Origin of the sequence: Sulfitobacter sediminilitoris (assembly GCF_010667575.1) — a bacterium.
GTDB lineage: Bacteria > Pseudomonadota > Alphaproteobacteria > Rhodobacterales > Rhodobacteraceae > Sulfitobacter > Sulfitobacter sediminilitoris.
The window spans coordinates 168065-224812 of record NZ_JAABNT010000003.1 but is presented as its reverse complement, the minus strand read 5'-3'; the positions used below and the strand labels follow the sequence as shown (position 1 = coordinate 224812).

The 56748-nt window shown below is 58.3% G+C and carries 60 protein-coding genes (2 of these 60 only partly in view); 29 read left to right on the top strand and 31 right to left on the bottom strand.

Translation table 11 applies throughout. The features are described 5' to 3' along the window. The 3 genes in view from GV827_RS06645 to GV827_RS06635 are tightly spaced (at most 55 nt apart) and all read left to right on the top strand, a layout consistent with a single transcriptional unit that may run on beyond the window. Positions 1–232, top strand: the 3' portion of a protein-coding gene (locus GV827_RS06645) for an SUF system Fe-S cluster assembly protein (protein WP_164353008.1). Its footprint begins 131 nt before the window's first position; only the last 232 of its 363 coding nucleotides appear in the window; the start codon falls outside the window, past its left edge; the stop codon is at positions 230–232. Between the two features lie 55 nt (positions 233–287). After that, positions 288–650: a HesB/IscA family protein gene (locus tag GV827_RS06640; RefSeq protein ID WP_164353007.1), complete on the top strand. Its 363-nt coding sequence runs from the start codon at positions 288–290 to the stop codon at positions 648–650. After that, entirely contained in the window at positions 647–976 is a 330-nt protein-coding gene (locus GV827_RS06635) for a TfoX/Sxy family protein (RefSeq protein ID WP_164353006.1), read from the top strand. Before GV827_RS06640 ends, GV827_RS06635 begins: the two co-directional genes overlap by 4 nt. Here GV827_RS06635 and GV827_RS06630 read toward each other — a convergent pair. Beyond that, positions 973–1878: an isopenicillin N synthase family dioxygenase gene (locus GV827_RS06630; RefSeq protein WP_164353005.1), complete on the bottom strand. Its 906-nt coding sequence runs from the start codon at positions 1876–1878 to the stop codon at positions 973–975. The two genes, GV827_RS06635 and GV827_RS06630, sit on opposite strands and share 4 nt — an antisense overlap. A gap of 125 nt (positions 1879–2003) precedes the next feature. Here GV827_RS06630 and tpiA point away from each other — a divergent pair, with 125 nt between their 5' ends. Further along, entirely contained in the window at positions 2004–2753 is a 750-nt protein-coding gene (tpiA, locus tag GV827_RS06625; protein WP_164353004.1) for a triose-phosphate isomerase, read from the top strand. 196 nt (positions 2754–2949) lie between these two features. Here tpiA and GV827_RS06620 read toward each other — a convergent pair whose 3' ends face one another. The 5 genes from GV827_RS06620 to GV827_RS06600 form a co-directional block, all read right to left on the bottom strand. Continuing rightward, positions 2950–4326 carry a TRAP transporter large permease gene (locus GV827_RS06620; protein WP_164353003.1) on the bottom strand — a complete coding sequence of 459 codons (1377 nt, stop codon included), beginning with the start codon at positions 4324–4326 and terminating at the stop codon, positions 2950–2952. A gap of 4 nt (positions 4327–4330) precedes the next feature. After that, complete coding sequence (locus GV827_RS06615; RefSeq protein ID WP_164353002.1) at positions 4331–5011, bottom strand: TRAP transporter small permease; 681 nt, start codon at positions 5009–5011, stop codon at positions 4331–4333. A gap of 84 nt (positions 5012–5095) precedes the next feature. Further along, positions 5096–6091 (bottom strand): DctP family TRAP transporter solute-binding subunit, encoded by a 996-nt coding sequence (locus GV827_RS06610; protein ID WP_164353001.1) that lies wholly within the window; start codon positions 6089–6091, stop codon positions 5096–5098. Positions 6092–6332: 241 nt separating this feature from the next. Continuing rightward, complete coding sequence (locus tag GV827_RS06605; RefSeq protein ID WP_164353000.1) at positions 6333–7562, bottom strand: sigma-54-dependent transcriptional regulator; 1230 nt, start codon at positions 7560–7562, stop codon at positions 6333–6335. Further along, positions 7559–9313 (bottom strand): ATP-binding protein, encoded by a 1755-nt coding sequence (locus tag GV827_RS06600; RefSeq protein ID WP_204325758.1) that lies wholly within the window; start codon positions 9311–9313, stop codon positions 7559–7561. Before GV827_RS06600 ends, GV827_RS06605 begins: the two co-directional genes overlap by 4 nt. Before the next feature lie 59 nt (positions 9314–9372). Here GV827_RS06600 and GV827_RS06595 point away from each other — a divergent pair, with 59 nt between their 5' ends. Further along, entirely contained in the window at positions 9373–10557 is a 1185-nt protein-coding gene (locus tag GV827_RS06595; protein ID WP_164352999.1) for a cytochrome P450, read from the top strand. A gap of 240 nt (positions 10558–10797) precedes the next feature. Here the strand turns inward: GV827_RS06595 and GV827_RS06590 are convergent, their stop codons facing one another. After that, positions 10798–11259 (bottom strand): Lrp/AsnC family transcriptional regulator, encoded by a 462-nt coding sequence (locus GV827_RS06590; RefSeq protein WP_164352998.1) that lies wholly within the window; start codon positions 11257–11259, stop codon positions 10798–10800. 147 nt (positions 11260–11406) lie between these two features. Here GV827_RS06590 and cysG point away from each other — a divergent pair, with 147 nt between their 5' ends. The 6 genes from cysG to GV827_RS06560 all read left to right on the top strand — a co-directional run bounded on the left by cysG (position 11407) and on the right by GV827_RS06560 (position 16880). Continuing rightward, on the top strand, positions 11407–12801 hold the full coding sequence (gene cysG, locus GV827_RS06585; RefSeq protein WP_164352997.1) for a siroheme synthase CysG: 1395 nt from the start codon (positions 11407–11409) through the stop codon (positions 12799–12801). Next, positions 12801–13100, top strand: a complete 300-nt coding sequence (locus GV827_RS06580; protein ID WP_164352996.1) for a DUF2849 domain-containing protein — start codon at positions 12801–12803, stop codon at positions 13098–13100. The genes cysG and GV827_RS06580 overlap by 1 nt, the downstream gene beginning before the upstream one ends. Continuing rightward, complete coding sequence (locus GV827_RS06575; RefSeq protein WP_164352995.1) at positions 13100–14764, top strand: nitrite/sulfite reductase; 1665 nt, start codon at positions 13100–13102, stop codon at positions 14762–14764. Before GV827_RS06580 ends, GV827_RS06575 begins: the two co-directional genes overlap by 1 nt. Further along, positions 14754–15548 carry a phosphoadenylyl-sulfate reductase gene (locus tag GV827_RS06570; protein ID WP_164352994.1) on the top strand — a complete coding sequence of 265 codons (795 nt, stop codon included), beginning with the start codon at positions 14754–14756 and terminating at the stop codon, positions 15546–15548. Before GV827_RS06575 ends, GV827_RS06570 begins: the two co-directional genes overlap by 11 nt. Then, positions 15545–15958, top strand: coding sequence for a DUF934 domain-containing protein (locus GV827_RS06565; RefSeq protein WP_164352993.1), 414 nt, complete (start codon positions 15545–15547; stop codon positions 15956–15958). The genes GV827_RS06570 and GV827_RS06565 overlap by 4 nt, the downstream gene beginning before the upstream one ends. Positions 15959–16031: 73 nt before the next feature. Next, positions 16032–16880 (top strand): ferredoxin--NADP reductase, encoded by an 849-nt coding sequence (locus GV827_RS06560; RefSeq protein WP_164352992.1) that lies wholly within the window; start codon positions 16032–16034, stop codon positions 16878–16880. A gap of 72 nt (positions 16881–16952) precedes the next feature. Here the strand turns inward: GV827_RS06560 and GV827_RS06555 are convergent, their stop codons facing one another. Next, positions 16953–17951, bottom strand: a complete 999-nt coding sequence (locus GV827_RS06555; protein WP_164352991.1) for a hypothetical protein — start codon at positions 17949–17951, stop codon at positions 16953–16955. A gap of 179 nt (positions 17952–18130) precedes the next feature. Between GV827_RS06555 and infC the strand changes: the two genes are divergently transcribed. After that, positions 18131–18703, top strand: coding sequence for a translation initiation factor IF-3 (gene infC / locus GV827_RS06550; RefSeq protein WP_164352990.1), 573 nt, complete (start codon positions 18131–18133; stop codon positions 18701–18703). Positions 18704–18775: 72 nt separating this feature from the next. On the opposite strand, the gene GV827_RS06545 is transcribed toward infC, so the two are convergent. From GV827_RS06545 to GV827_RS06515, 7 genes are all read right to left on the bottom strand, one after another. After that, a complete protein-coding gene (locus tag GV827_RS06545) occupies positions 18776–20431 on the bottom strand; it encodes an OmpA family protein (RefSeq protein ID WP_164352989.1) in 1656 nt (551 codons plus the stop codon). Between the two features lie 155 nt (positions 20432–20586). Next, positions 20587–21378, bottom strand: coding sequence for an FAD binding domain-containing protein (locus GV827_RS06540; protein ID WP_164352988.1), 792 nt, complete (start codon positions 21376–21378; stop codon positions 20587–20589). 102 nt (positions 21379–21480) lie between these two features. After that, positions 21481–23844 carry a xanthine dehydrogenase family protein molybdopterin-binding subunit gene (locus GV827_RS06535; RefSeq protein WP_164352987.1) on the bottom strand — a complete coding sequence of 788 codons (2364 nt, stop codon included), beginning with the start codon at positions 23842–23844 and terminating at the stop codon, positions 21481–21483. A gap of 102 nt (positions 23845–23946) precedes the next feature. Then, the gene (locus GV827_RS06530) at positions 23947–24432 is read right to left on the bottom strand and encodes a (2Fe-2S)-binding protein (RefSeq protein ID WP_164352986.1); all 486 of its coding nucleotides are present in this window, start codon (positions 24430–24432) and stop codon (positions 23947–23949) included. 145 nt (positions 24433–24577) lie between these two features. Further along, positions 24578–25420 carry a GNAT family N-acetyltransferase gene (locus tag GV827_RS06525; RefSeq protein ID WP_164352985.1) on the bottom strand — a complete coding sequence of 281 codons (843 nt, stop codon included), beginning with the start codon at positions 25418–25420 and terminating at the stop codon, positions 24578–24580. 2 nt (positions 25421–25422) lie between these two features. After that, entirely contained in the window at positions 25423–26421 is a 999-nt protein-coding gene (locus GV827_RS06520; protein WP_164352984.1) for a molybdopterin-binding protein, read from the bottom strand. Next, complete coding sequence (locus tag GV827_RS06515) at positions 26418–27386, bottom strand: XdhC family protein (protein WP_164352983.1); 969 nt, start codon at positions 27384–27386, stop codon at positions 26418–26420. The genes GV827_RS06520 and GV827_RS06515 overlap by 4 nt, the downstream gene beginning before the upstream one ends. A 360-nt stretch (positions 27387–27746) precedes the next feature. On the opposite strand from GV827_RS06515, the gene GV827_RS06510 reads away from it, so the two are divergent. The 4 genes from GV827_RS06510 to GV827_RS06495 all read left to right on the top strand — a co-directional run bounded on the left by GV827_RS06510 (position 27747) and on the right by GV827_RS06495 (position 29495). Further along, complete coding sequence (locus tag GV827_RS06510) at positions 27747–27983, top strand: BolA/IbaG family iron-sulfur metabolism protein (protein ID WP_164352982.1); 237 nt, start codon at positions 27747–27749, stop codon at positions 27981–27983. 4 nt (positions 27984–27987) lie between these two features. Further along, positions 27988–28329, top strand: a complete 342-nt coding sequence (locus GV827_RS06505) for a hypothetical protein (RefSeq protein ID WP_235930263.1) — start codon at positions 27988–27990, stop codon at positions 28327–28329. Next, on the top strand, positions 28326–28688 hold the full coding sequence (gene grxD, locus GV827_RS06500; protein ID WP_164352981.1) for a Grx4 family monothiol glutaredoxin: 363 nt from the start codon (positions 28326–28328) through the stop codon (positions 28686–28688). The genes GV827_RS06505 and grxD overlap by 4 nt, the downstream gene beginning before the upstream one ends. 105 nt (positions 28689–28793) lie before the next feature. Continuing rightward, positions 28794–29495 (top strand): hypothetical protein, encoded by a 702-nt coding sequence (locus GV827_RS06495; RefSeq protein WP_164352980.1) that lies wholly within the window; start codon positions 28794–28796, stop codon positions 29493–29495. Between the two features lie 35 nt (positions 29496–29530). Here GV827_RS06495 and GV827_RS06490 read toward each other — a convergent pair whose 3' ends face one another. The 3 genes from GV827_RS06490 to GV827_RS06480 form a co-directional block, all read right to left on the bottom strand. Next, positions 29531–29854 (bottom strand): tyrosine-protein phosphatase, encoded by a 324-nt coding sequence (locus tag GV827_RS06490; RefSeq protein WP_164352979.1) that lies wholly within the window; start codon positions 29852–29854, stop codon positions 29531–29533. A 380-nt stretch (positions 29855–30234) separates the two neighbouring features. Further along, a complete protein-coding gene (locus GV827_RS06485; RefSeq protein ID WP_164352978.1) occupies positions 30235–30624 on the bottom strand; it encodes a cell division protein ZapA in 390 nt (129 codons plus the stop codon). Further along, positions 30624–31118 (bottom strand): hypothetical protein, encoded by a 495-nt coding sequence (locus GV827_RS06480; RefSeq protein ID WP_164352977.1) that lies wholly within the window; start codon positions 31116–31118, stop codon positions 30624–30626. The genes GV827_RS06485 and GV827_RS06480 overlap by 1 nt, the downstream gene beginning before the upstream one ends. 268 nt (positions 31119–31386) lie before the next feature. On the opposite strand from GV827_RS06480, the gene tkt reads away from it, so the two are divergent. Both tkt and GV827_RS06470 read left to right on the top strand, forming a co-directional pair. Continuing rightward, positions 31387–33402, top strand: coding sequence for a transketolase (gene tkt, locus GV827_RS06475; RefSeq protein WP_164352976.1), 2016 nt, complete (start codon positions 31387–31389; stop codon positions 33400–33402). 256 nt (positions 33403–33658) lie between these two features. Next, positions 33659–33826, top strand: coding sequence for a hypothetical protein (locus GV827_RS06470; protein ID WP_164352975.1), 168 nt, complete (start codon positions 33659–33661; stop codon positions 33824–33826). 54 nt (positions 33827–33880) lie between these two features. Here the strand turns inward: GV827_RS06470 and GV827_RS06465 are convergent, their stop codons facing one another. Beyond that, positions 33881–34864, bottom strand: coding sequence for a DUF808 domain-containing protein (locus tag GV827_RS06465; protein ID WP_164352974.1), 984 nt, complete (start codon positions 34862–34864; stop codon positions 33881–33883). Positions 34865–35055: 191 nt separating this feature from the next. Here GV827_RS06465 and gap (GV827_RS06460) point away from each other — a divergent pair, with 191 nt between their 5' ends. From gap (GV827_RS06460) to gap (GV827_RS06455), 3 genes are all read left to right on the top strand, one after another. Continuing rightward, a complete protein-coding gene (gene gap / locus GV827_RS06460) occupies positions 35056–36057 on the top strand; it encodes a type I glyceraldehyde-3-phosphate dehydrogenase (RefSeq protein ID WP_164352973.1) in 1002 nt (333 codons plus the stop codon). A gap of 72 nt (positions 36058–36129) precedes the next feature. Next, positions 36130–36273 (top strand): hypothetical protein, encoded by a 144-nt coding sequence (locus GV827_RS23345; RefSeq protein WP_235930283.1) that lies wholly within the window; start codon positions 36130–36132, stop codon positions 36271–36273. Between the two features lie 113 nt (positions 36274–36386). Beyond that, entirely contained in the window at positions 36387–37388 is a 1002-nt protein-coding gene (gene gap / locus GV827_RS06455) for a type I glyceraldehyde-3-phosphate dehydrogenase (protein WP_164352972.1), read from the top strand. A 6-nt stretch (positions 37389–37394) separates the two neighbouring features. Here gap (GV827_RS06455) and coaD read toward each other — a convergent pair whose 3' ends face one another. From coaD to GV827_RS06440, 3 genes are all read right to left on the bottom strand, one after another. After that, positions 37395–37919 carry a pantetheine-phosphate adenylyltransferase gene (gene coaD, locus GV827_RS06450; RefSeq protein ID WP_164352971.1) on the bottom strand — a complete coding sequence of 175 codons (525 nt, stop codon included), beginning with the start codon at positions 37917–37919 and terminating at the stop codon, positions 37395–37397. Positions 37920–37986: 67 nt separating this feature from the next. Continuing rightward, complete coding sequence (locus GV827_RS06445; protein WP_164352970.1) at positions 37987–38421, bottom strand: CBS domain-containing protein; 435 nt, start codon at positions 38419–38421, stop codon at positions 37987–37989. A 60-nt stretch (positions 38422–38481) separates the two neighbouring features. Further along, entirely contained in the window at positions 38482–39378 is an 897-nt protein-coding gene (locus tag GV827_RS06440) for a LysR family transcriptional regulator (protein WP_164352969.1), read from the bottom strand. Positions 39379–39482: 104 nt separating this feature from the next. Here GV827_RS06440 and GV827_RS06435 point away from each other — a divergent pair, with 104 nt between their 5' ends. The 5 genes from GV827_RS06435 (at position 39483) to mmsB (ending at position 45323) form a co-directional block, all read left to right on the top strand. Further along, positions 39483–40982 (top strand): CoA-acylating methylmalonate-semialdehyde dehydrogenase, encoded by a 1500-nt coding sequence (locus tag GV827_RS06435; protein ID WP_164352968.1) that lies wholly within the window; start codon positions 39483–39485, stop codon positions 40980–40982. A gap of 88 nt (positions 40983–41070) precedes the next feature. Further along, complete coding sequence (locus tag GV827_RS06430) at positions 41071–42177, top strand: carboxylate-amine ligase (RefSeq protein ID WP_164352967.1); 1107 nt, start codon at positions 41071–41073, stop codon at positions 42175–42177. Positions 42178–42259: 82 nt separating this feature from the next. Then, positions 42260–43402 (top strand): acyl-CoA dehydrogenase family protein, encoded by a 1143-nt coding sequence (locus GV827_RS06425; RefSeq protein ID WP_164352966.1) that lies wholly within the window; start codon positions 42260–42262, stop codon positions 43400–43402. Further along, the gene (locus GV827_RS06420) at positions 43399–44445 is read left to right on the top strand and encodes an enoyl-CoA hydratase/isomerase family protein (protein ID WP_164352965.1); all 1047 of its coding nucleotides are present in this window, start codon (positions 43399–43401) and stop codon (positions 44443–44445) included. The genes GV827_RS06425 and GV827_RS06420 overlap by 4 nt, the downstream gene beginning before the upstream one ends. Then, the gene (gene mmsB / locus GV827_RS06415; protein WP_164352964.1) at positions 44442–45323 is read left to right on the top strand and encodes a 3-hydroxyisobutyrate dehydrogenase; all 882 of its coding nucleotides are present in this window, start codon (positions 44442–44444) and stop codon (positions 45321–45323) included. The genes GV827_RS06420 and mmsB overlap by 4 nt, the downstream gene beginning before the upstream one ends. A gap of 3 nt (positions 45324–45326) precedes the next feature. Here the strand turns inward: mmsB and GV827_RS06410 are convergent, their stop codons facing one another. Beyond that, positions 45327–45581 (bottom strand): hypothetical protein, encoded by a 255-nt coding sequence (locus tag GV827_RS06410; protein ID WP_164352963.1) that lies wholly within the window; start codon positions 45579–45581, stop codon positions 45327–45329. A 187-nt stretch (positions 45582–45768) separates the two neighbouring features. On the opposite strand from GV827_RS06410, the gene GV827_RS06405 reads away from it, so the two are divergent. The 3 genes from GV827_RS06405 to GV827_RS06395 are packed head-to-tail and all read left to right on the top strand — an operon-like array spanning position 45769 to position 47877. Beyond that, on the top strand, positions 45769–47103 hold the full coding sequence (locus GV827_RS06405) for an MmgE/PrpD family protein (protein ID WP_164352962.1): 1335 nt from the start codon (positions 45769–45771) through the stop codon (positions 47101–47103). Between the two features lie 58 nt (positions 47104–47161). Beyond that, entirely contained in the window at positions 47162–47485 is a 324-nt protein-coding gene (locus tag GV827_RS06400; RefSeq protein WP_164352961.1) for a hypothetical protein, read from the top strand. Positions 47486–47517: 32 nt separating this feature from the next. Beyond that, complete coding sequence (locus tag GV827_RS06395; protein ID WP_204325756.1) at positions 47518–47877, top strand: hypothetical protein; 360 nt, start codon at positions 47518–47520, stop codon at positions 47875–47877. Positions 47878–47984: 107 nt separating this feature from the next. On the opposite strand, the gene uvrA is transcribed toward GV827_RS06395, so the two are convergent. From uvrA to queA, 8 genes are all read right to left on the bottom strand, one after another. After that, complete coding sequence (gene uvrA, locus GV827_RS06390) at positions 47985–50846, bottom strand: excinuclease ABC subunit UvrA (protein WP_164352959.1); 2862 nt, start codon at positions 50844–50846, stop codon at positions 47985–47987. Positions 50847–50932: 86 nt separating this feature from the next. Next, positions 50933–52084, bottom strand: coding sequence for an MFS transporter (locus tag GV827_RS06385; protein ID WP_328823118.1), 1152 nt, complete (start codon positions 52082–52084; stop codon positions 50933–50935). 3 nt (positions 52085–52087) lie between these two features. Next, positions 52088–52651 (bottom strand): class I SAM-dependent methyltransferase, encoded by a 564-nt coding sequence (locus GV827_RS06380; protein WP_164352958.1) that lies wholly within the window; start codon positions 52649–52651, stop codon positions 52088–52090. A 305-nt stretch (positions 52652–52956) separates the two neighbouring features. Continuing rightward, positions 52957–54351: a dihydrolipoyl dehydrogenase gene (lpdA, locus tag GV827_RS06375; protein WP_164352957.1), complete on the bottom strand. Its 1395-nt coding sequence runs from the start codon at positions 54349–54351 to the stop codon at positions 52957–52959. A gap of 96 nt (positions 54352–54447) precedes the next feature. Beyond that, entirely contained in the window at positions 54448–54648 is a 201-nt protein-coding gene (locus GV827_RS06370; RefSeq protein ID WP_164352956.1) for a hypothetical protein, read from the bottom strand. A 60-nt stretch (positions 54649–54708) separates the two neighbouring features. Further along, complete coding sequence (locus GV827_RS06365) at positions 54709–55296, bottom strand: DUF924 family protein (RefSeq protein WP_164352955.1); 588 nt, start codon at positions 55294–55296, stop codon at positions 54709–54711. Positions 55297–55399: 103 nt separating this feature from the next. Then, complete coding sequence (locus GV827_RS06360; RefSeq protein ID WP_164352954.1) at positions 55400–56659, bottom strand: MFS transporter; 1260 nt, start codon at positions 56657–56659, stop codon at positions 55400–55402. 83 nt (positions 56660–56742) lie between these two features. Further along, a protein-coding gene (gene queA / locus GV827_RS06355) for a tRNA preQ1(34) S-adenosylmethionine ribosyltransferase-isomerase QueA (RefSeq protein ID WP_164352953.1) crosses the window boundary here: on the bottom strand, positions 56743–56748 show its 3' portion. 1059 nt of this gene lie beyond the right edge of the window; only the last 6 of its 1065 coding nucleotides appear in the window; the start codon falls outside the window, past its right edge; the stop codon is at positions 56743–56745.

Below are 56748 nucleotides of genomic sequence, written 5' to 3'. Positions count from 1 at the left end.
CGAACTGGGCCTTATCTACACCATCGACATTTCGGATGATAACGCCGTCGACATCAAGATGTCGCTGACCGCCCCCGGCTGTCCGGTTGCGGGTGAAATGCCGGGATGGGTTGCGGACGCCGTCGAACCCCTGCCCGGCGTAAAGCAAGTGAATGTTGAATTGGTTTGGGAGCCGCCCTGGGGCATGGATATGATGTCTGATGAGGCGCGTCTTGAACTGGGCTTTATGTAGCGCCATTTGAACTTGAGCGCGGCCATGTTAGGCTTTGCGCCAAAGGAGCAATCACATGTTCGGTATTCCCGGAAAACAGGCCGTCACCATCACGCCAAAAGCAGCAGCGCAGATCATCAAACTGATGACTGACAAGGGCCACGCGGGCCTGCGCATCGGCGTCAAGAAAGGCGGCTGCGCGGGCATGGAATACACGATGGAATACGTGGACGATGCCGATCCGAACGACGAGGTCGTCGAACAGGACGGCGCACGCGTGATGATCGCTCCGATGGCGCAGATGTTTCTGTTCGGCACTGAAATCGATTATGAAACCACGTTGTTGGAGTCAGGCTTCAAGTTCAACAATCCAAACGTGACCGAAGCATGTGGCTGCGGTGAATCGATCAAGTTCGACGAGGCGCTTACCGCCAAGTGAGCCTCAGCGCAGCAGATACCGCATTTGCGCGCGAGCTTTTTCAAGACATCCCTGATCTGACGACACGCAAGATGTTTGGTGGTCTGGGCCTCTATTCCGACGGCTTGATTTTTGCCGTTGTGCGGTCGGACGGGCAAATACTGCTCAAAGCGCAGGACGGCCCGTTTGCGGACAGGCTTGCACAGATGGGCGCTGAGAAATGGACCTACACCCGCAAGAACGGCGCGGCATCTGCAATGCCATATTGGTCCCTTCCTGACGCGGCAATGGATGATGCCGAAGAGGCCGCAGCCTTGGCCCGCCGGGCGCTTGCCGCGTTGCGCTAGTCTTTTTTCAAATGGATGTAGGTTTCATTGTAGCGGGCAGACAGGTGATCGCCAGCCAGAATAACGCTGCTCGAACCCACCGGTGCCACGTTCGTCTCATAAGCAGGATTGAAGAACAGTGGCACCGATATCCGCTCATCCACCCCACCGACCACGCGGTGCGGTGTTGCGCGGATCACGCCATCTGACCACATCTCCATCATCTCGCCAAAGTTGATGACGAATTCTCTGGGGGGCGCGCTCACCGGGATCCATCCGCCACCGCGCTTACGCACCTCAAGCCCAGATGAGCCATCTGTGGCCAGCAGCGTGAGGCAACCGTAGTCCGTGTGTGTCGCGATCCCGAAGTCCTTGGCCCCGGCCCGCGCCGGACGCGCCGGGTAGTAATTACCGCGCAGCAGCGCCATCGGCGCATCGAATGCCCCCTCAAAGGTCCGTGCTGAAAGGCCAACAGATGCGGCGACCCCGTGCAGAACATCCATCGCGACAGCGCATGCGTCCTCGTAGTACGCGCTGATCACATCCTTGAAATCAGCAGGCTCCACCGGCCAAAGATTGGCCGCATAAAACGGGTTCAACAGCCGGGGGTCTCCCTCAGGCAGCGTGAGACCGCAATCGAAGACTTGCTTGTAGTCCGGATTTGCATCTGGATCGACCTGCTCTGACCCCGACGCCCCCCAGCCCCGGTTTGATCCGGTTCGCGCCATGTCATACGCGGCCTTGCTGGCCTCCGGCAGCTTGAAGAACGCCCGATACGTTTCAATCACGCGCGATACCCGTTCCGCTGAAAGCGCGGTGTTGTGGACGGTGGCAAAACCGATATCGGTCGCGGCCGTTTTCATGGCGGCCAGCGCGTCATCGTCTTGTGCAGTCAAAGCGGCCAGATCAATGCGTGGAATCATGCGGGATCCTTTCACGTGTCATGGGTCCGGTTTAACAGGTCGGGACGGTCTGGCGAAGCCCTCTGCGTTGCCTTGGCCTGACTCGGGTGCTACCACCTGTCGGCACACCAAGGACAAGATCGCCCATGCGCCGTAAGATTGCCGCCGGAAACTGGAAAATGAACGGAACAAGCGCGGCCCTCGCCGAGCTGGCGGCCATGGCAGCTGACTTACCGAAAGAGCCGCCGAAAGTGGTGATCTGTCCGCCCGCCCCCCTGCTTTTTCGCGCGGTGGAAGCGACCCGGACCACCGGAATTTCCATCGGTGCACAAGACTGCCACATGCAGGCAAGCGGTGCCTTCACAGGTGACATTTCTGCTGAAATGGTTGCTGACACTGGTGCCGCCTACGTCATCGTTGGCCATTCAGAGCGTCGCGATGCCCATGAGGAAACAAACGCCGATGTGCGGAACAAAGCAGAGGCCGCACATGCCGCTGGCCTGACGCCGATCATCTGCATCGGGGAAGCGCTGGAAGACCGCGAGGCCAATAACACCCTTGATATCATCGGAGGTCAGTTGGCAGGCTCCCTGCCCGATGATGTGTCGGCCTCCAATACGGTTGTTGCTTATGAACCGATCTGGGCCATCGGGACCGGTAAAGTCCCCAGTCTGGAACAGATCGTCGAAGTCCACGATTACATCCGCGCCGAACTTGTACACCGGTACGGCAACACGATTGGTAATGCGGTGCCGCTGCTCTACGGCGGCTCGGTCAAGGCCGACAATGCCGCTTTGATTTTTGAGGCGGAAAACGTGGATGGAGCACTTGTCGGCGGGGCCTCACTAAAGGCCGCGGACTTCATCCCGATCGTCGCGGCCCTTGCCAAGAGCTGATCTCAGATACTGTCCCAAGATAATTACGCTCCCAGCTTCTGACCAAGCCTGTCCGTTGGCCCGCACCCCGCGCCTGGGCCGGTTCCAAAGCGGCACCGGCCTTCTCAGTTTGGCCGAAAATACCGCAGTGCCATTCAAGCAAAAGGCGGCACATCCGCTTTGATGCACCGCCTTTCATTGCTCACACTACGAAGCGCTATTTCGTTATGATCTCCGGTCCCATCATCAGCGTCGGCAACCATGTGCTGAGGAACGGAATATACGTCACCATGATCAGGAAAACGAAGAGCACTGCCAGAAACGGCAGGGCCGCCCGCACCACGTTCATCATTGGCATATTCGCCACCCCTGACGTGACGAACAGGTTCAGGCCCACAGGTGGCGTGATCATCCCGATCTCCATGTTCACCACCATGATGATACCAAGGTGAATGGGGTCGATGCCCAGTTCGATGGCAATTGGGAAAACGAGCGGTGCCACGATGACCAGCAGCCCCGACGGCTCCATAAACTGTCCGCCGATCAGCAGGATCACGTTGACGATGACCAGGAACATGATCGGCCCCAGCCCCGCATCCAGCATCGCAGCCGAAATTTGCTGTGGGATCTGCTCGTCGGTCAGGACGTGCTTGAGGATCAGCGCATTGGCGATGATGAACATCAGCGTCACGGTCAGCTTGCCCGCCTCAAACAGGGTGTTGCGTGTATCGCGGTGGAAAAACACCGTGACCAGCGCCAATGGCTTTGTCAGCAAGGGTATATTCTGACCATCCCCGGCCACGTGCAGCGGTCCCATGTCGCGATATACGAATGACGCGATGAAGAACGCATAGACCGCCGCAACAGCCGCAGCTTCGGTTGGTGTGAAGATACCGCCATAGATGCCGCCCAGAATGATCACGATCAGGAACAGGCCCCAGCCTGCCTCAATCCCGGACCGGCGCACCTCGCCCCAGCCCTGCCAATCCCCTTTCGGCAGGTCCCGCACCCGCGCGATGATGTAGATCGTCACCATCAGCATCAGACCGGCGAGCAAGCCGGGAATGACACCCGCCAGGAACATCCGACCAACGGATACATCCGTGGCGCTGGCATAGACCACCATGACGATAGATGGCGGAATAAGGATACCCAGCGTGCCTGCCACGGCAATCACGCCAGCGGCGAAATCCTTTGTATAGCCCACCTCGCGCATACCGACGATGACGATGGAGCCAATCGCAACGACTGTCGCAGGCGATGAGCCGCTGAGCGCGGCGAAAAGCATACAGGCAAAGACGCCTGCAATGGCCAGACCGCCGGGCAGATGGCCCACCAGCGCGATGGAAAAGCGGATGATCCGCCGCGCCACGCCGCCCGTCGACATAAAGCTGGAGGCCAGAATGAAGAACGGGATCGCCAGCAGGGTGTAGTGCCCCGCCATCGCCTGAAAGAACGTCTGCGCGATAGAGGCAAGCGACGTATCACTCAGCGCCAGCAAGAAGATGATTGAGGACAGGCCAAGGGATACGGCGATCGGCACACCGATCAACATCAGGCCTACGACCAATGCGAAGAGAATGACAACTTCCATGGGTTCAGCTCTCCGCGTTCATGTGTTTGACGTCTTCGACCGCTTCTTCGGCCTCATGGCTCACGATCAACGTCTTTTGCCGGCCTGAAACGACTCTGAGTGTGGCCTGCACGAACCGCAGCAACAAAAGAGCGGCGCCGAAAGGTAGCATCGCATAGGGAATGAAGCGCGGCAGTTTTTCGTAAGCTTCACCTTCGTTCATGATCGGCTCGATAAAGCGCAGCCAGTCGGGGATCGGGATGTCGATCACCTCGTACCACGCCTGATCACGGCTGTTTTCAAATCCTGTTGGGAACCAGCGACCGGACGTTGCGTCCAACCCTGCAAATGGTGCCCAGTAATCCCATGCGCCTTTGAAAATCAGGGCCGCGTAGACGATGCAAACCAGCCCCGTGAGCACAGCCAGCACCTTGCGCGGACCTTCGCTGAACATGTTGATGATCGCATCAACGCCCAGGTGAGCGGTGACTTTCACCGCGTATGACATGCCAAACAGGACCAACCAGGCAAACAGAAATGTCACCATTTCAAGGCCCCAGATAATACCGGTGTTAAATCCGTATCGCAGCACCACATTGATAAAGGTGATGATGGTCATCAGGCCGAGGATGATGGCAATCGCCGTCTCCTCAATTTCGCTCACGATACGCGAAAGCCTACTTTGTTCAGTGGCTTGGTGGCTCATCGTCTCGCCCCCCCAGACATGAGATTACTGTGCGCTTTAAAGGATGCGGCCAGCCACTTGTTCAGAGGCTGGCCGCTTACGCCCTTAATGCTTGGCGTTGATCGCCTGTGCGGCGTCGATATTTTCCTGACCCACGTCGGCGTTGAACTCGTCCCAGACGGGCTTCATCACATCGACCCATTCCTGACGCTGCTCTGCGGTCAGCTCGCGCACCACGCCGCCTGCGTCGATGATCGCCTGCTTGGCTTCGGCGTTAACCTTGGACGACTCGGAGTTCCGCGCCTCGGTCACTTCAGACACGATTGTCAGGAACTGGTCACGCACGTCGGCATCCAGGCTTTCGATCCAGTCGGTCGAGGTCACGAGCATGTAGTCGATGATGCCATGGTTGGTTTCGGTCACGCCGTCCTGCACTTCAAAGAACTTGCGGCCATAGATGTTGGACCATGTGTTCTCCTGCCCGTCGACAACGCCGGTTTGCAGCGCGCCGTACACTTCGGAGAAGGCCATCGGCTGGGGCGAGCCGCCCATTGCGGCCATCTGCGCTTTCAAAACGTCAGAGTTCTGAACGCGAAACTTCAGACCGGCGGCGTCAGATGGTGACAGCAGCGGTTTGTTGGCCGACATCTGCTTCATGCCATTGTGCCAGAACGCCAGGCCCAGCAGGCCACGGCGTGTCATGCTTTCTTTCATCGCCTGACCGGTTTCAGAATTCTGGAATTCGTCCACGGCGTTGATGTTCTTGAACATGAAGGGCAGGTCAAAAATGCGGAACTTCTTGGTGAACTGCTCAAACTTCGACAGCGAAGGTGCGGCCAGCTGTACGTCGCCCTGCAGCAGCGCCTCAAGCACCTGGTCATCGTTGTAAAGCGTGGAGTTCGGGAAGACCTCCATACATGCTTTGCCGTTCATTTCTTCATTGACGCGCGTTTCCAGCAGCGTCGCGGCAATGCCTTTCGGGTGCTTGTCGGTGTTTGTCACATGGCTGAACTTGATGACGATTTCACCATCGTCACAGGCAGCGGCGACAGCGCCGGCAGATACGGAAAGTGCCAATGCGGCAGCGGTAAGGAATTTCATGTCAGGTCTCCTCCCAGAGATTGGATTCGGTTTTTTGGCAGGGTTCACCTGCGCTGACGCAATAGAACGCCGCCGCTGCCCTGGTCACAAGCCGGTGCGATGAAAATCGAGGCGGTTTGAGAAATCCACTGCACATCAATGTGTTATGTTGTACCTTATTCCGGCACCCAAGGCTGTCCAAAACAGTTTGTGCGGAAATTCGCACAACCAAATGACCTAATGTGCGGAAATCCGCACAAGATCAGTCACGAAAGTCTTCCGCCCGAAGACCGTAGCGGGCAAGCTTGTCGTAGAACGTTTTGCGCGGCAGCTTGAGCGCTTCTGCGGCGGCACTCGCCTGTCCTCCTGCGCGGCGCAGCGCGCTTTCCAACAGCGATTGCTCAATCATCGACATCTGTTCGTTAAGCCCCATCGTGGCATCCGGGACGACACCTTCCGGCAGGCCCATGACAAAGCGCATCGCGACAGACATCAGCGAACGCGCATTGCCCGGCCAATCCCGCGCCATCAGCCCTGCCACCACCTGCGGCGTGACCTCGGGCGCTTGCAAGCCCGCCTGTTCTGCTGCCTGAGCCACATAACGCCGGAACATGACTGGAATGTCTTCGGGCCGCTCAGCCAAGGAAGGGATGCGCACGCTTAACGCCTCAAGCCTGTAATACAGATCGGCGTTGAAACGCCCCGCCTCGATCTCAACGACCAGATCACGGGTATTCCCGGCAATCAGGCAGACAGCTTGTTGCGCCGCTTCAACCTCACTCAGCGCCAGTTGCACCTGCGGCGGCAGATGAGACACCTCGTCGATGAAAAGGCTGCCGCCTTCGGCCTCTTGCATGGCCCGGTCCAATTCCTCTGAGGTCAATCCGGCAGCAGCGCGTTTTACAAACGGTGCTTTCGATCGGGCAGAGCTTAGATGGATGACCTCAGCCACCTTGGATATGCCCGACCCAGGGGCACCGGTGACCAGCGCATCGCCATCGGCCTGTGCGACAAGACGCACCTGTGCGCGCAGCCCTTCGGCCAGATCGGATGTCCCGAAAAGCATCCGCGCCGCCGGATCGCCCGTCTCTACCAGATGCCGAAGGCGGCGGTTCTCCAGTACCAGTGCCCGGGTCTTGAGCGCACGCTCCAGTGTGCCAATCAGTTCTGCCGGCGCACAGGGCTTTTCCAGGAAACCGAATGCGCCCTGCCCCATGGCGGCCACCGCCATGGGAATATCACCTTCTCCAGTTAGCAGGATCACGGGCAGATCAGCATCCTGCTTGCGCGCATATTCAAGCAAATGAAACCCGTCGCGGCCCGGCATGCGAATGTCAGACAGGATAACGCCCTCAAAACCAGCGGTGATCTTGTCTTTGGCCGCCACAAACGACCCCGCTGTGATCGGGAGCAAATCAGCAAGCTCCAAGGTCTGCGCCAATGCCTCACGCACCGCCGCATCATCATCCACCAACAGAACCTGTCCGCTCATGCGGCCACCGCATTTTCCAAGGCCGGTTCAAGCGTAACTGTGAAGATTGCGCCGCCGCCCTCGATATTGCTGCCCTTGATCTGCCCGCCAAAACTCTGGACGATGCCGTAACTGATTGACAATCCAAGTCCCATGCCGCCCGTCTCGCCCACCTGTTTCGTGGTATAGAACGGATCAAAGACTTTGTCGGGCATTTCAATACCCGGTCCATTGTCACGAAATTGTACTGTCACGGCCTCGTCTGCCATGATCTCAATCTCCAGTACCTTCTCCGGCTGTCCTTCCATCGCATCGACCGCATTGGTGATCAGATTGAGAAATACTTGCCCAAGTCGCACTTCGCCCCCGCGCACCCAGATCTTCTTGTTCGGCGGCCTGTAAACGACGCGCACCCCTACTTCCTCCCGGCGTCCGCGGGTCAGTTCAAGCGCGGATTGAAGCACCGCGCAGAGCTCCACGCGATCCTGTGCCATGTTTTCCTGACGCGCGAAGGCGCGCAGGTTCTGGATGATCCGCCCCATGCGCTGCGTCATGTCCGAGATGCGGCGCAGATTCTCACCCGCACGCTCTGGCTTGCCACGCTCCATGAACTGAACGGCGTTGTCCGCAAAGGACCTGATGGCCATCAGCGGCTGGTTCAACTCATGGCTGATACCCGCTGACATCTGACCCAAGGCGCTCAGCTTTCCGGCCTGAACCAGATCATCCTGCGCCTGCCTCAGCGCCGCTTGCGCTTCTTCCCGTTCCGCCGCCTCTGCCAATAGCTTGGCATTTGTGTCGCGCAGCGCCGTCGTCCGCTTGGCCACCCGGGCTTCGAGTTGCCGGTTCGCCGCCGCCAGCGTCCTTCGACGCTCGGATGCCAGAAACAGCAGCGATCCGAAGGCCAGGCAAAGGGCGGCAACCGCTGCGGCCTGCGCAAACGCCAGCGCACGGGTCTGCGTGATGTCCAGCAGCACCTCGCCGGTCATCCCGATCACCGGCAATTCTTGCGTCAGATGCAGCGCCTGTTTCGGCAGGTACGGCCCCCAGCCCAATTGCCAGATTTCATGCGGCCCCACCATCTTGGCGGAAAAGTCTGGCGCCTCTCCGGTCGGCGGGATCAACCCGGGATTGCCCTCAGGTCTTGACCAGAACAACAGCTCTGACCGGTTGGCAATGTAGACCTCTCCAGCGGCATCCGTAAAAAACACCGCCGGGTTGGTCCCCCGCCAATTGTAGTCAATCCCGTTCAGATCAGTGATCACGACCACCGCACCCTGCACCTTGCCCTTCGCATCGAAGACCGGTGCCGCGTGGAAAAACGCGCGTTGGGTCAAAGGGTCAGCCGGGCCATGCCCCCAGCCCAAGGCCCCTCGCAGGGCGCGTTTTACGTGACTGTAGCGGCCCAAATCGCGTGGCGCGGTGCCGGACGCTGAGGTGATCATGCGCCCGGTTGGTCCCAGCACCAGAACATCCAAAGCCGCAGATTTGTCGGCCACCTCAAGCAAGAGATCGACCGTATTCTCTGACGCGCCACGCTCCAGCGCCGCAGCGATGCCGGGATGATCCGACATCATGACCGCCAGATCACGGTAGCGCTGCAATTGCCCCACCAGCCGGTCCCCCGCCAGCGCCAGATCGGCCTGCCCGCGTGCCGCAAGCTGATACAGCCCCTGCTGATAGGCATAGCGCCAAAGACCACCTGCCAGCAGCAGCACGATGCCCAGAAAAGCCAACACGATGGCGACCCGATGACGCAATCCGTCTTTCATGATTGCAGATTGCATCAGCCCCCTTGCAATGACCAGCCCCGCACGGTCTGTCTGAGTGTATGAAAACGCTGCAACAGTCTCCGCTTGATCCGCATTTCGTACAGAACCCCTATGCATTCTATGATTATGCCCGTGCAGCGGGGCCAGTGGTCTTCTGGGAAGACTACAACATGCTTGCCGCATTCGACGCAGCAACAATTCAAAGCCTGCTGCGAGACCGCCGTCTTGGTCGGGCCAAGCCCGAACACCTGAAACAGCCCTTTCCTGACCATCTGAAGGCCTGGGGCTTGGTCGAAGCCCATTCGATGCTGGACATGGAGCCGCCCTGTCATACCCGACTACGCAGTCTTGTCCTGCGCGCCTTTACCTCGCGCCGCATCGCAAGCCTTCGGCCAGACATCGAAAGCGTGACCGCCGAACTGCTGAACACCCTTCCCCACTCTGGCCCTTTCGATCTCATTCCCACTTTCTGTACGCAACTCCCCGTTCGCATCATCGCCCGCCTGCTCGGCGTTCCAGAGGAGATGTCAGCGGATCTGCTGCGCTGGTCGAACGCGATGGTCGCGATGTACCAAGCCGGTCGCACGGGCGAGACCGAAGATGCCGCCGAACGCGCAAGTGCCGCGTTCACAGAATTTCTGACTGACTTTATTGACCAGCGCAGAAGCGATCCACGAGATGACCTGATCACCGAACTGATTGCAGCGGAGGAACACGGTGCGCGGCTCAGCACAGATGAACTGATTGGCACCTGCATCCTGCTGCTGAACGCGGGTCACGAGGCAACCGTTCACAGCATCGGCAACGCGACCAAGGTGTTGCTCGATCACAAAACCTCGCATAATGCACTGGCCCCCGAGCACATCGCCGCAACGGTCGAAGAACTGCTGCGCTTTGACCCACCGCTTCATTTTTTCACGCGTTTTGCCTACGAAGACGTCGACCTTGGAGAGATCACACTCAAGAAAGATCAGGAAATCGCTCTGATCCTTGGTGCCGCCGGACGTGATCCCGCGCTTTATGATGCGCCACGTCGCTTCGACCCAAACCGACCCGCAAAACCACATGCAGCTTTCGGCGGTGGTCTGCATTTCTGTGTCGGCGCGCCACTGGCACGGCTGGAATTGCAGATCGCCCTTCCTGCACTTTTCTCTCACTTTCCTCGTATGCGCCTCGCAGCGCCGCCGTGCTTTTCCAACAGCTACCATTTCCACAAGCTGGACAGATTGATCATCACGCCGTGATTCGGATCGGGGTCAAGGATCGCGGGACGCGACCGGGCGCAGCCCGGCTTGTCCTTGAGGCCGGTCCGAATCGCATATCACCCTCGCAAAAGGTCGTTCAGGACGCACCGCGCCCTGAACACCTTCTCAGCAAAATCGCTTCACCCATCCAATAGGATCAGCATCTGATCTAGAGGGCTCACATCTGACACACGCACCATAAATATCGTCGCGGCTCTGCCGCGTCCGCCGGATCGCGCGCTACAATGGCAAAGCCACCGTCGACTTGATCTGCTCCATGGACAAAAGTGCCGTGACATTGTGCACCCGCACCTCGGAAATCAGGGCCTGATAGAAGGCGTCATAGGCCCGCGCATTGGTCACCCGCACCTTCAGGATATAATCGATGTCGCCCGCCAACCGGTGCGCTTCCTGCACCTCGGGCCTGTCCTGCAGAGCCTTGAGAAACTTTGCCTGCCAGGCGGCTTCATGTTCGGATGTGCGGATCAGCACAAAGAAGCAGGCCTCGAACCCCAATGCCTCGGCATCCAGCATGACGGTCTGCTGTCCGATCACACCCGCCTCCCTCAGCTTGCGAATCCGGTTCCATACCGGGGTCTTTGAAGAGCCGACGTTCTTGGCAATATCATCCAGAGACTGGCTCGCGTCGCGCTGAAGCTCTGCCAGAATTTTCCGATCCGTTTCATCTATCCGGACGTTCATCTGCAATTTCCCTCTAGTTTTGGGCTGTCCACCCTGACACGCACCTAAATCAGAACACTAGTTCTTATCTTCGACAGATACTGGCGGAATATCGGAACAATATTCTAAACTCAATCCCATCAGTTACCAAACGTGCAGGCTTATCCGATGGATCACTTTCCCATTTTCCTTGCCACCAAAGACCAACATATCGTCCTGTCCGGCGGCGGCGACGCAGCACTTGCCAAGCTGCGCCTTCTGTTAAAGACAGCCGCTCGCATCTCTGTCTTCTCGGCCTTTCCCGCACCAGAGATTGAAGCTTGGGCCGCGCAGGGCAAGCTGCGCCTGCAACGTCGGCCCCTGTCCCATGGCGACACGCTCTGTGCGACCCTGTTCTATGCGGCCGACGAAGATCCGGCCGAAGATGCTCGTACAGCGGCCATCGCCCGCGCAGAAGGGGCACTGGTCAACATTGTGGACAACCTCGAAGACAGCGCGTTCATCACGCCTGCCATCGTAGACCGCGATCCCGTAACTGTGGCCATCGGCACCGAAGGCGCCGCGCCCGTCCTCGCACGGGCCATCAAGGCGGACCTCGAAGAGCGCCTGCCCACCTCACTTGGCACCCTTGCACGGATCGGAAAGTCTTTCCGCAAGATGGCCGATGCCCTGCCCTTTGGCCGTGCGCGGCGGGATTTCTGGCGTGCCTACTATTTCGATACCGGACCCAAGGCGATGCTTGAAGGCGAAGACCACCTCGCGCCGGCGCTGGAAGGTTTGCTGCGCCAGCATCTGCACAAGATATCCCGCCCCGGCCATGTCGCCTTTGTCGGTGGCGGCCCCGGTGATCCGGAACTGCTGACCCTCAAGGCCCGGCGCGCGCTGGATGAAGCGGACGTGGTGATCTACGACCGGCTCATCTCGCCGGAAATCCTCGAACTTGCGCGCCGCGAAGCCTTGATGATTGACGTTGGCAAGGAAGGGTTCGGTCCCTCCACAGATCAGGACGATATCAACGCGCTGCTTGTACAGCACGCGCTGGACGGGGCACAGATCGTTCGGCTGAAATCCGGTGACGCGACGGTCTTTGGCCGTCTTGACGAAGAAATCGACGCAATCAGTCTGCATGGTATCGACTGGCATATCGTACCGGGCATCACCTCCGCTTCCGCTGCCGTCGCGGCGATCGGACAAAGCCTGACGCGCCGGGGCCGCAACGCGTCTGTCCGCTTCCTGACCGGTCACGATATGAAAGGTTTTGCCGATCATGATTGGGCTGCGCTTGCCCGAACAGGTGAGGTCGCCGCGATTTACATGGGCAAGAGGTCAGCGCGTTTTGTCCAAGGCCGGCTGATCATGCACGGCGCGGACCGCATGACCCCCGTGACCGTGATCGAGAACGCGTCGAGACCCAATCAACGGGTGCTTCAAACCACATTGAACCACATGGCAAAGGATATCGAACAGGCAGACATGTCTGGCCCTGCGCTGACTTTCTACGGTCTTGCGCCGCGTGCTGCAGCCCTTGCCGCGAACACCCTGCAACTTGAGGAGATGGCCTGATGCCCAGCAAACCCTTCACACCAAAGGTAATCACCGCCAATGCCCTGTTGGAAGGCGATGTTGTCTATCTCACCGGAGACAATTGGACACGCGATCTGAGCAAGGCCGAAATTCTCACCGATGAGGCCGATGCCGATCTCCGCCTGATCGAGGCTTCGGCGCAGTCAGACAAAGTCGTCGGTGTGTATCTCGCCGATGTCACTGTTAATGGATCCGTCCCCGTCCCGGTCCACTTTCGCGAAGATTTCCGCGCGAAAGGACCGTCAAACTACGCACACGGCAAGCAGGAGCAATTCTGATGTATCACTACACTGACTTCGACGCGGCCTTTCTGAAAGAGCGCAACGCACAATTCCGCGCACAGGTCGAACGCAGGATTGACGGATCACTGACCGAGGACGAGTTCAAGCCGCTGCGCCTGATGAACGGTCTGTATCTGCAACTTCATGCCTACATGCTGCGCGTGGCCATTCCCTACGGCACCCTGAACAGTCGCCAGATGAACCAGCTCGCCCTGATCGCCGAGCGGTGGGACAAGGGGTATGGTCATTTCACCACGCGTCAGAATATTCAGTTCAACTGGCCGCAATTGCGCGATGTGCCTGACATGCTCGACGCGCTGGCCGAGGTGGACATGCATGCCATCCAAACCTCGGGCAATACGATCAGGAACGTGACCGCCGACCATTTCGCCGGTGCCGCCGCTGACGAGGTCACGGACCCCCGGCCAATCGCTGAACTGATCCGCCAATGGTCCACCGACCATCCAGAGTTCCAGTTCCTGCCGCGCAAGTTCAAGGTAGCCGTGACAGGGGCCGAAGCGGACCGCGCCGTGATCAAGGCCCATGACATCGGCCTGCGCGCCGTGAAGCGCGAGGACCGGATCGGGTTCGAGGTCATTGTAGGTGGAGGCCTTGGGCGCACGCCGATGATCGGCAAGGTGCTTTTTGATTTCGTGTCGCAAGAGGACCTGCTGCCCACGCTTGAGGCGATTGTCAGCGTTTACAACCTGCTGGGTCGCCGCGACAACAAGCACAAGGCCCGGATCAAGATTACCGTGCATGAAAACGGCATTGAGGATATCCGCGCCCGCGTGGATGAACGCTATGCCCTGATCCGTCCCCAGTTCACTGGTGTTGATCAAACGCTGCTGGCCCGGATCAAGGCGAATTTTGCGGCCCCGCAGTTCCTGAAGGGGGACAGCGCCCCCTACCACAGCGCCTACAAACACGATCCGCTATTCCGCAGCTGGGCTGATACCAACCTGACCCCTCACCGGAATCCCGATTACGCCATCGTGACAATCTCTCTCAAGGCACATGGCAAGACACCGGGCGATGCCACCGCACGCCAGATGCGGCTCATGGCCGGGCTCGCCCAACGCTATGGCCACGACGAACTGCGCATCAGTCACGAACAAAACGTCATCCTGCCGCATGTGCACAAGGGTGATTTGCCTTCGATCTATTATGCGCTCAAGGCCGAAGGGCTCGGAACGGCAAATATCGGTCTGATCTCGGACATCATCGCCTGCCCTGGTATGGATTACTGCGCTTTGGCCACCGCGCGCTCCATTCCGATTGCGCGGGAGATCGCGACGCGTTTTGATGAATTGAATCTGGAGCATGACATCGGTCCGCTCAAGATCAAGATATCCGGCTGCATCAATGCCTGCGGGCACCATCATGTGGGTCATATCGGCATCCTCGGCCTCGACCGCGCAGGCGTTGAGAACTATCAGATCACCCTGGGGGGAGACGGGACAGAGCAGGCCGCCATCGGGGAACGGGCCGGGCCCGGTTTTTCGGCAACGGAGATTATTCCTGCCGTTGAACGGCTGGTGATGGCGTATCTCGATCTGCGCACGGTCCCCGAGGAGACTTTCCTCCAGACGTACAGGCGCATCGGCATGGCCCCTTTCAAAGCCGCCTTGTACCCGGAAGAACAAGCCAATGCCGCATAACGCACCGCCTTCGCTTGTGCCTCACGAAACGACTTCAGCGGCCGGGAATACTTCTCCTGGGGCCCTGACCGCCCGCGCCGCGCGTTTGAACGTCCAGATGCGGCACCACGCTGCTCAGGACGTGATCCGCAGCGCGGTGGAGGCGATCCCGCGCCTAGCGCTTGTCTCAAGCTTCGGCGCGGAGTCAGTGGCGTTGCTGCATCTTGCGTCCCGCGTGAAAAAGGATCTGCCGATCCTCTTCATCGATACCGAAATGCTGTTCGCGGAAACTCGGACCTACCAACGCGACGTTGCGGTGAAGTTTGGGTTGACCCATATCACGGTCGTCCGGGCCACGGAAATCTCCCAATATGATCCGGATGGCAGGCTGCACAGTACAGATCCTGACGCCTGCTGCACGCTGCGCAAAACCGTACCGCTGCAAAGCGCACTGCAGAAATTCGATGGCTGGATCACGGGCCGCAAGCGTTTTCAGTCGGGCCAGCGCGCAACGCTGCCGCATTTCGAAGCCGAAGCGCATAGCGATGGCGGTCCTGCACGGATCAAGATCAACCCTCTTGCATATTGGTCAGCGCAGGACGTTCAGGACTACATCGAAGAAAACAATCTGCCCCGCCATCCGCTTGTCGCGCGTGGCTATCCATCCATCGGCTGCGCGCCTTGCACCAGTGCTGTCCATCCCGGAGAGGACCCCCGCGCCGGCCGTTGGCGCAATCAATCCAAAAACGAATGCGGCATCCACTTTGTCGATGGCAAGGTGATCCGCCAAGGAGCAAGCACATGACACAACTGATCAACGATACCGGCTATGTGAGCGACGACTGGACCCACGGTTATTGCGCCGCCGGAGCGGCCAATGACTGCCGCGCTCTCGACCTGTCCCCAGACACACAACCCGGCGATGTGGAACTGAGTGAAACGCTGGAAATGATCAGGATTGACTTTCCCTCTGCTGCTGATGGACGCGGCTTTACCATCGCACGCGCCTTACGGCTGCGGGGGTATTCGGGGCGTTTGCGTGCACATGGGCACCTGATTGCCGATCAATACGCCATGGCACGCCGCGCAGGCTTTGACGAGGTCGAAGTGCCTGACGAGATTGCCGCCCGCCAGCCCCAAGACCAATGGCTGTACCGGGCTGACTGGCAGTCGCATGATTATCAGTCGATATTGCGCGGACAGCCTGCGGCGTAACCGCCGATTGCGCCGAACTCTCCCATCCCCTAACAGTGAGGGTGCAAGGGCCAACCTTGCGCATCTTTTTACTATGACAAAGCAGACTCCCGTGAACGAAGCCGCCGCCAAGCCCGTCCCGACCCTTCCAGACGCACAAACCGTCACTTCGGTGAAACATTGGACAGACAGGCTATTCTCTTTCCGGGTAACCCGGCCAGCTACGCTGCGTTTCCGCTCAGGTGAATTCGTGATGATCGGTCTTATGGGCGATCCCGACCCCAAGACGGGCAAGCAAAAACCATTGCTTCGCGCGTATTCCATCGCGTCGCCCTCATGGGATGATGAGCTTGAGTTCTATTCAATCAAGGTACAGGATGGCCCGCTGACCTCAAAGCTGCAACATATCCAGCCTGGCGATCAGATCATTCTGCGTCCCAAGCCTGTAGGCACGCTTGTCCATGACGCGCTGCTGCCGGGCAAGCGCATCTGGTTTTTCGCCACTGGTACAGGCTTTGCGCCCTTCGCATCGCTTCTGCGGGACCCGGAGACATACGAGAAGTTCGAAGAAGTCATTATCACCCACACATGCCGCGACGTGGCAGAGTTGGAGTATGGACGACAGTTGATTGAAGACCTGAAGTCCGACGAGATGATGCAGGAACTGATCGGCGCGGACCATCTGGCTAAAATCCGTTACTATCCCACAACCACGCGTGAAGAGAGCCCCAAGATGGGCCGGATCACGACGTTGCTGCAAGATGGAACCGTATTCAAAGACCTTGGCATCGACGGTATCTCGGCTCAGACAGACCGCGGCATGGTTTGCGGCAGCCTTGGTTTCAACAAGGATATCATGGCCATCCTCGAAGACTTCGGGCTTGAAGAAGGGGCGAACTCTGACCCCAAGCATTTCGTTGTTGAAAAGGCATTCGTAGGCTGATCCAGCCCTCAATAACACCAAAAGGCCGCGCCCGGAGTACCCTACGCGGCCTTTTTGCGGCAATTCCCTCGATTAAAGGTTCAACGCTTCGCGCAACCGCGTCAGGATTTCCCTGAGCGCATCAGGATTGTCCTGCGCAGCCTTCAGCGCCTGTGTGAGCGTCGTCTTCTGCATCGCACCAAGGTCTGAGTTTTCGATCATCTCGCTGACCTTATCCATATCGAAGCCGTCAACAGTCAGAAGCTCTTCCATCATTGAGGGCGACGTAGCATCTACCGTACCTTCGGTGGCCTCTGCCGTCGCATCGGCAGTCTGATCTATTGCTTCCGCTGCAGTATCGGTCGCTGCTTCAGCTGCATCAGTTGCTGTCTCAGCAATGGTTTCGACCACGGTTTCAGTCGCCTCTGCGGTATCTGCAGCAGCCTCTGCCGCAGTGTCCGTTGCCGCATCAGCCGCTTCGGCTGTTGCATCAACAGCGTCGGTTGCTGTGTCGGTCACGGCTTCAGTTGCTTGTTCTGCTGTCTCTGCGGCCTCAGCGGCTGCTTCTTCGGAGGCCTCAACAGCCTCGGTCGCAGTGCCCGTCACGGCTTCAGTAGCTTCACTGACCGCTTCAGAAGCAGCCTCGGCTGTCTCGCTCGCTGTCTCTGAAACGGCTGCAACCGCATCGCTTGCGGCATCTGCTGCGGATTCTGCCGCATCATTGGCTGTCTCCGTCGCGGTATCGACGACATTCTGAGCCGCCTCACCTGCATCCGCCGCAGCCTCTGCGGCGGCATCCACGACTTCCTCGGTGACCTCGGTCACAGCTTCACCTGCGTCCTGGGCTGCCTCGGTCACCGCAGTTGCTGCATCGCTGGCCGCTTCCTGTGCGGCCTCGACAGCTTCGCTGACAGTTTCTTCAACCGCTTGAACCGCATCCCCCGCAGCCTCACTGGCCGCCTCCAGCGCTTCAGGCGCATTCACCGCTTCAGATGCGTCTGTTGCAATCTCTGTCGGCGACTTGCCGGAGTACAGCATGTATCCGCCGACCGCGATAATCGCCGCAACGATGATCCAAACCAGATTTTTCATTCGTCTTTCCCCATTTTTTAAGGGCCTCGCAAGTCATGTGACGCGGGCTCCGTTCATAGATCAAATGCGCAGCCCCCCCCAAAGGTTCAAGGGGAATATAAATAAAGTGACGTCCCTTAGGCGGAATTTAGCGGCTTGAAGAAGGTTCTTGCCGCGAGTACCTTACGCACTCGAATAGTGTGAACAATCAAAGGACGACCACCATCGCTCGCAGACCCCATAACGCGCCGCCCCAAAGAGACACCGGCCCGCGCGTCAATGACAACATCCGCTCCCCTGAAATCCGCCTGATTGGTGCCGACGGCGAAAACGTCGGCGTAGTCACCCCTGCCCGTGCCATGGACATGGCCGAGGAAGCGGGTCTTGATCTGGTTGAGATTTCGCCAAATGCCAATCCACCCGTCTGCAAGATCATGGATTTCGGCAAGTTCAAATACGAGACGCAAAAGCGCGAAGCCGAAGCCCGCAAGAAGCAAAAGATCATTGAGATCAAAGAGGTCAAGTTCCGTCCAAATACGGATACGAACGACTATGACGTCAAGATGCGCAATGTTTTCAAGTTCTTGGAAAATGGCGACAAGGTAAAGATCACCCTGCGCTTCCGTGGCCGCGAGATGGCGCACCAGAATTTGGGCCGTGAACTGCTTGAGCGTGTGGCCGAGGACACCAAGGAACACGGTCGGGTCGAGAACTTTCCAAAGATGGAAGGTCGTCAGATGGTGATGCTGATCGGGCCACTGCCAAACAAGTAACGTTCCGACGACTAGGATCAGATATGCAAAAGCCCCCGCAGTTGCGGGGGCTTTCTGTTTGTCATGTGTTGCTTAGCGCAGCAACGATGTGATGTTACGCACCACTGCACGACGATTGGCAGGTTCGGCCTCCAGTGTCGGTACTTTAAGCGCTGCCTCGCCGTATCCTTGCGTGATCATGTTTTCCGGTGGCACGTCAAAATATTCGGTCAATGCGAGCGCGACCGTCTCTGCCCGGCGATCTGACAACGCAAGGTTATAGGTCGCATCCCCAACAGCATCCGTGTGGCCTTCGACAAGGATCACAGTTCGTGGATCACGTGCGATCAACTCGCTCAGCGTGCGACCGATATTTGCAAGACTGCGTGCCTGTTCAGGCTGGATCGCTGCCGATCCGGTCGCAAACCGCACCGCATCAAGTTCCAGTTCGGGCGCAAGCGCTCGCACTTGTTTGATCTCGCGCACCTGACGCAAAGAGAACCGCCCCTGCTGCTGCGCATTCAGCTCCGCCTGCAGGGCGGCGCGCAGGGCGTCCTCATCCGTGGTGCTGACGCGTGTCGTATTCTGTTGCACCTGCGGCAGTTCGTTGACGACGACCTGCTCTTCCTGCTGCAAATCGTCAAAGAGGACGTATTCGTTGCCCTGCGCATCAATGCTGACACGGCGCAAGACTGTGCCGTCACGGCCACGAATGGTGACGATGCGGGATCCATCTGGCTTGGTCACGATATTGCGCGAAGACCCATCATCAAAGGTCTCAGTGCGCACTTCGTCGCCTGGTCGGCGGATCAGCGCATCGTCATCCTTCAGCACGCGCAGATCACCGTTGGGGTCCTCTACGACAACCCTGTCACCTGATCGGCTTACAACTTTGTCGCCGTTCTTGAGAATAGATCCGACAACTACGGCACCCAAACCCAGCAACAAGGCTTTTTCGAACTTGCTCAATCCATCGTCATCGCCGGAGTTTGCCGCCTGCTGGCCTGTCACACCTGTCTCGAACTCTTCATCCGAGGCGCGCACCTGATCTTCTGTGACTTCTTCTGTGACGACCGCAGCCTCTGCATTGCCTGCTTCGGCAGCAGCCGCCGCAGCCGCCGCAGCGGCCAGCTCTTCTTCGCGGGCGGCACGGCGTTCTTCTTCCAGCGCAGCGCGGTCCGCTTCAAGTTGCGCTGCGGCTCCCGCATCTGCCTGAGCCTGCGCTTGGGCCGCAGCCACACGCGCCGCTTCATCAGCGGCAGCCTGTTCGGCCGCTATTCGATCACGCTCGACCTGTTCAGCGGCAGCACGTTCAGCGTCTTGTGCGGCTGCTTGTTCAGCCTCGATACGTGCGGCCTCTTCGGCTGCAGCCTGTTCAGCGTCGATCCGGGCTGCTTCCTCTGCCTGTGCCTGCTCCGCTGCACTGCGCGCAGCTTCTTCGGCCTGTGCCTGTTCCGCAGCAATCCTTGCGGCCTCGGTTTCTTCTTGCGCAGAAGGTGCGATAATGCGCTCACCGTCCTGTTCAGTTGTCGTCGTCTGCGTATCTTCGGAGGTCACGCCCCTGTTTTCGATCAGAGTTGCCAATTCCTCCGGCTGCCGGAAAACCTCGCGCTCTACCACGCAGGGAAAAAGCAATTGGCTGCCGTCCAGTTGACAGTCTGGAAAATCGGCCTGCGCGGTCACGTGTGTGGGCATCGCCAACGCGAGGCTCATGCTTAGCGCGGTCGTTGACTTGATCAGCCTATTCATCGTGTTGTTCCTTGAATGACGTCCGGCAATCGCCCGGACAGCGTCATAGACACAACTGATCTGTGTCAGACCCGTTCCGTTATTCAATATCAAGAGCAAAAAACCGCGCCCCTTTTCAGGAGCGCGGCCTTGTCATCAGATATCTTTAGGGCGCGTTAGCCGATCGCAGCGACCGCTCGTTTGGTCATCACACCGCACAGATGTGCGCGATAGGCACCGGTCCCATGCAGATCGCTGATCATATTGGAACCATCAAGGCTGAGACCCGCCACCGCATCGGGAGAGAAGTTCGACGAAAGCGCCTGCTCCGCTTCAGCCCAGCGGAATACGCCATCGTTTGACGCCCCCGTGATTGCCACGCGTACACCGTCAGAGAACTTTGCGACAAAGGCCGCGACCAGCGGGAAGCGGGATGCGGGCTGCAAGATCTTTTCGTAATGCGCCGCTGTGGGCACTGGGAACTTCACTTCGGTGACGATCTCGCCCTCCTCCAAAGCTGTCTCGAACATGCCCTGGAAGTAGTCGTCCGCCGCGATTTCGCGATTGTTGGTCACGATTGTGGCACCACTGCCAAGCGCACCAGCAGGGTAGCATGCAGAAGGGTCATTGTTGGCAATCGATCCGCCAATGGTGCCACGGTTGCGCACCGCAGGGTCACCAATCCGAGCGGCCAGAGATGCCAGCGCCGGATAATGGGCCTCTGCCTCGCGCGCCACTGTGGCGTGCGTGGTTGCACCGCCAATGCACACGCGGCCCTCGTCATCAAGGCATACGCCCTTCATCTCGTCGATCCCGGTGAGCGACACCAGAACCGAAGGCGCCGCCAGCCGGGCTTTCAGCGTCGGGATCAGGGTCTGACCACCGCTCATGGGTTGCGCTTCTTCCCGCCCCATGGCCTTGACCGCATCCTGAATCGTGCTGGGTCGTTCCACATCGAAATTATACATCGTCTTTCCTTTCAGAGACCCGGACCGGGGATACCCTCCCGCCTGTCCGTCACCCTTTCAAAAATCCTCGGCTCCGGGAAGCACCCGGAGCCCTGTTTCACATCAACCGTTCATCGCGGCCCAGACACGCGCCGGGGACACGGGCATGTCGATATGCGCCACGTCCTTGCCGCCTGACCGCATTGCGTCGATCACCGCGTTGACCACCGCCGGGGGTGAGCCAATGGCCCCCGCCTCGCCGCAGCCTTTCACGCCCAATGGGTTGTGCGTGCAAGGTGTCTGGCAGGAATGGTCGACGTCATAGAACGGCAGGTCCGCAGCCCGTGGCATGGCGTAGTCCATGTAGGACGCGCTGAGCAGCTGACCGTCGCTGTCATAGACACAGTTCTCAAGCAATGCCTGCCCGATGCCCTGCGCCAGACCACCATGAACCTGACCGGTTACGATCATCGGATTGATGATGTTGCCAAAGTCATCTGCAGCCGAGAAGCGCTCAATCGTCACCTGACCTGTTTCGGGGTCCAGCTCGACTTCGCAAGCGTATGCCCCCGATGGATAGGTGAAGTTCGACGGATCATAGAACGCGGTTTCTTCCAGACCCGGCTCAATATCCTCAAGCGGATAGTTGTGCGGCACATAGGCGGCCAAGGTCACGTCGCCCCAAGCCACGGACTTGTCAGTCCCTGCAACGCTGAACGCACCGTCCTTCAACTCGATATCGCCTTCGGAGGCTTCGAGCAGGTGCGAGGCGATCTTCTTGGCCTTGGCGATGATCTTTTCGGTCGCGCGCACCATGGCCGATCCGCCCACCGCAATGGAGCGGGAGCCATAGGTGCCCATGCCCATCGGCGTTCTGGCCGTATCGCCGTGAACGATCTCGATCATGTTCTCGTCGATGCCGATCATCTCGGCCACAACCTGCGCAAAGGACGTCTCGTGCCCCTGTCCGTGACTGTGAGAGCCGGTCATGACAACCAGACCGCCAGTTGCGTTCACTCGAACCGTTGCAGATTCATACAGACCAGCGCGTGCGCCCAGCTGCCCCACAAGGTTCGATGGCGCGATGCCACAGGCCTCAATGTAGCAGTTCACGCCAAAGCCGCGCAGTTTGCCCTTGGCCTCGCTCTCTTTGCGGCGCGCCGCAAAACCAGCGATGTCCGCCATCTCTTCAAGCTTGTCCATCGTCGCGACGTAGTCACCGGTATCGTATTCCACCGCCACAGGCGTGGCGTAGGGGAATTCAGTGATGAAGTTCTGACGGCGCAGGGCAATCGGATCGACGCCAAGCTCGTGCGCTGCTTTGTCCACCAGACGCTCAAGTTGGTATGTCGCCTCAGGGCGACCAGCCCCGCGATAGGCATCCACTGGCACCGTGTTGGTAAAGACCGCCTTCACGTTCACGTAGATCAGGGGCGTTTTGTAGTTACCCGCCATCAACGTGCCGTGCAGCCAGGTCGGCACGGAAGGTGCGAATGTCGACAGATACGCACCCATGTTCGCGTAGGTATCCGTGCGCAGCGCGGTAAAGTTGTTGTCCGCATCCAACGCCAGCTCGATCTTGGTCACGTGATCGCGGCCATGGGCATCCGACATGAAAGCTTCGGACCGGGTGGATGTCCACTTGACCGGACGATTGCAGGCCTTGGCCGCAAAGGTACAGAACGCTTCTTCCTGATAGTGGAAGATCTTGGTGCCGAAACCGCCGCCCACGTCAGGGGCCACGACCCGCAGCTTGTGCTCTGGAATGCCCAGCACGAAGGCGCCCATCAACAGGCGGATCACATGCGGGTTCTGCGAGGTGGTATAAAGCGTATGCTCCCCGCCCGAACGGGAATAGTCGCCCACCGCCACGCGCGGTTCCATCGGGTTTGCGATCAGACGATTGTTGGTCAGCTCAAGCGTGGTGACATGCGCTGCATTATTGAAGGCTTCGTCTACGGCGCCTTTGTTTTCCTCGACAAAACCCCAGTCATAACAAAGGTTTGACGTCAGATCGTCGTGGACCTTGGGCGCGCCGTCCTTAACGGCTTCTTTCATGTCGACGACTGCGGGCAGTTCGTCGATGTCGAGCACGATGGCTTCTGCCGCATCGCGGGCCTGCTCGTAAGTCTCGGCCACAACCGCAGCAATCGGCTCACCCACATGGCGTACCTTGCCCTGTGCCAGCACCGGATGTCCCGGTTCCTGCATGGGTTGACCGTGCTTGTCGGTCACCTGCCAGCCACATGGCATCCCGCCCACGGCCTCAAAGTCCTTGCCGGTGAAAATCTGCACCACACCCGGCATGCCTTCGGCGGCCGATGTGTCCACCGACTTCAATGTGCCATGCGCGATGTCCGAACGCAGAAAATGCACATAGGCCTGTCCGCGCAGGTTTATGTCATCCGTGTAATTTCCGTTGCCGGTCAAAAACCGGACGTCTTCGCGCCGCTTGCTGCTGGCACCAATTCCGCCATCTTTTGGCATGTTATTTCCTCCCTGGGTGGGGCTTGCAGTTGGCACGCCCTCGAATGATTACCTGTTTCGTCCCGCACGGCAGGCGTAAGGAACGTTCTTTCTTAGGTATTCTTATTCAGCCGCGATGGCGCTGACGTCCTGACCCGATGCTGCCATGATCGCTTTCACGATGTTGTGGTAGCCGGTGCAGCGGCAAATGTTGCCGTCCAGATAGTGACGCACATCCGCCTCGGTCGGCTTTGGGTTTTCCTTCAAAAGCGCTGCGGCCGACATCACCATGCCAGGCGTGCAGAACCCGCACTGAAGTCCGTGATGATCCTGAAACGCCTGCTGGATCACGTTGAGAGAGCCGTCAGCGTTTGCCTGCCCCTCGATCGTCGCCACTTCCGCGCCATCGGCCTCAACCGCCAGCATTGTGCAAGCCTTAACAGCTTCGCCGTTCACATGGACCACGCAAGCGCCGCACTGGCTGGTGTCGCAGCCGATGTGTGTGCCCGTCAGCCCAAGATCGTCTCGTAGAAACTGCGCCAGCAGTGTGCGGCCCTCGACGTCACCCGACGCATCCTTGCCGTTCACGGTCATTTTGACCTGTGTCATATCTTCCTCCCTGAGTGTTCTTGTTTGGGGGGAGTTAAGCACGGGTCAGCCCAGTTGAGAACCGAAAAAATGATTGTTTTCAAGATAAGGCAGGGCAATGCAGTATATTGCACCCTGCACTGCGGATCGAGCGGAGCATTTCCGCTTAAAGCCGACAAGCCAACTCCCGTTGGCCGACCATGGGTTCCGCGCCAAGAGCTGTCATGAAAGCTGCGAACCCCGCATCACTTGCATCCGCGTTCAGCACGCGCAAAGGCTTCCCATCCAGTACAGGAAACAGTCCCTCAATCATAGCGCGGCCCACACCAGCGCGTCGCCGGTCAGGCCGCACCGCGATTTGTGCAATCGCTCCGGTAGCACGCAACAACACGGCATAGCCCGCAAGCCCGTCGGCATCCCTGACCCCCAGGCAATAAATCCCGTCTTCGACACGCTCCATGGCCGCATCGTTGTTCTGCCATGTTGGTGACCAGTCTCGGCATGCTGGGGTCTCATCCATGATACTGCGCCATGACACAGGACCTACTGCCAGCTGTCCGCGGAAAGATGCAGCCACCCCGGACAAGTCAAAACAGGCAAGCTCCCGTTCCACTTCCATACCAAGACTGCGATACAGCGCGAAAGCAGCCTCATTTCCATCCATCACCTCGGTCTGGAATCTTCGGACGCGCCCGTCACGCAAACAACGCAGCGCCGTCTCTGCCAGCCGGCGCGCGATACCTTGCCCCCGAAAATCAGGATCGGTGCCGCTGGCAATCAGATATCCTGTGCCACCGTCCACCGAAACCAGCCAGACCGCAATGACCCGATCTTCAGAAAGCGCCACCCAAGACATCTCTTTTTTCAGTCCCCGCTGACCCATCATAAAAGCGAACGCCTGTTCATCTGGCTGCATCGCCGCTGCGTAGCCCGAGAACCCGGCGATCATCCCCAGCCTTAACTGCGCCTCGCTTACCTCGCTGGCCCGAACAATCTGCAGCTCTGCCATACTCACTCGGATCCACGCCCCCGGCGCGGTTGCGGCCGTGTAGGTATCTCTTTCAAAAGGCCGCCCACACCCATACCCGCAATATCCGCCGAACTGACGGGCACGCCGCAAATCACCCTGCTCAATACCCAGTCCGCGCCATTCAAAGCCGGCGCCCGGGCGCATCCCGGCAGGCCGATCACCGGCCTGCCTGCCAGCTCTCCGATGAACAAAAGGTTGCCCGGATCAACAGGCATCCCAAACCGCGCCACTGTGCCGCCAGCCGCGCGCACGGCATTCGGTGCGACATCATGAGGGTCTGAGGTCGCAGACCCGGTCAGGACCATGATCAGCTCATCTGGTGCCTGGAGTATCGCATCCCGCAGGGCGATTTCTTCGTGTGGCACCATCTCGATCCCGCTCAGCTCAACGTTTAAAGCCTTGAGCCTATCTGAAATCGCCTTGGCCCCCTTGTCCCCGACACCACCCGGAATTTCCGTGATGATCAGCTTTGCCGACGCAATTTGCGGGCGACGATATTCAATTGCGCCGTTCCCTGCGGCTGCAATCGCGCGATCAAGATCGGAGCGCGCAACAGCGTAAGAGATGATCTTGATCGTGGCGACCATCCCGCCTTTGGCCATCTGCTGCCAAGGCGGCACTGTCGCGATGGTAATCATCGGGTCTACCGAGTTCACGGCTTCCAGGGCCGCCACATCAAGTGCCACTACACCGGGTCCCTTGGCCAGTAGATTAACCCGACCGGTGAACGGCACCGTCACCTGCAACCCATCTGCCCCGCCCAAGACTGCTTTGGCCAGCGCCTGCGCTGCATCATCCTCGCCAACATCAGCTGCTTCCAGCCGGGCGACAATGACCTGCCTGACACCGACATCCGCCAGCGCCGCCACATCCCCCGCATTCAGAACCCGCCCCTTGCGCAGACGTCCCTTCTTAAGGCCCACCGAATGCGCCAGAACCGCGCCTTCCGCGTCTTTCAGATCAACAGGACCAAACCTCATCCCTGCCTCAACCTCTGAATCATTTGGGCCAAAATCGACACCGCAATCTCTGATGGCCCCGCCGCCCCGATGTTCAGCCCGACAGGACCGTGTATGCGCGCAATCTCTGTATCCGGGAACCCGGCCTCCTTCAGCCGCGCCACCCGACTGGCATGGGTCCGCGTGCTGCCAAGCGCACCGATGTAGAAACACTCGGATCGCAACGCTACGTGCAAGGCCGGATCATCCAGCTTGGGATCATGGGTCAACAAGACAAGCGCCGTGCGCGCGTCCACGCCGATCTCTGCCAGTGCGTCATCGGGCCAGTCATTGACAACCCGCGTGCCGGGAAAACGCAATTGTGATCCGAAAGCCTCGCGCGGGTCGACCACAACCGGATCAAACCCAACATCGCGGGCCATTCCGACAAGATGTTGCGCGATATGCACGCCCCCTACCACGATCAATCGTAAAGGCGGGTTGTGTATTGCGACAAAGGTCGCCCCATCCTCGCTCAACCCTGACCGGTCCATTCGAAACCGTGCCTCATGCCCTTCGCGCATCAGCCTGCGCGCAGCGCCGTCCAGGGCCACCTCATATGCAACCGGCTGGCGCGCGGCACGTGCCGCGCCCAGTTGACGCAACATTTCCACCGGCATGCCCTTGTCGCCCACCGGTTCCACCAAAATGCGGATGTTGCCTCCACAGGCCAGCCCGACAGCGAATGCGTCACCATCACTCACGCCGTATTCAAGTACCCGCGTGCCGCCCTCCTGCAACACCTCCAACGCCTCGACCACTACGGCGCCCTCGACACAACCGCCCGAGACCGAGCCTTCCATTTCTCCCTGGTCGGAAATCACCATCTGCGCACCTACGCGCCTCGGGGCAGACCCCCATGTCTCTATCACTGTGGCCAGGGCGACAGATTTCCCGGCCTCTACCCAGGCCAGCGCCTGCTCTGGTGCGGTTTCCTGATGCTGCATGTCGTCCTCCCTTATCTCCCTCTGGTCCGGAGCCGCCGTCGCGCGGGCCAGTCGCGCCAGAGAGGTGGCCGGGGTTCAAGATAAATCGCCGAGGGGCCCCTTCAGGGGAGGCGGCGATTTCTCTTTAACCCCGGACAGCGCTCTGGCACGGCAGGACCTCGTGATGGCGGCTGCGGACCTTCTGGGACGGTGGGCCTGAAGCGCCCCTTCAACAAATAATGTAATGCGCGGCTTGCCCGCGCTCAATCAGATAACACCGCGGATGAAAGCCCGGACAAAAGAATGCGTCAAGCTCGCTTGCACAGCGACCTCCCCCCGACTACATCTTAGCCAGATATCGACCACGCCGGAGCGACCTACATGCCCATGCAAGCCCACGAGTTAGAAGAACTGATCCGCGCCGCCTTTCCAGACGCCGAAATCACCGTTCAGGGTGAGGATGGCGTGCATATGGCCGCCATGGTGATTGATCCTTCTTTCAAGGGGATGAACCGCGTTCAGCAGCAGCGCGCGGTCTACGCCGCCCTGAAGGGCAAGATGGACGGCCCCAACGGCGAACTACATGCGCTGGCGCTGACCACCAAGGCGCCGGGCTGAACGGATGTGGGTCTATCTCCTTATCGCGGTTCTGTTGGGTGTCGGCGTGACAGCCTATGCGCAGTACCGTGCTCAGCAGGGCACTTACCGCCCTCTTGCCTCGCGTCAGCCAGAACGCCGCGTGCGCGATGTGCCGCTGGGAATGGAGGGGCTGGACCTTGAAGAAGTCAGCCGTGCTAACCGCCGCAACGAAAGCCTTGAGCGCGGACAGACAAACTGGCTCAGCAAGTCCGGCTTTTTCGGTCGTGCCGATACCGATGTGGCACCGCTGGCGGATGATGAAACCTATGCCGCGCGTTACTACGACGCGTTTCAAAAAGACAAATCGAAGGACCCGAAAAAATGAGCGATGCAGCAAACCGGATCAAGGACACCATCACTTCAAGCGACGTGGTGCTTTTCATGAAAGGCACCAAGGAAATGCCACAGTGCGGCTTTTCCTCCCGCGTTGCCGGGGTCCTGAATTACATGGGAGTCGAATATTCCGATGTGAACGTACTGGCGGACGAGGACATCCGTCAGGGCATCAAGGACTTCTCTGACTGGCCCACCATTCCTCAGCTCTACGTCAAAGGCGAATTTGTTGGCGGTTGCGACATCATCACCGAGATGACGCTGTCGGGTGAGCTGGACAGCATGTTCGACGAAAATGGCGTGACCTACGACAAAGATGCTGCCGAAAAAATTCGTGAAGCCAACGGCTGATTGACCTTAATCGCCCGCAAAAACAGCTGCGTGAATGACAGCTCACAACTTGCATTCCCAAGGTAAAAAAGTACCGTTCCGTGATTTCAAACGGAACGGTTTTTCATGCCCGCGATCTACAATTACTTTACCTCGGCAGAGGTTTTCGTACACATCGCAACGATTTGTTACGTACTGGGCCTGTTGACCAGAAAAGAATTGATTCTGCGCATATTTCTGCTGTTGGGGACAACGTTCTACATCCTCTACTATTTCTATATTACCCAGTCGCCACTTTGGGACGCCATCGCGGCAAGCGTGTTGATTGGCGCGGCCAACATCGTAGTGATCTGGCGGATTATTCGCGAACGCTCTACCGTCGGCATGTCCGAGGAAATGCTATCGCTCTACCGCTCTTTCCCGAATTTCAATCCAGGACAGTTCCGTAAGATGATGCAATTGGCTCGGATCGTAAGGAATTGCGACGAATCCCTCTTGCTTGATGAGGGGGTTGCACCGGGAAAGCTGTTCTTGACCATCTCGCCGGGTTTCAACGTGATCCGGGGCACCCAGCACGCAGAACTCGATCCAGGCACCTTTCTTGGTGAGATTTCGTTTCTTCTGGGCGGCGGCGCGACAGCCACGGTCGTGGCGCGACAGGGCAGCGACTATGTTGTCTGGAATACCGATGCGCTTGAAAAAATGATGGAAAAATCACCGGCAATGGCCAATGCGATCACGGTCCTTTTGAACAAGGACATCGCCCGCAAACTGGCAGTCAGCTTTCCCACCCGCGCGACCTCAATGTTGCCAAGCAACGTGACCTGAGCCGGTTGCCCCAGCACCTTCTATAAGACTGACGTCTAGCTGTCGGGAAATACCAGCCAAGATTCAATACGTTCCCATGTCACGTCCATCGCCCAAGCACTGCTGATCCACGGAAGACTGATGTGCCCATAGGCAAGTGACAAATGCCACTCTGCCTCGTCCTCGTCCCGGCCTTCGATGCCGGCGACATATCGTGCGGACGCAATCCCGGTTCTGTCTGAACCAGCCTTGCAGTGGATCAGCAATGGCTTGGGGGCCTTGCGCATTTCGTCAAGCAGCGCATGAACTTCCTTGTCCGTCAGTTCAGTGCTTGCCGACATGCGGAAATCGACATGTTTAATCACCAACCGATCCGTCACGGCACGTTCCGTTTCGCACCAGTCTTCACCATCGTTCTGCCCAGCAGGTTGAGAACACTGACGCTATCGTGCTCTCGTTTCCATCTTGCCAGTTTCTGACCGTCCATCTGGCCGACAAGAAATACCTGTCCGGCTACCACTTCATAAAATTGCCGCTGAGTTGGAGGTACGCCAGTTTAGCAAAGATGATTGCAGTCAGGACAAGCATCCCCGCGACAAGGATTTTCGCAATTCTTGACATGCCTGCCCAGTTTCCAGCCGGTTACTTTGCTCTAGACCTCAAACCAAAAAAAAACGAGCGTTTTGATGTCACAACAAGGCGGTCCGGCAGAAGCGACCTATTTGTTTGGTCATAAAGGTTGAGCGCATGGTGAAGCGCCCTACCCGGCCTTCTCCTCGACTGCCGCTGCCAAAGCCTCGGCCTGTGCGGCAAGTTCCGCCAGCGTATCGCTCACCTGTTGCGGTACAATCGGCACTTCGATCCGTTCGGGCTCGACCGTGGCGTTACGCAGACCCGCTAATTCGGCCTCGCGTTCGGCAAGCTCTGCGCGTACCTCCGCAATGCGATCCTCGACACTTGCCGTCTTGTCAGCCAAGAGCAGGCCAGCCATCAGCAGCATGCGGGCTTCGGGCATTCGACCCACCTGATCGCTCAGCACCTGCGCCTCGTCATCAAGCATCTTGGCCGCGGCGTGCAGGTACGCCTCTTCTCCGTCCTGACAGGCCACTTCAAATTGACGACCTCCAATGGTGATCCGTACCTCTGGCATCAGGCGTTCTCCTCTTTGCTTGCAGGGGCATCACCCGCGCCGTCCAACAGCGGCGTAAGTGCAGCCAGAATAGCGCTGCTTTCGGCCACATCCGACGCACGTGCGGCGCGCAGTCCATCCAGTTCGGCGAGCATCGCCTTGTTGATCAGGTGCGGATCGCCAACCCCTTCATTATTGGCGTCGCGCAGCGCCGCGCAGGCATCGGTCAATTGTTCGTTGGCCCGGCGCAGACGCTGGAGCTCAATATCAAGCTGCGCCATGCGCGCTTCGCCTTCTTCCAGCTGTGCACGCATTGCAGCCATTTCGTTGTCCGACTTGGTCTTGAGCGCGCGCACGCGTTCGGTCAGCTGGGCATTGGCGGTGCGTTCGTCTTCCAAGGCCTGCATTGTTTCGGGATCGGGTCCGGTCGGCGCCCCCCCGATCTTGTCCAACCCCTGGGCCACACGGTCCATGGCGGTGGTGATGCGACGTTGCAGTTCGTCGATGTTACTCATTGCCCAGATACTCCCCACTAAAACGCGTCATTCTGTCAGCCAGCCCCGGCACAGCACATGCTGCGAATCGCCCAAAGGCTGCTTTTCTCTAATCCTACCCAAAGAAACAAATGAATGCGCCCCCCGTTTGAGATCAGCCACTTGAACGGCAAAGCTGATCCGATGCGTCAGCACGATTTTAGCGCCAAACCGCCTTTGGCTTGAACTTTGCGGGTCTGCTGGTATGCACGGCCCAACTGGCCCTCATTCACGCATAAGGACATCCCCCTTGGATCTGAACGCCCTGCGCACCGCCCACCCTGATCACTGGTCCAAAGCGACCGCCATTCGCGCGCTTACGCTTGATGCAGTGGCCGAAGCGAATTCCGGCCATTCTGGCATGCCCATGGGCATGGCGGATGTCGCTACGGTTCTGTTTGAAAAGCATCTCAAGTTCGATGCGGCAGACCCGCTCTGGCCTGATCGTGACCGGTTCATTCTGTCAGCGGGTCACGGGTCCATGCTGCTGTACTCCATCCTGCATCTTGTAGGTGACGCGCAGTTCCCCATCGAAGAGATCAAGAATTTCCGTCAGATGGGCGCGCGCACTGCGGGCCACCCGGAAAACTTCCTTGCCGACGCCGTCGAGACGACGACAGGTCCATTGGGTCAGGGCATTGCCAATTCTGTTGGCTTTGCCATGGCAGAGGAAATCCAGCGTGCGCACTACGGTGCAAAGGTTGTAGATCATCATACCTACGTTATCGCCGGTGACGGTTGCCTGATGGAAGGTGTAAGCCAGGAAGCGATCACGCTTGCAGGCCGCCACCAGCTTTCCAAGCTGATCGTACTTTGGGACAACAACAACATCACCATCGACGGTCCCGTAACCCTGTCTGACAGCACCGACCAGGTTGCGCGTTTCAAGGCCGCTGGCTGGCACACAATCGAAATCGATGGTCATAATCCAAACGAGATCGACGCCGCGCTGACCGAGGCCCGCAAATCTGATCAGCCGACCATGATCGCCTGCAAAACGCATATCGCGCTTGGCCATGCCGCGCAGGACACGTCAAAAGGTCACGGCGCACTGACGGACGCCGACCAGATGGCAGCTGCCAAAGCCGCCTACGGCTGGACGACCGGCCCGTTTGAGGTGCCCGGCGACGTGAAATCCGCTTGGGAAGAGATCGGCAAGCGTGGCGCGTCAGAACGGGCCGCGTGGGAAGAACGTTTTGACAAGATGCCGCGTTCGAAGCGGGAGACATTCAATCGCGCACTGGCCTTTGAGACGCCGAAGAAACTGAGCGCGACGATCAAGGCGTTCAAGAAGCAAATGAGCGAAGCCGCGCCCAAGCTGGCCACACGCGCCTCATCCGAGAAAGTGCTCGAGGTCCTCAACCCCATCCTGCCCGAAACGGTTGGCGGTTCGGCCGACCTGACCGGGTCCAACAACACCAAGACCGGTGATTTGGGTGTCTTTGACACCGACAACCGGGGGGGCCGCTATGTCTATTGGGGCGTGCGCGAACACGGCATGGCCGCAGCGATGAACGGTATGGCGCTGCATGGCGGGATACGCCCCTACGGTGGTACTTTCATGTGCTTTACTGATTACGCCCGTCCGTCCATGCGCCTTGCCGCGCTGATGAAAATTCCGACGGTTTTCGTTATGACACATGATTCCATCGGTCTGGGGGAAGACGGCCCGACGCACCAACCGGTTGAGCACCTTGCCATCAGCCGTGCGACCCCGAACACCTATGTATTCCGGCCCGCCGATACGATCGAAACAGCCGAAAGCTGGGAGATCGCCTTTTCGTCCAAGAACACGCCCTCTGTTCTGTCACTGACCCGCCAGGGGCTGCCCACCGTGCGGACAGAGCATAAGAACACCAACATGGTCGAAAAAGGCGCCTACGTGCTGGCAGACGCTGAGGGAAAACGGCAGGTGATCCTGATCGCCACCGGCTCTGAGGTGAGCGTTGCCTTGGCCGCACGCGACCTTTTGCAGGCCGAAGGCATTGGCGTGCGCGTCGTTTCCATGCCCTGCATGGAGCTTTTTGCCGCACAGGACGAAGCCTATCGCAAGCGGGTGCTGCCCGGTGGCGCGGTGCGCGTCGGCGTTGAGGCTGGCGTGCGCCAAGGCTGGGATCGCTGGCTTTTCGGTGAGCGTGGCAAGTTCGGCAAGGCGGCCTTTGTTGGCATGGACCGTTTCGGTGCCTCTGCCCCGGCGGAAGAGTTGTTTGAGAAGTTTGGAATCACCGCCGAAGGTGTTGCGGCGGCCGCCAAAGACTTGCTCTGAACACAACTCACAGTAATTATTGCTTTGAGCCCCGATCAGCGATGGTTGGAGCTTTTTGCTGGTTTGTGCAAATGGTGAATCGGCAATAAACCGCTTTTCCTCAGCGTGTTACTGCCAGGAAATGACAAGATATTTTTTAAGCTGGCACGTCCGGGAAATAGTAACTTATGGTTGATTTTCACTGAGGTTAACCGGATGTTAGTTCTTCAAGCGCACCTTAGCGTTCGAGGTCTTTCCGCTGAAGAAAGGAAGCTACATGCCCCTTGCCGTTTTGATGGCTGCACTTTGCTCCGGACTGGCTATGGCCGTCGTTTGGCTGTCCTTTGGTGGATCGGGTGCAAGCGCTTTCTTGATCTACGTTCTTGGCGGGCAAGCCGTCGCCGCCGGCATTTTGATGACTACGGCTCTGCGCGATTTGCGCTGACCCGGCGGTCAGTTCCACACCCACGTTCTCACCCGGAAATATTATTCACCGATATCAGGCGTGGCTGCGGGACTTCCGGCTGAAAATGCTCCGCCATAGTGGCGTGATGATCTTCTCACCTATTGGAATCAGGATCAGACCGAGTGCCAAGCCCAGGATGCCGTCCATAACCGCTTTGGAAGCCCATTCGGTAGCCCCTTCCAATGCTGGCGGTACAGCATGTGCCGCGACAACAGACCAGTCGTGGATCAGGTGACCCAAGGTGCCAAAACCCAATTCTTCCAGCCCATGCACAATAATCGATCCGCCGACCCACAACATTGCCGCCGTGCCAACGACTGTCAGCGCCTTCAAGAAACCCGGCATCCCCCGAACCAGCCCACGCCCCAAGGTACGCGTCAGGCCAAGCCGGCCCTTGTTTGCCATCGCCAGTCCCAGATCGTCCATCTTCACGATCAGCGCGACCGCACCATAGACCGCGACAGTAATCATCACCGCCACGGCGGCAAGGGTTGCCGCCTCCATCCAGAAGTTGCTTGGCGGGATCGCAGCCAGAGAGATGGTCATGATCTCCGCAGACAGAATGAAATCAGTCTTGATCGCCCCTTGGGCCTTTTCCTCTTCCAGATGCGCAGGGTCCTCAACGACTTCATCTTTGTGCGGAAAATCCTCGTGACCGTGACCGAAGCCAAATGCATGAGCGACTTTTTCAGCCCCTTCAAAGCACAGGTATGCACCGCCCAGCATCAACAATGGCGCAATCGCCCAAGGTGCGAAATTTGACAACGCAAGTCCGGCAGGCAACAAAAACACCAGCTTGTTGCGGAAGGACCCTTTCGTGATCCGCCAGATCACTGGCAATTCGCGGCTCGCATCGAAACCATGCACGTACTTTGGCGTGACTGCGGCATCGTCAATCACCGCACCAGCAGCTTTGGTCCCGGCCTTGGTCGCTTGACCAATCACGTCATCAATCGAAGACGCGGCCACTTTGGCAATCGCGGCTACGTCATCCAGCAAGGCAATCAAGCCGCTCATGATCTCGTTCCTTTCGTGCTTTCATCAGACTTAGCCTGTTCTGGTGACCGAGCAAATCCCAGATAAACAACCCCTTTATCGCTAACATAAGTATTTAGCGCTAACAGGCGCTTCGATGGCAGCTTTCCCCCTTTAACCCATCCGAGACTCCCCGTTATAGAGCGACCAAGACATCCCCGGAAGGACACCCCATGGCAATCAAAGTCGGCATCAACGGATTTGGCCGCATCGGCCGCTGTACGCTCAGCCACATCGCGGCTTCTGCACGGGACGATATCGAAGTCGTCAAGATCAATGCCACCGGCCCTATCGAGACCGCTGCACATTTGCTGAAATATGATTCAGTCCATGGGCGCTTCCCAGGCGAGATCACCATCGACAACGGATATATGAACCTTGGTCAAAACGATATCGAGGTGATGTCGACCTATAACCTTGAAGAACTGGACTGGACTGGTTGCGATGTCGTGCTTGAGTGCACGGGCAAGTTCAATGACGGTAACAAGGCGGGTGTACATCTGGAGCAAGGGGCCAAACGCGTTTTGCTGTCGGCCCCCGGCAAGAATGTGGACCGGACGGTCGTCTACGGAGTGAACCACGACACGCTGCAAAAATCTGACCGGATGATCTCTAACGGATCTTGCACGACGAACTGCCTCGCTCCGATGGCAAAGGTCATGCACGAGGCAATCGGGATCGAATCCGGCCTGATGACCACGATCCACAGCTACACCGGCGACCAACCCACACTGGACCGGCGCCACAGCGATCTTTACCGCGCACGTGCCGCCGCTATGGCGCTGATCCCGACCTCGACAGGCGCCGCCAAGGCCCTGGGTGAAGTTCTGCCTGCGCTTAAAGGCAAACTGGACGGCACTGCAATGCGCGTGCCTACGCCCAACGTCTCTGCTGTCGATCTGACATTCACAGCCTCGCGCGATGTGACGGTCGAAGAAGTCAACGCCGCCGCCAAGGCCGCTGCCGAAGGCCACATGAAGGGCGTACTGGGATATGATCCCGAACAGAAGGTCAGCATCGACTTCAATCACACCGAGGAAAGCTGCATTTTCGCCCCCGATCAGACCATCGTTGTCGCCGGTCGCACGGTGCGCGTCTTGGGTTGGTACGATAACGAATGGGCCTTCTCAGTCCGGATGGCGGATGTTGCGGTCGCCATGGGCAACCTGGGTTAACCCATCAACGTCAAAGCCTTGCGCGGTTGCACCGGCCCTGTCATATCGGGGCCATCGCAACGGAGCCGCCACGTGACCAATCTGATCGCCATCGTTCTGGGTCTGATCCTGATCGCCGCCTTGGTGTTGGACACGATGTTCTACGGCACCGAGCACCTCGTCTTTTTGGGCAAGAAGATGCTTGAATTGATCGAGTGGGTTGCGTTCTGGCGCTAGGCAGACGCGATTTACTTAAATTGTATTGGTACTTATTTCCCGGCGTGGACCCGTTGACAGGTGGCATAACTCGGCCATTTTCTGGATCAGAAATTTGATCAAAAGGTGATGCCATGACTGTAAAACTTGCCATCAACGGGTTTGGCCGCATTGGTCGCATGGTACTTCGGGCGCTGATGGATCGACCCCAAGATGATCTGGAAGTAATCGCGATCAATGATCTAGCGCCCCTCGATACCAATGGGCATCTGTTCGAGTTCGACTCGGTCCATGGCAGGTATGGGCGTTCTGTCATCCTTGGTGACGGTACCATGGACGTGGGGCGTGGCGCGATCCGCGTGACGGCAGAGCGTGATCCCCACAAGCTGCCATGGGATGATGTGGACATCGCACTGGAATGCACCGGCTTCTTTCGCACTCCTGAAAAAGCAGCACTGCACCTCAGGAACGGATCAAAGCGTGTGCTGATTTCAGCCCCGGCGAAAGGCGACATCAAAACGATCGTATATGGGGTAAACCATGACCTGATAGACGCCTCGGACCAGATCATCAGCAACGCGTCCTGCACCACCAACTGCCTTGTCCCCGTGGCGCATGTCCTGCACGAGGGCTTCGGAATTATCCGAGGCCATATGACAACGGTGCACAGCTACACCGGAACCCAGCCAGTTCATGACCGCGCACATGACGATCTGTACCGCGCCCGCGCCGCAGCCATGTCGATGATCCCAACCACCACCGGGGCCGCAGATACGCTTGGCGTGGTGCTGCCGCATCTTGACGGGCTGATTACGGGTACTGCTGTCCGCGTCCCCGTCCCGAACGTGTCCTGCGTCGATCTGGTGGTCGAAACCTTGAAGAACACCACCCAAGACGAGGTCAACGACGCAATGCGTGCGGCAGCAGAAGGCCCGCTCAATGGTATTCTGGGCGTGACGGATCGCAAGCTCGTCTCAATGGATTTCAACCATGACCCCCGCTCTGCCATCCATGCCTGTGATCAAACGTCTATCCAGCAGGGCAACCTTGTCCGGGTGTTGGCCTGGTATGATAATGAATGGGCGTTCTCGAACCGCATGCTTGACGTCGCGCGGGTGATGGGATCGATGCTCTAGCCGCGCTCAGGCTGGGTTAGGCAATTCGTCGGGTAAGGCCTTGCCCAGCTTTTCCAGCAGCTTTTCATTCACAAGCGGCGTGACGAATTTGCTCACGTCGCCATCCAGCCGCGCTATTTCCTTGACCAGCTTGCTGGCAATCGCCTGATGCTGTGCCTCGGCCATCAGGAACACGGTCTCGATCGATTTATCAAGCTGACGATTCATCCCGACCATTTGGTACTCGTACTCAAAATCTGCCACGGCACGCAGGCCGCGCACGATGATCTGCGCCCCCACATCGCGTGCACAGTCGATCAGAAGGTTCTCAAAAGGGTGCGCAACGATTTCAACGCCAGTGGCCTTACTTAACCCCGCGCATTCCGCCTCCAGCATCTCAACACGCTCTTCAAGCGAAAACAACGGGCCCTTGTCCCGGTTGATCGCGACACCGATGACCAGCTTGTCCACAAGCGTGGTTGCGCGGCGAATAATGTCGATATGTCCAAGCGTGATCGGATCAAAGGTGCCGGGATAAAGGCCAATGCGCATGAAGCTTCCAGACGTGGATTCAAGATATGGCGCAAGCAAACATGGCTTGCCGGCAGGTGCAACCGGGTTAGTGGCCCATAATCATGCCTTCAAGGGCATTTTTCTCCATAGAAAGCTCGGTCAGGCGTGCTTTGACCACATCGCCAAGGGTCACAATTCCAACCAGTGTGCCGTCTTCTACAACGGGCATGTGGCGGAACCGGCCTTCGGTCATCTTTTGCAGGATTTCGTCTGCGCGATCATCGCGGCTGCAGGTCACCAGCTTGCTGGTCATCAGCTTGTCCACGCTCAGGCTCAGCACCGCTGCACCCTGATTGCCAAGCTCGCGCACGATGTCACGTTCTGACAGGATGCCCATTGCCTTCTTACCGTCTGCCGATATCACCAAGGTTCCGATCCGCTTTTCCGACAGCATCTTGGCCGCATCGGATATCAGCATCCCCGGCGGTACAGTGACCACGACGTCCTCGGATTTTGACTTCAGAATTTGTGATACCAGCATCGCAGCCCTCCCTGTGAGCATTCCCCGTAAAATCAGCGTCGGCCGAAAAGGGTATTTGTGTCAAGCTTTTGCCTCCAGTCTTGCCACTTCACTGCGCAAGGCACCGCTTAGGAGTTCCGCAAACTGCCTGAGCCTTTGGTTGCGTCGGTCGTCCGCATGACGGATCAAATAGAACGCCCGCTTGAGGTGGACCTCGCCCGTCAATATCCGCTGAACCCCTGGTAAAAACGGCAGCGCAAAGTCATGCACCACCCCCACGCCGCCGCCCTGCTGGATCATGTGGCCCTGAACGGACACGGAATTTGAGGCAAGACTTACGCGCGCGAGGCCAAGGTCAGCGAGGTAATCAAGCTCGCGGTCAAAGATCATGTCTGGAATGTAACCCACGATCCTGTGGGCTTTCAGATCCGCCACTGTCGCGATTGGATCATTCCGGGCCAGATATTCCGATGCAGCCGCAAGATGCAGATGATAATCCGTCACTTTCTGCACCATCAGCCGCCCGGTGTCCGGTGCGCTGACAGCGATGGCCATGTCTGCCTCTCGCCGGGATAGGTTAAAGACGCGCGGCAAGGCCACAATTTGAATATCCAAGCCCGGATGCTCAATCCCGATACGCGCGCAAACCTGTGGCAGTAGAAAATTTGCGCTCCCGTCAGGCGCCCCGATCCTGATTTGTCCGGTGAGCCTGTCACTTGGCGCGGCCACCCCTGCCGTGGCCAGCCGCATCGCCTGCTCTGCCGCCTCGGCACGTTCCATCAGCCGCGCACCGGCTTCTGTCAGCGCATAGCCCTGAGGCGATTTCACGAAGAGCACCGTTTCCAGCGCCTTCTCCAACCGCCCTACCCGCCGCCCCAGCGTCGCTGGATCCAGCCGCAAGAGTTTGCCTGCCGCCGACAGGCTCTGTTCCCGTGCAACTGCGAGGAACAGGCGCAGGTCGTCCCAATTATGTTCCATCCCGCCCCCTCATAGCCACAAAAGTGCAAAGCCAATTTGCATACTTGCCCCTTTGCCTTGCCTTTTTGCAAGACTAAACTGCGCGCAAATCAATGGAGGATCCCATGCAAGAACTTACTCACTACATGAATGGCGCACACGTCAAAGGCACGTCGGGCCGTTTCGCAGACGTCATGAACCCCGCAACGGGCGAAGTGCAGGCGAAATGCCCGCTCGCCTCAAAGGAAGAGCTTGAAAAGGCTGTTGAATACGCGCAGGCCGCCCAGCCCGCATGGGCCGCCACCAACCCGCAGCGCCGGGCGCGGGTTCTGATGAAGCTGGTGGACCTTCTGAACCGCGACATGGACAAGCTGGCCGAAGCACTGTCCCGTGAACACGGCAAGACGCTGCCAGATGCCGCCGGTGACGTGCAGCGTGGCCTTGAAGTTGTCGAATACTGCATCGGCGCGCCGCAGCTGCTGAAAGGCGAATACACCGATTCAGCCGGTCCCGGCATCGATATGTATTCCATGCGTCAGGCACTGGGTGTGACCGCAGGGATCACCCCCTTTAACTTTCCAGCCATGATCCCAATGTGGATGTTTGCTCCCGCCATTGCCTGCGGCAACGCCTTTATCCTCAAGCCATCCGAACGCGATCCGTCAGTGCCTTTGATGCTGGCCGAACTGGCCGAGGAAGCAGGCCTGCCCAAGGGGATTCTGCAGGTTGTGAACGGCGACAAGGAAGCGGTTGATGCGATCCTTTATAACGATGTGATTCAATCCGTGGGCTTTGTTGGGTCCACGCCTATCGCCGAGTACATTTACGGCACGGGCTGTGCGCAAGGTAAGCGCGTGCAGTGCTTTGGTGGCGCCAAGAACCACATGATCATCATGCCAGACGCGGACATGGATCAGGCTGCCGACGCGCTGGTTGGCGCTGGCTACGGTGCGGCAGGCGAACGCTGCATGGCGATCTCCGTGGCTGTTCCCGTCGGGGATGATACCGCAGACCGTCTGATCGAAAAACTGGTCCCGCGCATCGAAAAGCTGAAAGTCGGCCCCTACACCTCTGGCAATGACGTGGATTACGGCCCTGTCGTGACAGCGGCCGCAAAAGCCAACATCGAACGTCTGATACAAACGGGCGTGGATCAAGGTGCAGAGTTGGTCGTAGATGGCCGCGACTTCAAACTGCAGGGCTACGAAGACGGCTTCTTTGTCGGACCCCACCTCTTTGATCGCGCGACCAAGGACATGGACATCTACAAGCAGGAAATCTTTGGGCCTGTCCTGACCTGTGTGCGTGCGCAAAGCTATGAAGAGGCTTTGGGCCTTGCCATGGACCACGAATACGGTAATGGCACCGCGATCTTTACCCGTGACGGCGACGCGGCGCGCGATTTTGCCAACCGGATCAACATCGGCATGGTGGGTATCAACGTACCGATCCCGGTGCCGCTGGCCTACCACACCTTCGGCGGCTGGAAGAAATCCGTCTTTGGTGACCTGAACCAGCACGGACCGGACGCGTTCAAGTTCTATACGCGCACAAAGACTGTCACGGCCCGCTGGCCTTCGGGTATCAAAGAGGGTGGCGAATTTTCCATTCCCGTGATGGAGTAAGCTCCACAGGTGGGCGTTAAGCCCACCCCACAGCACCCCGTCGGATCGGCAACCTGCCTTCCCGTCGGGGCCGACAGGGATGGAGACCATGCAAGAAAGCTTCACCATCGGCATTGAGGAAGAATACCTCCTTGTTGACCTCGACAGTTACGAGCTTAGTGCAGCGCCTGACGCGCTGATGGACGCCTGCAAGAAGCAGCTGCAAGATCAGGTCAGCCCCGAGTTCCTCCAATGCCAAATCGAGATCGGCACAAAGGTCTGCGAAACTGTGGCCGACGCCCGCGAAGATCTGCGCCGCTTGCGCGCCTGCATCGCGACGGAGGCGAAAAAGCATAACCTTGCCCCCATCGCCGTCTCCTGCCACCCGTTTTCGGACTGGAAAGACCAGCATTTCACGGAAAAAGATCGCTATTCCCAACTGGAACGCGAATTGATGGGCGTCGCCCGTCGCATGCTGATTTGCGGCATGCACGTCCATGTCGGCCTGAATGACAATGCCCTGCGCATCGATCTCATGCCACAGCTGGCATACTTCCTGCCGCACCTTCTGGCGCTTTCATCCTCCTCTCCTTTTTGGCAGGGCGATGATACCGGCCTCGCCTCTTACCGCCTCAGCGTTTTCGACAACCTGCCTCGGACCGGTCTGCCGCCGATGTTTAACAGTTGGGACGAATACAAGCGTACCACCGGAACACTGATTGACCTTGGCGTTATAGAAGACACGACCAAGATTTGGTGGGATCTGCGCCCCTCTGACCACTACCCGACCCTTGAATCTCGCATCTGCGATGTTCAGCCCCGCATGGAACATGCCCTAGCCCTTGCTGGCCTGACGCAATCGCTTGTGCGCATGCTGGTACGACTGCGTGACCGCAACCTGCGCTGGCGTCAGTACGACCGTTTCCTGATCTCTGAAAACCGCTGGCGCGCGCAAAGGTATGGCGTGACCGAAGGACTGATCGACTTTGGCGAACGCAAGATCAGACCCTTTGACGACCTTCTGGACGAAATGATCACCCTTCTGGCCGAAGACGCAGAAGCACTGGGATGCCTTGATGACATCGTCCGTCTGCGCGAGGTGGTGTCAGGCGGCACCAGTTCCAGTAGGCAGCGTGAGGTCTTTGACAGCGCCACGGAAAACAAGGGCGAAGCTGTGGTTAAACACCTGATCGAGGAATTCAACGCGGACCTCTGAGCCTTTCTTTGCCCCTTGCAAAACTCCTGCAAAGATTGGAATTTAACAGACGTTCAATAAAGGTGCATTGGGGGAGGAAACCATGGATTTTGCGCTCAGCGAAGAGCAGACGGCCATCTTTGATATGGCCTATGCCTTTGGGCAGGAACATATTGCGCCCTTCGCCCGCGATTGGGAAAAAGCAGGCACGATCCCCAAGGATTTTTGGCCCAAGGTGGCTGAGCTTGGATTTGGCGGCCTTTACGTCTCAGAAGACTCAGGCGGCACCGGTCTTTCGCGGCTGGACGCCACGCTGGTGTTCGAAGCGCTCTCCATGGCTTGCCCTTCGGTCGCTGCCTTCCTGTCGATCCACAACATGTGCGCAAAGATGATCGACAACTTCGCCAGCGACGACCTCAAATCGCGGGTCATGGACGACGTCATCGCCATGAACACGGTGCTCAGCTACTGTCTGACCGAACCCGGTTCCGGCTCTGACGCGGCGGCCCTCAAAACCCGCGCGGAACGTACCAATGAAGGCTATAGCCTCACCGGGACCAAATCGTTCATCTCCGGCGGCGGGTATTCGGATGCCTACGTCTCAATGGTGCGCACCTCGGACGAAGGGGCCGCAGGCGTCTCATGCGTCTATGTTGAAGCCGGGACCGACGGTCTGTCATTCGGCGGATTGGAAGACAAAATGGGCTGGCGCAGCCAGCCAACGGCGCAAGTTCAATTTGACAATTGCAACATACCATCAGGAAATCTGGTGGGAGAAGAGGGCAAAGGTTTCAAATATGCGATGATTGGCCTTGACGGCGGTCGCCTCAACATCGCCGCCTGTTCTTTGGGTGCTGCGCAGATCGCGCTGACACAGACGTTGAACTACATGGGCGAACGCAAGGCCTTTGGTCAGTCAATTGACCAGTTTCAGGGGCTTCAATTCCGCCTCGCTGACATGGAGATCGAATTACAGGCCGCGCGCACGTTCTTGCGCCAAGCCGCCTGGAAACTGGACAACGGTGCCCACGACGCCACCAAATTCTGCGCGATGGCCAAGAAGTTTGTCACAGAGACTGGCAGCAAGGTCGTGGATCAATGCCTCCAATTGCACGGCGGTTATGGCTATCTTGCTGACTATGGTATTGAAAAACTCGTCCGCGATCTGCGCGTTCACCAGATCCTTGAAGGCACCAATGAGGTCATGCGCGTGATCGTGTCACGTGACATGCTAAAAAACAGATGAGCGATATCGATATCCGCATAGCCGGTCGTGCCGGCCGCATTACCCTGACCCGGCCACAGGCGCTGAACGCGATGACCTACGAGATGTGCCTTGCCATTGAAAAGGCCTTCGATGCGTGGCGGGCGGACGATACAGTGCAGATCATCGTGATCGACGCAGAAGGCGACCGCGCCTTCTGTTCCGGTGGCGATATTGCAGAGCTCTACGCCACCGGCACCAAGGGTGATTATGGCTATGGCCGGAAGTTTTGGGCCGATGAATACCGCCTGAACCACAAGATCTTTGGCTACCCAAAGCCTGTCGTGTCCTTCCTGCAGGGCTTCACCATGGGTGGCGGTGTCGGAATCGGATGCCACGGGTCGCACCGTGTTGTGGGCGAAAGCAGCCAGATCGCTATGCCTGAATGCAGCATTGGGCTTGTCCCGGATGTGGGCGGCTCATTAATGCTTGCGCTTGCCCCCGGACGCCTTGGGGAATACCTGGGGATAACTGGGACAAGGATGAATGCAGCAGACGCAATTTATGCTGGATTTGCAGATCACTACATTCCAGAGTTAAAGTGGACAAATCTGATAGCGGAGCTTGAGGCCACTGGCAGCATCGAAGGGGTGACCCAATCTGCGGAACAGTCCGACACAGGCACGTTGGAAGGCCAACTGGACAAGATCAATGCTCTTTTCGCTGGCGAGCGGCTTGGTGATATCCTGACTTTGCTCAAGACAGACGGCAGTGACTTTGCCGCCGAGGCTCTAAAAAAGACCAGCCGCAACTCTCCTCTGTCGATGGCCTGCACGGTCGAGATCATGCACCGCCTGCGCGGCCCGTCGTTGACGCTGGAAAAGGCGCTCGACCTTGAATACCGGTTTACTTTCCGCGCGATGGAGCATGGCGACTTTCTTGAAGGAATCCGCGCCGCCATCATCGACAAGGATCGCAATCCCCAGTGGCAATACGCGGATCAGGACGTTCCTCTGGCCGCGGTCTCAAAAATGCTGCAACCTCTTGGCCCAGACGCCCCTAAACTTCAGGAGACTACCCCATGAGCACCCTAACCATCGGCTTCATTGGACTGGGCAACATGGGCGCGCCCATGGCTGCAAATCTCGCAAAAGCAGGACACAGCGTGCGCGGCTTTGATGTCGCTGGCACCACTGCCGATGGCGTCACCCAAACCAAAGACATAGCAGGCTGCGTGTCCGGTGCCGATGTGGTCATCACAATGCTGCCCAACGGCTCAATCCTACGGCAGGTCGCTGCCGAGGCAATCCAGCACATGAAAGTTGGCGCGCTGTTCATCGATTGCTCTACCGTGGACGTCGAAAGCGCCCGCAACACGGCGGAAGCCGCTGAAAACGCGGGACTTCTTGCAGTTGATGCTCCGGTCTCCGGCGGCATTGGCGGTGCTGCGGCAGGGACGCTAACATTCATGGCAGGTGGCTCGGCCGCTGCATTCGCCAAGGCTGAACCGCTGTTCGACATCATGGGCCAAAAGGCGGTGCATTGCGGTGACGCAGGTGCCGGGCAGGCCGCGAAAATCTGCAACAACATGATCCTTGGCGCCACGATGATTGCGACTTGCGAAGCTTTTGCGCTGGCCGACAAGCTTGGCCTCGACCGGCAGAAGATGTTTGACGTCGTCAGCACGTCATCGGGCTATTCGTGGTCCATGAACGCCTACTGCCCCGCGCCCGGCGTCGGTCCGGAATCGCCAGCTGACAACGATTACAAACCGGGCTTTGCGGCTGAACTGATGCTCAAAGATCTAGGCCTCAGCCAGCAGGCCGCTGAACTGGTAGATGCGGACACACCGATGGGCGCGCGGGCACTGGAACTGTACCGACAGTTTGTCGAGGAAGAAGACGGTAAAGGCCGGGACTTCTCGGCCATGCTGCCACGTTTTGCCGCGCGAGGCAGGGACTGAAGCCTATTTTCCGACGGTGATCAGCAATAGAATGAGGAACATCGTCGGAACCATTGCCAGGACCGGGAGGATGAGCGCGGGGTAGCCGAAAGCCGCAATCGCTAAGCCCCAGACGGCCAGCAAGACCAACAGCAACGCAACCACGCGAAATTCAAGCGTTCTGGTCAACCGTTTGGCTTTCAGGGCTGCGTCAAGACGTTGAGCAGCCAGCATCTCTCCCAGACGCGAGGGGACGGTATCGGTGGTTACAGTGGTCATTTCAGGGATCCTCTTGTTGCTGTGGTGTAGATAGGCGCTTCTGAACAACGGCAAATGCGGCATTCTGACCCCGCACTACTTACCGCGCTCCAATTTTCCGGAATTTCACGACCAGTCAGGTCGCAAACCGGCATTTCAGCAGGGCAAAGGGGGTTAGGCTGAGGTCAGCCAATCTGGAGCCTGTACCATGCCGCCCCCCTTTGACGCATTCGCAGCCGACCTGACCTACGACGATCTGCCAGAAGATCTGCTTTGGGTGCTGCGGCGGTCATTTCTCGATACCATGGGCGTTGCCGCCGTGGCCTCGACCACCGAGATGGCTGATCGCGCAAGACGCGGCGCCAAGGCGATGTTTGGCCCCACCGATGCGGGTTCTGCACGCATCCTGATGGATGGGACGCCGCTTTCACCAGCCGGGGCTGCCATGGCCGGGGCGTTCACTGTCGATGCGGTTGACGCCCACGACACCACCTCGCCTTGCAAGGGACATGCTGGGTCGGCCGTATTTCCCGCCCTTCTTGCCATGGCAGAGGTCACAGGCCCGATGACCGGTGCAGCCTTCGCCGCGCACCTTGCTGTTGCCTACGAGGTCTCCTGCCGGGCGGGGCTGGCCCAGCACGCGACCTGCCCCGACTATCACACCTCAGGGGCGTGGACCGCTGTGGGGGTCGCCACGGCGACCGCGCGTATGCTCGGCTGCGAAAGTGACATCATACGCGAGGCGGCCGGAATTGGTGAGTATCATGGCCCCCGAAGCCAGATGATGCGCTGCATCGACTTCCCCACAAATGTGCGGGATGGCGTCGGCTGGGGCGCGCCATCCGGCATCGTCGCCGCCTATCTTGCACGCGAAGGGTTTACCGGTGCGCCTGCCCTGACCTGCGAACAGGCCCCTGAGTTTTGGGCTGACCTTGGCACCGCGTGGCGCACGGTTGAAGATACCAGCTACAAGGCCTATCCATGTTGTCGCTGGGCGCACCCCAGTATCGACGCCGTGGCGCATCTGATGGCACAGCATGATCTGACCCACCATGACGTGGCGGGCGTCGACATCACCACGTTTCACAATGCAACACGCCTTGCAGGGCACCGCCCTGCGACGCCGGATGAGTTTGCCTACGGAATTGCCTTTCCTGTCGCCACCATGATTGTGCGCGGCCAAATTGGTGTGCCGGAACTGGCTGCTGCAACGCTCAGCGATCCCGACATTCAACGCGTCAGCGACTGTATACGCCTGATTGATGACCCACATTTTACAGAAATTTCGCAGGGCAAACGCTGGGCGCAAGTGACGCTTCACACCAAGGACGGACGCAGCTTCGAAGACGCTCCACGGACGCCCAAAGGCGACAACGATCAACCACTGTCAGACACCGAAATTCTGGATAAATTTCATCTGTTTGCTGACCCAGTCCTTGGGTCGGCACGCGCGGATGAGATCGCAGATCTCAGTACCCGATTTGACAGCCTTTCTGCGTCCGAACTTTCGCACCTGATCGACCTGTGCCTGTCGGCGCCTTAGTCGAGAAATCAACGCCTCCTCTTAAGCCTGCGACATTCTGGCCCCATCTCATTGTCAGGTGCAGTATTTTCCGCACGCCGGATCCAATTATTTTCATCACTCTGGCCCACCCAAGAATTTTTTGAACGAACAATTCGTTTCTTTGGAGGATTCCATCACTGTTACCGTAGAGATTAGCGGCCAACTTGTTACCCTTGAAGGAAATGAGGCGAACACCCTGATGCAGCGCCTTGTCGGCGAAGTATGCCAGCGCATCTGGATGCCCGCTGTGGGACTGTTCCGCTCCAGCTTTGGCCGCTGGGAATGGCATTTGATCAACGCAGGCACCCAATCCACCGGGTTATCGCAGCGGCAGGCGGCGCCGACCTGCCCAATGCCTTAACTACAAGACGGCTGAAACGAAGGCATGATCAATTGAACCGACTGGTGACACCGCAAGGCATTTCCCGTTTCTTTGAGGGCCTTGCGAATTGGCGACGGGATGCGGCTACGTTCCGCCGCAGCATGAGCCGATACCTGAACGATTTTGAAGGCGGCGGCAAAATATCCGTACAGGTTTTGACGATCACACCCGACGTTTCCTTCCTCACGCTGCAAGTCTGCTGTGCCATCTCGACCGGTGGAGCATCAGCAGATGCTTCTGCAGCCGCCGCACCGGGCGGTGCAGGTTTTGCTTTGGCCCATGCTGCGGGACACACCGCAGGCCCGAAGGGCTGTCGACGCGGCCCGATCCACCAGCAGACACCTTATGCCCAACCTCGATTTCCGTGCTGATCTGGCCCGCAGATTACGTGCGGAACGCGATCAGATGTGCCAGAAACGTTGTCGCCGCTTGCATCTGAAGCGCAGAACGCTCAGCCAGCCCTGCAATTGTATCTCCGCTATTCAGCGGCCACTGCGGGGCGCTTTTGAAGCATCGGCTTGAGATACTTGCCAGTATAGCTTTCGGCGACTTCCGCTACCTCTTCTGGCGTGCCCGTGGCAACGACCTTGCCGCCACCGTCCCCGCCTTCGGGTCCGATGTCGATGATGTAATCGGCGGTTTTCACCACGTCGAGATTGTGTTCGATCACCACGACCGAATTTCCCTGATCGACCAATTCATGCAACACTTCCAACAGCTTGCGCACGTCTTCAAAGTGCAGACCAGTTGTCGGTTCATCCAGAATATATAGCGTGCGACCGGTTGACCGCTTGCTGAGCTCCTTTGACAGCTTCACCCGCTGTGCTTCACCACCGGACAAGGTTGTGGCCTGTTGACCAACCTTGATGTAGCCAAGCCCAACGCGCATCAGCGCGTCCATCTTCTCCCGGATCGACGGCACGGCAGCAAAGAATTCCTGCGCGTCCTCGACTGTCATGTCCAATACGTCCGCGATCGACTTGCCCTTGAACTTGATCTCCAAGGTCTCGCGATTGTAGCGGGCCCCTTTGCAGGTCTCGCATTCTACGTAGACGTCGGGCAGGAAGTGCATCTCGATCTTGATGACACCGTCACCCTGACAGGCCTCACAACGTCCGCCTTTGACGTTGAAACTGAAACGGCCCGGTTTGTATCCCCTTGCTTTCGCTTCAGGAAGCCCCGCAAACCAGTCACGGATCGGCGTAAACGCTCCGGTGTATGTTGCCGGGTTGGAACGTGGGGTGCGCCCGATCGGCCGCTGATCGATGTCGATCACCTTATCAAGATGTTCCAGCCCTTTGATCGTCTCGCAGGGCGCAGGCGTCTGCCGCGCGCCGTTGAGGTTCATAGAGGCTGTTTTGAACAGCGTTTCAATCGTCAGCGTCGATTTCCCGCCGCCTGACACCCCCGTGACACAGACGAACTTGGCCAGCGGAAAATCTACCGTCACGTTTTGCAGGTTGTTGCCGCTGGCTTTGACAACCTGAATCTTTTTCTTGTTCCCTTTCCGCCGGACCGGAGGCACTGCGATTTCGCGCGTTCCAGTCAGGTATTGCCCGGTGATGGAATTCTTGTCCGCAGCAATCTGCGCTGGCTTGCCGTGGCTGACCACTTGCCCGCCGTGCACCCCGGCCCCCGGTCCGATATCAAAGACATAATCCGCCTCGCGGATCGCTTCCTCGTCATGTTCGACCACGATTACGGTATTGCCTTGGTCACGGAGGTTTTTCAGTGTCAGTAACAAGCGGTCATTGTCGCGCTGGTGCAGCCCGATGGACGGTTCATCCAGCACATACAGAACCCCGGTCAGGCCAGAACCGATTTGCGAGGCCAGACGAATGCGCTGGCTCTCTCCGCCACTTAATGTACCACTTGAACGCGCGAGCGTAAGATACTCTAATCCAACATTATTCAGAAAACCAAGGCGCTCGCGAATTTCCTTGAGAATGGCGCGGGCGATCTCGTTTTTTTGAACTGTCAGGTGCTCTGGCACGGTTTGGCACCAGTCAAAGGCATCCCGGATCGACATCTGCACAACCTCGCCGGCGTGCAGACCACCAATCTTGACCGCCAGCGCCTCTGGCCGCAAACGATATCCGCCGCACGTACCGCAGGGACGATTGTTCTGATAGCGCTCAAATTCTTCGCGGATCCAGTTGCTGTCTGTCTCGCGATAGCGCCTCTCCATATTGGGGATGACGCCTTCGAATACCCGGCTGACCTCGTAAACCCGCCCGCCCTCATCATAGCGGAATTTGATCTCTTCCTTTCCAGACCCGTACAAAAACACCTGCTGTACCTTCTCTGGCAAGTCTTTCCATCGGGTGTTCTGATTGAATTGATAATGCTTGGCGATGGCTTCAATTGTCTGTTTGAAATAGGGGCTCTTGCCCTTGCGCCACGGGGCCAATGCACCATCGTAGACTTTCAGATCCTGATCCGGCACCACGAGACGTTCATCAAAGAACAGCTCCATTCCAAGACCATCACAATCAGGGCAAGCGCCGAAGGGAGCGTTGAAGGAAAACAGCCGCGGCTCGATCTCGGGAATGGTAAAACCACTGACAGGACAGGCGAATTTCTCGGAGAAGGTTGTGCGCTCCGGATCGCCTTCGCTTGGCGCTGTCTCTAGAATTGCGATGCCATCGGCCAGATCCAGCGCGGTGCGCAAGCTGTCAGCCAATCTTGTTTCAAGCCCCTCACGCACGACCAGGCGATCCACGACCACATCGATGTCATGGCGGAACTTCTTGTCCAGCGTTGGCGGCTCATCCAGCTCGTAGAATTCGCCATCCACTTTGACACGCTGAAAACCCTGCTTGCGTAGTTCCAGAAATTCCTTGCGGTACTCACCCTTCCGGTCCCGAATGATGGGGGCAAGAAGATAAGCGCGCGTCCCCTCTTCCATGGTCATGATGCGGTCCACCATGTCCTGAACTTGCTGCGCTTCGATGGGCTTGCCGGTGGCGGGGCTGTAGGGCGTGCCAACACGCGCAAACAGCAAGCGCATGTAGTCATAAATTTCGGTCACTGTCCCTACGGTCGACCGAGGGTTCTTGGACGTCGTCTTTTGTTCGATGGAAATCGCCGGGCTGAGACCTGAAATGTGATCCACATCCGGCTTTTGCATCATGTCAAGAAACTGGCGCGCATAGGCTGAAAGCGATTCAACGTAGCGGCGCTGCCCTTCGGCATAGATCGTGTCGAAGGCCAGCGATGACTTACCCGATCCGGAAAGGCCCGTGATTACAACCAATTGGTCACGTGGAATATCCACGTCAATGTTCTTGAGATTGTGCTCGCGCGCGCCGCGCACTTCGATGTTCTTCAGCTCTGCCATGACACACCCCTATTCACCTCCTCCCACATAGGTGGCGGCGGCGGATTCTCCAACTCAAATATAAGAACAAAAGGTAAACAGCGCAATTAGTCGCGCAATCGGGCCAGAACAAGATGCAAGGTCAAGCCAAGGACGAAAGCCATTCCAGCCAGAACCGGCAATGTGTTGTATCCAGCGTGGATCAGACCAAAGGCCATCACCGGTGTTCCCAAGGTGTTGCCAATGTTGCCCATCTGCGCCATCGCGCCATTTGCCTGCGCCTGTGTGGCAGGCGTGGCATTAAGCTGAGGAACTGCGGCAAAGCTGGCCCCCTGGATCAGTCCCATCGCCCCGGCCAATGCGAGACAGGCCAGCGGCGCGCCTGGAGACCACCATAGCCAAACCATACACAACGCCGAAAGCCCGAAACCTGTCATCACGACCTGGACCGCTGACAACGTACGCAACAACAGAACGCCAAATGTCATTGAGACAGCGATGCTCATCAACGGCATTGCGGTCATGATCGTGGCGCGAATGGCTGGATCAATATAGGGCGGCAGAACGGTGAGGATCGACACGAAGCTGAACGTATAAAACAGCCAACCCGCAGCAGGCGCCGATATGAAGGGAGAGCGGTAGATTGTCCCATGATCGCGCAGGATTTGCGGCACCGAGAACGGGGGCTGCGGCCCTTCGTCCGGCAAGGCCCGCAACCGCGCGCTGAGGATCATGGCGAAAACCGCCATGTAGGCGCCATGGGCGAGAAACAAGGCGGGCAGACCGAGGCTCAGCGCAAGTGGACGTCCTGCAAAGGCGAGAATGGCGAAGGCAACGCCAAAAAACGTTCCCCACAAGGTCAACGTCAGCCCGCGATCCTTTTCAGCGCTGAGTTGCGCAATCAGCGTGGGCGCCGCCACGACGATGGCCAGATGCGAGGCCCCTTCAATCACTCTTGCAAACAACATCCACGACAAAGGCGGCAACAACGCCTGCAAACATGACACAGCCGCACCCGCCCACAGCGCGCCTAGCAAGGCCCGCCGATACCGGATCCGCGCCACCACCAGCCCGGCCATGACGCCGAAGATAATGCCAACAAATCCGACCAACGATACGATCCAGCCGACCGCAGCTCCTGCGTCCGGATAGGCGTCAGGCAGCAGGTCAAAGATGACCGAAACCTTGCCGTATTGCGCCGCGGCCCCCAACCCAGCCCCCCAAAGCAACAGGATCAGCCCGAAGGGCGTCCGTGCCACACCTCAGACCTTCTGCGCCAAAGCCCAGGCACAAATGGGCATCTCAGGGTCATTCTTGATATTGTCGTTTTCCGGGTCATAGACAGGCGGCCAAACCTCTTCGAGGTTACGTAATGCGACATGTCGGTTGCCCCATTGCTCAGCATGGATGGCTTCTTCGTCAAAACCGCCTTCGATCAGCAGGTTCTTCAGTCCTCGCGCGCTCCAACGCGAACAGTCCTGCGGCGCAGCGTGCAAGGGGGCAAAAAACGGCACTGCAAGCCAGAAATATCCGCCGGGGCGCAACATGGCATAGACATTGCGCGTGGCGGCGTAGGGGCGGTCGAGATGCTCCCAAACCTGATTGGCAAGAACAAGGTCAAATTTCAACATTTCACCGCTGTCCTGATCCCGGATCGGGCCTGCGCAGATGTCATAGGCGGGATAGCGGTACTGCGTATAGCTCTTGAACTCGAACCTTGCGCCCCATTTTCCGGAAATCTCAGCGACATCAAGCTCTTGCGGACCAAGGGCATTGATCATTCGGCGGCTGGAGGGCTGCATGACGACACGGTTGAGACTGACCATAGACCCTATATGGCAGCGCCGTGACGCACCGTCCAGTTGCCATCGCTCTCGCGATTCGGATCGGGGTCAAGGATCGCGCAGCGACCAATCTTTGATTGGCCTGTCCTTGAGGCCGGTCCGACTCGCCCCACACACTTGATCAAGGTCGTTCAGGACGCATCGCGCCCTGAACACCTTCTCAGCAGACAGCAGAATGCTTTCATCCAGAACGCGGCCCTTCATCAAGGGGCTCACAGTGCAACACGCACCAAGCATGTCGTCGCGCCCAAGCCGCGTCCTTTGGATCACGCCTGCCGCGCGACAGATCACATGTGAATGACGCGCCCATATGCATCAAGCACCGCTTCGTGCATCATCTCGCTGAGGGTCGGGTGCGGGAAGACAGTGTTCATCAGGTCTTCTTCGGTCGTCTCCAACTGACGGCCCACGACATAGCCCTGGATCAGTTCGGTCACCTCTGCCCCGACCATATGCGCGCCCAAAAGCTCGCCTGTCTTGGCGTCGAAGATCGTCTTGATCATCCCGCTCTCTTCGCCAAGTGCGATGGCCTTGCCGTTACCGATGAAAGGAAAACGACCGACCTTGATGTCATAACCCAATTCCTTTGCCTTCGCCTCGGTATATCCGACGCTCGCCACCTGCGGGTGGCAATAAGTACAGCCGGCGATTGACTCGGGCTTGACTGGATGGGCGTGTTTGCCCGCGATCAGGTCGGCGACCATGACGCCCTCATGGCTGGCCTTGTGCGCCAACCACGGCGCGCCCGCGATGTCGCCAATGGCATAAAGACCATCAACGCCGGTACGACAGTACTCATCCGTCACAACATGGGTGCGGTCGATCTTGACCCCCAGTTCTTCCAGCCCGAGGTTTTCAACGTTGCCCACGATGCCGACGGCGGAAATCACCGTGTCAAACTCGTGCTTCTCAACCTTGCCGCCCACTTCGATATGCGCGGTCACCTTGTCCTTGGCACGGTCCAGCTGCTTGACCATCGCCTTCTGCATGATTTTCATGCCCTGCTTTTCAAACGCTTTCTTGGCAAAAGCGCTGATCTCGGCGTCCTCAACGGGCAGCACGCGGTCCATCACCTCGACCACGGTCGTATCCGCACCCAAGGTGTTGTAGAAACTGGCGAATTCGATACCGATCGCACCCGATCCGATGACGAGGAGCTTTTTCGGCATATGCGCAGGTTGCAACGCGTGTTTATACGTCCAGACCAACTTGCCATCCGCCTCTAGTCCCGGCAGTTCGCGTGCCCGTGCGCCGGTGGCCAGAATGATGTTTTTGGCTGTCAGTTCTTCGGTGCCCTTATCCGTTTTGACGGATACCTTGCCCTTGGCAGCGATCTTCGCCTCGCCCATGACAACGGTCACCTTGTTCTTTTTCATCAGATGACCAATCCCGCCCGACAACTGGCCGGCCACCTTGCGGGACCGTTTTACCACCGCATCCAGATCGTAGCCTATGCCGTCGGCCTTCAAACCGAATTCCTTGGCACGGTGCATCAGATGGAACACTTCCGACGACCGCAATAGCGCCTTGGTCGGGATGCAGCCCCAGTTCAGGCAGATGCCGCCCAGATGCTCGCGCTCCACAATGGCGACGCTCATGCCAAGCTGCGCGCCCCTGATTGCTGCAACATAGCCGCCCGGCCCCGCCCCGATTACAACCAGATCAAAGGATTTTGCAGCCATGGAATGCACCTCGCGGATGGGCGTTGGAAATTTAGTTTACCATTAAACTACATATCCAGACGCCACAACCACGACGTTGACGCAGATCAAGCTGCATCACTGTCTGTGTTTCTTGATCAGGCCCCAGGCCAAGCCACCCGCGCCAGCCAGCATCAGAAAATATGACACCGGGATTAACCACAGCAACCCTTGCGCTGGTATTGCCGAGGGTGCCGGCCAAATTTGGGTCAGGCTCAAGAGAATGCTGCCGCCCAGAATGACGCCAAGCGAAATGGTCGCGATAATTGCGCTTTTCATAGCGATTTCCTTTCGTCTGTTAACGGAAGAAACGCTGGATCAGTGAAATTCGTTCCCTGCTCAGGCGGCCTTCACGCCAGCTTGAAGCGCGCGCACGGTTGATCCGTATCCGCCGCTGGCAATAAAGTCTTTCTCGCCGGGCGTATCATTGCGCGACAGCGCATCGTTGCGATAGGGAAAACGGCCAAACCGACGAATGACTTCGCGGTGCGCTCTGGCGTGCAGCAAGTTGCTCTCACGAGATTGCGGCATCCGCTCGCACATCAAGCGTACACAACGGTCCTGATCACAGAGGTTTTCCGAATGCATCAAAGGCAGGTAAAAGAACTGCCGCGCAGGTTCATCGATACGCAGGTCCCAACCTCGCTCAATCGCGGATTTGGCCGCAGCCAGTGCGGCGCGGTCGCTCGAGAATGCCTTGCCTTCACCGCGGAACATGTTTCGCGGGAATTCATCCATAAGGATAATATAGGCAAGCGCCCCGGACGGATACGTGAGCCAAAGTGAAAACTTGCCGTCGCAGGCCATTTCCCATGTCTCAAGGAACTTTTCCCGGATGGTGGCATCCAGTTCTTCGCTGGTCTCATACCAGCCCTTCGGGCCAATTTCATCAAGCCAGAATTCGAGAACTTCTTGCGGGCCTGTCATGTTACGTTCCTTTGACCTTTGGCACTCAACCCGTTCAGGTTAAGGGCATTTTTGCGCCCCTGCCCATTCACGTTTTGTATCAAAACCGACATGGTTGCGTGGATCACACACTCTCATCGCTTTCTTGATCGGCTTCTATGGCGATTTCCTGTGCATATTCAACCGCTGTCGCTGTTGCTGTAGGATAGATCGGCACATAGCTGCCGGTTTCGTCAGCAGGCAGCGCGGCACGCTGCGTTGCACGGTAAATTGCGTAAGCCATCAGGACACCGAAAAGCACCGCAGTATAAAGGTAAAAGGCTGGCGGCCCCATGTCTGTGCCCATCATCCAACCAACGACAACCGGGCCCATCACTGCCCCAAGACCGTTGATGAAAATCAGTCCGCTTGACGCCGCAGCCATGTCTTCATGCTCAAGAAAATCATTCGTGTGAGCGATAAGCAGCGAATACAGCGGGTTGAGCATACCCCCAAGGATAAAGGCCGAAACCAACAGAAGGTTGAAATCAGCGCCCAGGAAGAACCCCAGCATCGAGGCCATGACACCGACAAAGCAAACCGCGATCACCAGTTGACGCCGATCGATCCGGTCCGAGAGCCATCCGATTGGATATTGCAGAATGATCGCGCCGACAAAAAAGGACGAAACGAAGATCGAAATCTGCGCCACGCTCAACCCCGCCTCGGCCCCATAGACCGACGACATGCCAAACTGAGCGGCGAAAATACCGCCCACAATCGCCATACCGACCGAGCCGAGAGGCGAGAAATTCACAAGCTCCTTAAGGCTCATCGGTTTGGTCGTATCAAAAGCTGGCGTTGGTGTGATCGACAACAAGATGGGCGTGATCGCGACGCTGACCAACACCGAAGGAATGACAAAGAGCACAAAACCCGAAGGATCCGCGGTCAGCAGCAGCGCCTGCGCGATCACGATTCCGAGTGTCTGCACAATCATATAAAGCGACAGCGCCTGCCCCCGGTTCGAGTTGTCCGCCGCGTTGTTGAGCCAGCTTTCCGCGACCACGTACACGGCAGAAAAGCAAAACCCGATCAACACGCGACCAAACGACCAGACAATGATGTTGGGGAATGTCGGATAAAGGATCATCACAGCGGAAATCAGCGATGCCAGTGCCGCGAAAACGCGCACGTGACCGACGCGCCGGATCATTCCAGGCGCAAGACGAGAGCCACCCAGAAAGCCCACGAAATAGGCCGACATGACGATCGACATCTCAAACGTCGAGAAGTCTTCGATGGCCCCCCGGATACCCAGCAGCGTACCCTGCATGCCGTTGCCGACCATCAAAAGGCCCATGCCGAGCAAAAGCGCCCACGCGCTTGAAAGTACCTGAATCATGATCGTGGCTCCTTGGCTCGGCTGACCCCTGCCTGAACCTCTTGGTTCGGGACGTCAGGCCCTTGAGCGACATTTGTGCGCGTTCAGTG

Coding starts and splice junctions, on each gene's coding strand:
- GV827_RS06640 (WP_164353007.1), top strand. CDS start 288: ATGTTCGGTATTCCCGGAAAACAGGCCGTCACCATCACGCCAAAAGCA.
- GV827_RS06630 (WP_164353005.1), bottom strand. CDS start 1,878: ATGATTCCACGCATTGATCTGGCCGCTTTGACTGCACAAGACGATGAC.
- tpiA (WP_164353004.1), top strand. CDS start 2,004: ATGCGCCGTAAGATTGCCGCCGGAAACTGGAAAATGAACGGAACAAGC.
- GV827_RS06620 (WP_164353003.1), bottom strand. CDS start 4,326: ATGGAAGTTGTCATTCTCTTCGCATTGGTCGTAGGCCTGATGTTGATC.
- GV827_RS06615 (WP_164353002.1), bottom strand. CDS start 5,011: ATGAGCCACCAAGCCACTGAACAAAGTAGGCTTTCGCGTATCGTGAGC.
- GV827_RS06610 (WP_164353001.1), bottom strand. CDS start 6,091: ATGAAATTCCTTACCGCTGCCGCATTGGCACTTTCCGTATCTGCCGGC.
- GV827_RS06605 (WP_164353000.1), bottom strand. CDS start 7,562: ATGAGCGGACAGGTTCTGTTGGTGGATGATGATGCGGCGGTGCGTGAG.
- GV827_RS06600 (WP_204325758.1), bottom strand. CDS start 9,313: ATGAAAGACGGATTGCGTCATCGGGTCGCCATCGTGTTGGCTTTTCTG.
- GV827_RS06595 (WP_164352999.1), top strand. CDS start 9,373: ATGAAAACGCTGCAACAGTCTCCGCTTGATCCGCATTTCGTACAGAAC.
- GV827_RS06590 (WP_164352998.1), bottom strand. CDS start 11,259: ATGAACGTCCGGATAGATGAAACGGATCGGAAAATTCTGGCAGAGCTT.
- cysG (WP_164352997.1), top strand. CDS start 11,407: ATGGATCACTTTCCCATTTTCCTTGCCACCAAAGACCAACATATCGTC.
- GV827_RS06580 (WP_164352996.1), top strand. CDS start 12,801: ATGCCCAGCAAACCCTTCACACCAAAGGTAATCACCGCCAATGCCCTG.
- GV827_RS06575 (WP_164352995.1), top strand. CDS start 13,100: ATGTATCACTACACTGACTTCGACGCGGCCTTTCTGAAAGAGCGCAAC.
- GV827_RS06570 (WP_164352994.1), top strand. CDS start 14,754: ATGCCGCATAACGCACCGCCTTCGCTTGTGCCTCACGAAACGACTTCA.
- GV827_RS06565 (WP_164352993.1), top strand. CDS start 15,545: ATGACACAACTGATCAACGATACCGGCTATGTGAGCGACGACTGGACC.
- GV827_RS06560 (WP_164352992.1), top strand. CDS start 16,032: ATGACAAAGCAGACTCCCGTGAACGAAGCCGCCGCCAAGCCCGTCCCG.
- GV827_RS06555 (WP_164352991.1), bottom strand. CDS start 17,951: ATGAAAAATCTGGTTTGGATCATCGTTGCGGCGATTATCGCGGTCGGC.
- GV827_RS06545 (WP_164352989.1), bottom strand. CDS start 20,431: ATGAATAGGCTGATCAAGTCAACGACCGCGCTAAGCATGAGCCTCGCG.
- GV827_RS06540 (WP_164352988.1), bottom strand. CDS start 21,378: ATGTATAATTTCGATGTGGAACGACCCAGCACGATTCAGGATGCGGTC.
- GV827_RS06535 (WP_164352987.1), bottom strand. CDS start 23,844: ATGCCAAAAGATGGCGGAATTGGTGCCAGCAGCAAGCGGCGCGAAGAC.
- GV827_RS06530 (WP_164352986.1), bottom strand. CDS start 24,432: ATGACACAGGTCAAAATGACCGTGAACGGCAAGGATGCGTCGGGTGAC.
- GV827_RS06525 (WP_164352985.1), bottom strand. CDS start 25,420: ATGGCAGAGCTGCAGATTGTTCGGGCCAGCGAGGTAAGCGAGGCGCAG.
- GV827_RS06520 (WP_164352984.1), bottom strand. CDS start 26,421: ATGAGGTTTGGTCCTGTTGATCTGAAAGACGCGGAAGGCGCGGTTCTG.
- GV827_RS06515 (WP_164352983.1), bottom strand. CDS start 27,386: ATGCAGCATCAGGAAACCGCACCAGAGCAGGCGCTGGCCTGGGTAGAG.
- GV827_RS06510 (WP_164352982.1), top strand. CDS start 27,747: ATGCCCATGCAAGCCCACGAGTTAGAAGAACTGATCCGCGCCGCCTTT.
- GV827_RS06505 (WP_235930263.1), top strand. CDS start 27,988: ATGTGGGTCTATCTCCTTATCGCGGTTCTGTTGGGTGTCGGCGTGACA.
- grxD (WP_164352981.1), top strand. CDS start 28,326: ATGAGCGATGCAGCAAACCGGATCAAGGACACCATCACTTCAAGCGAC.
- GV827_RS06495 (WP_164352980.1), top strand. CDS start 28,794: ATGCCCGCGATCTACAATTACTTTACCTCGGCAGAGGTTTTCGTACAC.
- GV827_RS06485 (WP_164352978.1), bottom strand. CDS start 30,624: ATGCCAGAGGTACGGATCACCATTGGAGGTCGTCAATTTGAAGTGGCC.
- GV827_RS06480 (WP_164352977.1), bottom strand. CDS start 31,118: ATGAGTAACATCGACGAACTGCAACGTCGCATCACCACCGCCATGGAC.
- GV827_RS06470 (WP_164352975.1), top strand. CDS start 33,659: ATGCCCCTTGCCGTTTTGATGGCTGCACTTTGCTCCGGACTGGCTATG.
- GV827_RS06465 (WP_164352974.1), bottom strand. CDS start 34,864: ATGAGCGGCTTGATTGCCTTGCTGGATGACGTAGCCGCGATTGCCAAA.
- gap (WP_164352973.1), top strand. CDS start 35,056: ATGGCAATCAAAGTCGGCATCAACGGATTTGGCCGCATCGGCCGCTGT.
- gap (WP_164352972.1), top strand. CDS start 36,387: ATGACTGTAAAACTTGCCATCAACGGGTTTGGCCGCATTGGTCGCATG.
- coaD (WP_164352971.1), bottom strand. CDS start 37,919: ATGCGCATTGGCCTTTATCCCGGCACCTTTGATCCGATCACGCTTGGA.
- GV827_RS06445 (WP_164352970.1), bottom strand. CDS start 38,421: ATGCTGGTATCACAAATTCTGAAGTCAAAATCCGAGGACGTCGTGGTC.
- GV827_RS06440 (WP_164352969.1), bottom strand. CDS start 39,378: ATGGAACATAATTGGGACGACCTGCGCCTGTTCCTCGCAGTTGCACGG.
- GV827_RS06435 (WP_164352968.1), top strand. CDS start 39,483: ATGCAAGAACTTACTCACTACATGAATGGCGCACACGTCAAAGGCACG.
- GV827_RS06430 (WP_164352967.1), top strand. CDS start 41,071: ATGCAAGAAAGCTTCACCATCGGCATTGAGGAAGAATACCTCCTTGTT.
- GV827_RS06425 (WP_164352966.1), top strand. CDS start 42,260: ATGGATTTTGCGCTCAGCGAAGAGCAGACGGCCATCTTTGATATGGCC.
- GV827_RS06420 (WP_164352965.1), top strand. CDS start 43,399: ATGAGCGATATCGATATCCGCATAGCCGGTCGTGCCGGCCGCATTACC.
- mmsB (WP_164352964.1), top strand. CDS start 44,442: ATGAGCACCCTAACCATCGGCTTCATTGGACTGGGCAACATGGGCGCG.
- GV827_RS06410 (WP_164352963.1), bottom strand. CDS start 45,581: ATGACCACTGTAACCACCGATACCGTCCCCTCGCGTCTGGGAGAGATG.
- GV827_RS06405 (WP_164352962.1), top strand. CDS start 45,769: ATGCCGCCCCCCTTTGACGCATTCGCAGCCGACCTGACCTACGACGAT.
- uvrA (WP_164352959.1), bottom strand. CDS start 50,846: ATGGCAGAGCTGAAGAACATCGAAGTGCGCGGCGCGCGCGAGCACAAT.
- GV827_RS06380 (WP_164352958.1), bottom strand. CDS start 52,651: ATGGTCAGTCTCAACCGTGTCGTCATGCAGCCCTCCAGCCGCCGAATG.
- lpdA (WP_164352957.1), bottom strand. CDS start 54,351: ATGGCTGCAAAATCCTTTGATCTGGTTGTAATCGGGGCGGGGCCGGGC.
- GV827_RS06370 (WP_164352956.1), bottom strand. CDS start 54,648: ATGAAAAGCGCAATTATCGCGACCATTTCGCTTGGCGTCATTCTGGGC.
- GV827_RS06365 (WP_164352955.1), bottom strand. CDS start 55,296: ATGACAGGCCCGCAAGAAGTTCTCGAATTCTGGCTTGATGAAATTGGC.
- GV827_RS06360 (WP_164352954.1), bottom strand. CDS start 56,659: ATGATTCAGGTACTTTCAAGCGCGTGGGCGCTTTTGCTCGGCATGGGC.